General features: G+C 39.6%; 49 protein-coding genes (2 of these 49 cut by a window edge). 31 read left to right on the top strand and 18 right to left on the bottom strand.

Going from position 1 to position 57,671, the window contains the following annotated elements; genetic code table 11:
- The 3 genes from recJ to K333_RS0106980 form a co-directional block, all read right to left on the bottom strand.
- A protein-coding gene (gene recJ / locus K333_RS0106990; protein ID WP_024989857.1) for a single-stranded-DNA-specific exonuclease RecJ crosses the window boundary here: on the bottom strand, nt 1-1,627 show its 5' portion. 104 nt of this gene lie to the left of the window's left edge; only the first 1,627 of its 1,731 coding nucleotides appear in the window; it begins with the start codon at nt 1,625-1,627; its stop codon lies off the left edge, out of view.
- Between the two features lie 89 nt (nt 1,628-1,716).
- Nucleotides 1,717-2,919, bottom strand: coding sequence for a C1 family peptidase (locus K333_RS0106985; RefSeq protein ID WP_027452495.1), 1,203 nt, complete (start codon nt 2,917-2,919; stop codon nt 1,717-1,719).
- A gap of 26 nt (nt 2,920-2,945) precedes the next feature.
- A complete protein-coding gene (locus K333_RS0106980; protein ID WP_024989858.1) occupies nt 2,946-4,346 on the bottom strand; it encodes an aminopeptidase P family protein in 1,401 nt (466 codons plus the stop codon).
- Nucleotides 4,347-4,493: 147 nt separating this feature from the next.
- Here K333_RS0106980 and K333_RS0106975 point away from each other — a divergent pair, with 147 nt between their 5' ends.
- On the top strand, nt 4,494-5,345 hold the full coding sequence (locus K333_RS0106975) for a patatin-like phospholipase family protein (protein ID WP_024989859.1): 852 nt from the start codon (nt 4,494-4,496) through the stop codon (nt 5,343-5,345).
- Here the strand turns inward: K333_RS0106975 and K333_RS0106970 are convergent.
- From K333_RS0106970 to trmD, 8 genes are all read right to left on the bottom strand, one after another.
- Complete coding sequence (locus tag K333_RS0106970; RefSeq protein ID WP_161624554.1) at nt 5,342-7,255, bottom strand: hypothetical protein; 1,914 nt, start codon at nt 7,253-7,255, stop codon at nt 5,342-5,344. The genes K333_RS0106975 and K333_RS0106970 overlap by 4 nt on opposite strands.
- A complete protein-coding gene (fimD, locus tag K333_RS0106965) occupies nt 7,255-9,573 on the bottom strand; it encodes a fimbrial tip adhesin FimD (RefSeq protein ID WP_161624553.1) in 2,319 nt (772 codons plus the stop codon). The genes K333_RS0106970 and fimD overlap by 1 nt, the downstream gene beginning before the upstream one ends.
- Nucleotides 9,570-11,291: a fimbrillin family protein gene (locus tag K333_RS0106960; RefSeq protein WP_154653005.1), complete on the bottom strand. Its 1,722-nt coding sequence runs from the start codon at nt 11,289-11,291 to the stop codon at nt 9,570-9,572. Before K333_RS0106960 ends, fimD begins: the two co-directional genes overlap by 4 nt.
- Nucleotides 11,291-12,433, bottom strand: a complete 1,143-nt coding sequence (locus K333_RS0106955; protein WP_024989863.1) for a fimbrillin family protein — start codon at nt 12,431-12,433, stop codon at nt 11,291-11,293. Before K333_RS0106955 ends, K333_RS0106960 begins: the two co-directional genes overlap by 1 nt.
- Before the next feature lie 55 nt (nt 12,434-12,488).
- The gene (locus K333_RS0106950) at nt 12,489-13,679 is read right to left on the bottom strand and encodes a fimbrillin family protein (RefSeq protein ID WP_024989864.1); all 1,191 of its coding nucleotides are present in this window, start codon (nt 13,677-13,679) and stop codon (nt 12,489-12,491) included.
- 116 nt (nt 13,680-13,795) lie between these two features.
- The gene (locus K333_RS0106945; RefSeq protein WP_024989865.1) at nt 13,796-14,866 is read right to left on the bottom strand and encodes a DUF5119 domain-containing protein; all 1,071 of its coding nucleotides are present in this window, start codon (nt 14,864-14,866) and stop codon (nt 13,796-13,798) included.
- 457 nt (nt 14,867-15,323) lie between these two features.
- Nucleotides 15,324-15,890 carry a hypothetical protein gene (locus K333_RS0106940; protein WP_154653004.1) on the bottom strand — a complete coding sequence of 189 codons (567 nt, stop codon included), beginning with the start codon at nt 15,888-15,890 and terminating at the stop codon, nt 15,324-15,326.
- 524 nt (nt 15,891-16,414) lie between these two features.
- Complete coding sequence (trmD, locus tag K333_RS0106930) at nt 16,415-17,113, bottom strand: tRNA (guanosine(37)-N1)-methyltransferase TrmD (protein ID WP_024989867.1); 699 nt, start codon at nt 17,111-17,113, stop codon at nt 16,415-16,417.
- A 107-nt stretch (nt 17,114-17,220) separates the two neighbouring features.
- On the opposite strand from trmD, the gene K333_RS0106925 reads away from it, so the two are divergent.
- Entirely contained in the window at nt 17,221-18,198 is a 978-nt protein-coding gene (locus K333_RS0106925; RefSeq protein ID WP_036889101.1) for a hypothetical protein, read from the top strand.
- A 106-nt stretch (nt 18,199-18,304) separates the two neighbouring features.
- On the opposite strand, the gene coaW is transcribed toward K333_RS0106925, so the two are convergent.
- Nucleotides 18,305-19,165 (bottom strand): type II pantothenate kinase, encoded by an 861-nt coding sequence (gene coaW / locus K333_RS0106920; RefSeq protein ID WP_027452492.1) that lies wholly within the window; start codon nt 19,163-19,165, stop codon nt 18,305-18,307.
- A 52-nt stretch (nt 19,166-19,217) separates the two neighbouring features.
- Between coaW and ligA the strand changes: the two genes are divergently transcribed.
- The gene (ligA, locus tag K333_RS0106915; protein WP_024989870.1) at nt 19,218-21,248 is read left to right on the top strand and encodes an NAD-dependent DNA ligase LigA; all 2,031 of its coding nucleotides are present in this window, start codon (nt 19,218-19,220) and stop codon (nt 21,246-21,248) included.
- A gap of 79 nt (nt 21,249-21,327) precedes the next feature.
- On the top strand, nt 21,328-22,254 hold the full coding sequence (locus K333_RS0106910) for a YitT family protein (protein ID WP_024989871.1): 927 nt from the start codon (nt 21,328-21,330) through the stop codon (nt 22,252-22,254).
- 87 nt (nt 22,255-22,341) lie between these two features.
- Here K333_RS0106910 and pheS read toward each other — a convergent pair whose 3' ends face one another.
- Nucleotides 22,342-23,382, bottom strand: a complete 1,041-nt coding sequence (pheS, locus tag K333_RS0106905; protein ID WP_027452491.1) for a phenylalanine--tRNA ligase subunit alpha — start codon at nt 23,380-23,382, stop codon at nt 22,342-22,344.
- 160 nt (nt 23,383-23,542) lie between these two features.
- On the opposite strand from pheS, the gene K333_RS0106900 reads away from it, so the two are divergent.
- Genes K333_RS0106900 through K333_RS0106890 form a run of 3 tightly spaced genes read left to right on the top strand, consistent with a single transcriptional unit; the run spans nt 23,543 to nt 26,179 of the window.
- Nucleotides 23,543-24,394, top strand: a complete 852-nt coding sequence (locus K333_RS0106900) for a DUF4348 domain-containing protein (protein WP_024989872.1) — start codon at nt 23,543-23,545, stop codon at nt 24,392-24,394.
- A gap of 1 nt (nt 24,395) precedes the next feature.
- Nucleotides 24,396-25,409: a UDP-N-acetylmuramate dehydrogenase gene (murB, locus tag K333_RS0106895; protein ID WP_024989873.1), complete on the top strand. Its 1,014-nt coding sequence runs from the start codon at nt 24,396-24,398 to the stop codon at nt 25,407-25,409.
- Nucleotides 25,406-26,179, top strand: coding sequence for an MBL fold metallo-hydrolase (locus tag K333_RS0106890; RefSeq protein WP_024989874.1), 774 nt, complete (start codon nt 25,406-25,408; stop codon nt 26,177-26,179). The genes murB and K333_RS0106890 overlap by 4 nt, the downstream gene beginning before the upstream one ends.
- Before the next feature lie 183 nt (nt 26,180-26,362).
- Here the strand turns inward: K333_RS0106890 and K333_RS0106885 are convergent, their stop codons facing one another.
- The 3 genes from K333_RS0106885 to K333_RS0106875 are packed head-to-tail and all read right to left on the bottom strand — an operon-like array spanning nt 26,363 to nt 27,199.
- Nucleotides 26,363-26,614, bottom strand: coding sequence for a hypothetical protein (locus K333_RS0106885; protein ID WP_024989875.1), 252 nt, complete (start codon nt 26,612-26,614; stop codon nt 26,363-26,365).
- 1 nt (nt 26,615) lies between these two features.
- The gene (locus tag K333_RS0106880; protein WP_024989876.1) at nt 26,616-26,966 is read right to left on the bottom strand and encodes a phage holin family protein; all 351 of its coding nucleotides are present in this window, start codon (nt 26,964-26,966) and stop codon (nt 26,616-26,618) included.
- 17 nt (nt 26,967-26,983) lie between these two features.
- A complete protein-coding gene (locus tag K333_RS0106875; protein WP_024989877.1) occupies nt 26,984-27,199 on the bottom strand; it encodes a YtxH domain-containing protein in 216 nt (71 codons plus the stop codon).
- 213 nt (nt 27,200-27,412) lie between these two features.
- Here K333_RS0106875 and K333_RS0106870 point away from each other — a divergent pair, with 213 nt between their 5' ends.
- The 17 genes from K333_RS0106870 (at nt 27,413) to K333_RS0106790 (ending at nt 49,531) form a co-directional block, all read left to right on the top strand.
- Nucleotides 27,413-27,904: an SPOR domain-containing protein gene (locus tag K333_RS0106870; protein WP_024989878.1), complete on the top strand. Its 492-nt coding sequence runs from the start codon at nt 27,413-27,415 to the stop codon at nt 27,902-27,904.
- Nucleotides 27,904-28,317, top strand: a complete 414-nt coding sequence (gene ruvX / locus K333_RS0106865) for a Holliday junction resolvase RuvX (protein ID WP_024989879.1) — start codon at nt 27,904-27,906, stop codon at nt 28,315-28,317. Before K333_RS0106870 ends, ruvX begins: the two co-directional genes overlap by 1 nt.
- Before the next feature lie 5 nt (nt 28,318-28,322).
- Nucleotides 28,323-28,886 (top strand): peptide deformylase, encoded by a 564-nt coding sequence (def, locus tag K333_RS0106860; RefSeq protein WP_027452490.1) that lies wholly within the window; start codon nt 28,323-28,325, stop codon nt 28,884-28,886.
- Between the two features lie 17 nt (nt 28,887-28,903).
- On the top strand, nt 28,904-30,874 hold the full coding sequence (locus K333_RS0106855; protein WP_027452489.1) for a tetratricopeptide repeat protein: 1,971 nt from the start codon (nt 28,904-28,906) through the stop codon (nt 30,872-30,874).
- 124 nt (nt 30,875-30,998) lie between these two features.
- The gene (gene thrS, locus K333_RS0106850) at nt 30,999-32,948 is read left to right on the top strand and encodes a threonine--tRNA ligase (RefSeq protein ID WP_024989880.1); all 1,950 of its coding nucleotides are present in this window, start codon (nt 30,999-31,001) and stop codon (nt 32,946-32,948) included.
- 144 nt (nt 32,949-33,092) lie between these two features.
- Nucleotides 33,093-33,782, top strand: a complete 690-nt coding sequence (infC, locus tag K333_RS0106845; protein ID WP_024989881.1) for a translation initiation factor IF-3 — start codon at nt 33,093-33,095, stop codon at nt 33,780-33,782.
- A 77-nt stretch (nt 33,783-33,859) separates the two neighbouring features.
- Complete coding sequence (rpmI, locus tag K333_RS0106840; RefSeq protein WP_024989882.1) at nt 33,860-34,057, top strand: 50S ribosomal protein L35; 198 nt, start codon at nt 33,860-33,862, stop codon at nt 34,055-34,057.
- Nucleotides 34,058-34,097: 40 nt separating this feature from the next.
- On the top strand, nt 34,098-34,442 hold the full coding sequence (gene rplT, locus K333_RS0106835; RefSeq protein WP_024989883.1) for a 50S ribosomal protein L20: 345 nt from the start codon (nt 34,098-34,100) through the stop codon (nt 34,440-34,442).
- A gap of 197 nt (nt 34,443-34,639) precedes the next feature.
- Nucleotides 34,640-36,586, top strand: coding sequence for an ABC-F family ATP-binding cassette domain-containing protein (locus K333_RS0106830; RefSeq protein WP_027452488.1), 1,947 nt, complete (start codon nt 34,640-34,642; stop codon nt 36,584-36,586).
- Nucleotides 36,587-36,609: 23 nt separating this feature from the next.
- Nucleotides 36,610-38,643 carry a M13 family metallopeptidase gene (locus K333_RS0106825; protein WP_024989884.1) on the top strand — a complete coding sequence of 678 codons (2,034 nt, stop codon included), beginning with the start codon at nt 36,610-36,612 and terminating at the stop codon, nt 38,641-38,643.
- A 391-nt stretch (nt 38,644-39,034) separates the two neighbouring features.
- Nucleotides 39,035-39,952, top strand: a complete 918-nt coding sequence (metA, locus tag K333_RS0106820) for a homoserine O-acetyltransferase MetA (protein WP_024989885.1) — start codon at nt 39,035-39,037, stop codon at nt 39,950-39,952.
- Nucleotides 39,952-41,838: a peptidase U32 family protein gene (locus K333_RS0106815; RefSeq protein WP_024989886.1), complete on the top strand. Its 1,887-nt coding sequence runs from the start codon at nt 39,952-39,954 to the stop codon at nt 41,836-41,838. The genes metA and K333_RS0106815 overlap by 1 nt, the downstream gene beginning before the upstream one ends.
- A gap of 8 nt (nt 41,839-41,846) precedes the next feature.
- Nucleotides 41,847-42,845, top strand: coding sequence for a hypothetical protein (locus K333_RS0106810; protein WP_036886194.1), 999 nt, complete (start codon nt 41,847-41,849; stop codon nt 42,843-42,845).
- 76 nt (nt 42,846-42,921) lie between these two features.
- A complete protein-coding gene (locus K333_RS0106805) occupies nt 42,922-45,342 on the top strand; it encodes a TonB-dependent receptor (RefSeq protein WP_024989888.1) in 2,421 nt (806 codons plus the stop codon).
- Nucleotides 45,343-45,558: 216 nt separating this feature from the next.
- A complete protein-coding gene (locus tag K333_RS0106800) occupies nt 45,559-47,853 on the top strand; it encodes an aconitate hydratase (protein WP_024989889.1) in 2,295 nt (764 codons plus the stop codon).
- Complete coding sequence (locus K333_RS0106795; RefSeq protein ID WP_024989890.1) at nt 47,850-49,196, top strand: citrate/2-methylcitrate synthase; 1,347 nt, start codon at nt 47,850-47,852, stop codon at nt 49,194-49,196. Before K333_RS0106800 ends, K333_RS0106795 begins: the two co-directional genes overlap by 4 nt.
- A gap of 134 nt (nt 49,197-49,330) precedes the next feature.
- Complete coding sequence (locus K333_RS0106790) at nt 49,331-49,531, top strand: hypothetical protein (protein WP_024989891.1); 201 nt, start codon at nt 49,331-49,333, stop codon at nt 49,529-49,531.
- Between the two features lie 4 nt (nt 49,532-49,535).
- Here the strand turns inward: K333_RS0106790 and hemW are convergent, their stop codons facing one another.
- The gene (gene hemW / locus K333_RS0106785) at nt 49,536-50,651 is read right to left on the bottom strand and encodes a radical SAM family heme chaperone HemW (protein ID WP_024989892.1); all 1,116 of its coding nucleotides are present in this window, start codon (nt 50,649-50,651) and stop codon (nt 49,536-49,538) included.
- A 166-nt stretch (nt 50,652-50,817) separates the two neighbouring features.
- Here hemW and K333_RS0106780 point away from each other — a divergent pair, with 166 nt between their 5' ends.
- The 3 genes from K333_RS0106780 to rprY all read left to right on the top strand — a co-directional run bounded on the left by K333_RS0106780 (nt 50,818) and on the right by rprY (nt 55,399).
- Nucleotides 50,818-52,983: an elongation factor G gene (locus tag K333_RS0106780; protein WP_027452486.1), complete on the top strand. Its 2,166-nt coding sequence runs from the start codon at nt 50,818-50,820 to the stop codon at nt 52,981-52,983.
- 110 nt (nt 52,984-53,093) lie between these two features.
- The gene (locus K333_RS0106775) at nt 53,094-54,662 is read left to right on the top strand and encodes a sensor histidine kinase (protein WP_024989893.1); all 1,569 of its coding nucleotides are present in this window, start codon (nt 53,094-53,096) and stop codon (nt 54,660-54,662) included.
- Nucleotides 54,663-54,691: 29 nt separating this feature from the next.
- Complete coding sequence (gene rprY, locus K333_RS0106770) at nt 54,692-55,399, top strand: response regulator transcription factor RprY (RefSeq protein ID WP_027452485.1); 708 nt, start codon at nt 54,692-54,694, stop codon at nt 55,397-55,399.
- A gap of 196 nt (nt 55,400-55,595) precedes the next feature.
- Here rprY and K333_RS0106765 read toward each other — a convergent pair whose 3' ends face one another.
- On the bottom strand, nt 55,596-55,811 hold the full coding sequence (locus K333_RS0106765; protein ID WP_154653003.1) for a hypothetical protein: 216 nt from the start codon (nt 55,809-55,811) through the stop codon (nt 55,596-55,598).
- Between the two features lie 163 nt (nt 55,812-55,974).
- Here K333_RS0106765 and rpsF point away from each other — a divergent pair, with 163 nt between their 5' ends.
- From rpsF to fabD, 4 genes are all read left to right on the top strand, one after another.
- Nucleotides 55,975-56,316 carry a 30S ribosomal protein S6 gene (gene rpsF, locus K333_RS0106760; RefSeq protein ID WP_024989895.1) on the top strand — a complete coding sequence of 114 codons (342 nt, stop codon included), beginning with the start codon at nt 55,975-55,977 and terminating at the stop codon, nt 56,314-56,316.
- Nucleotides 56,317-56,318: 2 nt separating this feature from the next.
- Nucleotides 56,319-56,591, top strand: a complete 273-nt coding sequence (rpsR, locus tag K333_RS0106755) for a 30S ribosomal protein S18 (RefSeq protein ID WP_024989896.1) — start codon at nt 56,319-56,321, stop codon at nt 56,589-56,591.
- 17 nt (nt 56,592-56,608) lie between these two features.
- Nucleotides 56,609-57,133 carry a 50S ribosomal protein L9 gene (gene rplI, locus K333_RS0106750; RefSeq protein WP_024989897.1) on the top strand — a complete coding sequence of 175 codons (525 nt, stop codon included), beginning with the start codon at nt 56,609-56,611 and terminating at the stop codon, nt 57,131-57,133.
- Between the two features lie 124 nt (nt 57,134-57,257).
- A protein-coding gene (fabD, locus tag K333_RS0106745) for an ACP S-malonyltransferase (protein ID WP_024989898.1) crosses the window boundary here: on the top strand, nt 57,258-57,671 show its start. 477 nt of this gene lie beyond the right edge of the window; 414 of the gene's 891 nt are visible here — the first part of the coding sequence; the start codon lies at nt 57,258-57,260; its stop codon lies off the right edge, out of view.

Genomic DNA, 57,671 nt, shown 5'->3' with positions numbered 1-57,671 from the left:
GTTTACTCTTGATATATCTTGCACTTGCACTTTGTCCGAAGGCTATACCATTTACTATATTGCTGGATTTTGAATCAACAAGTTCCAACTTAATGTGCTCTTGTTCTCGTCCGACTACTTTACTGGTACCATAATCGTAAACACCTATAGAACAGAAAATAGGTTTCTGATTACCAGGACCAAAAGGAGCAAACTTCTTTAAGTCGCTATGTAACTTTTTGGTAATATCTTTAAAGTCTATTACAGCATCGATATCAAGGGTTGCTTCTGTTTGTTCTGGTTCGATATGTTCCTCCACGTATTTTTGAAATCTTTCTCTGAATTCATGGATGTTCTCCCATTTTAGTGTCAGACCTGCAGCATAGGTATGTCCTCCGAAATTGATGAGTAAGTCTCGACAACTCTTGATAGCAGAGTAAACATCAAATCCTGTTACGCTGCGTGCAGATCCGGTAGCCAGTTCACCATCGCGAGTAATAACCACTGTTGGTCGGAAGTATATTTCTGTTAATCGTGATGCAACGATGCCAATTACACCTTTCTTCCATCCCTCATCATATAGTACGATGGAAGAACGATGGGCTTGTGAGTCTAATCTGCTGACAATTTGATTAGCCTCTTCTGTCATCTGTTTATCGATATCCTTTCGTTGTTCGTTGTACTCATTGATATGCTTTCCCATTCTCAGAGCAGAACTGAAATCTTTTTCAACAAGCAAATCAACGCTTTCTTTCCCATTTTCCATACGTCCGGAAGCATTGATACGAGGACCAATCTTGAAAACGATGTCGCTCATGGAAATTTCCCTTCCATTGAGTCCACAGATATCAATAATAGCTTTTAATCCTACAGAAGGATTTTGATTGAGTTGTTTGAGACCATGGAAAGCGAGTATACGATTTTCGTCCTCTACAGGCACGATGTCGGCTGCTATTGCCACTGCACAGAAGTCGAGTAGGGGGATAAGGCGCGAGAATGGGATGCCATTGTTTTTGGCGAATCCCTGCATGAATTTAAATCCTACACCGCACCCACAAAGATGCTTGAAGGGGAATGTGTCATCAGGACGCTTGGGATTAAGAATTGCCACCGCGTCTGGCATGATTTCGTCTGGAACATGATGGTCGCAAATGATAAAGTCTATTCCTAAACTTTTAGCATATGCTATCTCATCGATGGCTTTGATACCGCAGTCTAGAATTATGATTAGTTTTACACCTTTTTCTTTCGCATAGTCTATACCTTTTCTACTCACACCATATCCCTCGTCGTAACGGTCTGGGATATAATATTCGATGTTAGAATAGAATTGTTGCAGAAACTTATATACTAGGGCAACGGCTGTACACCCATCAACGTCGTAGTCGCCATATACCATAATACGTTCTTTGCGTCCCATAGCATCATTGAGGCGGTCAACTGCGATGTCCATATCCTTCATCAAAAAGGGATTGATGAGGTCTGCTAATTGTGGGCGGAAAAATCTTTTTGCAGCCGATTCTGTTGTAATTCCGCGTTTAATCAGAAGTTGTGCCAAGATAGGGCTGATACCTAACTTGGTACCTAATTCTTTGGCTTGTACATCTTGCTCAGATGAAGGTGTTGAGTACTTCCATTTAAAATGCATTTTAGAATTTTTTTATTTCTGCGTGTAAAGGTAACAAAAAAAGCGCAAAACTACGAAAGTTTTGCGCTTTTTTATATGCCGATTATGGATTAGAGTCCAAGTTTCTTGCGAATGTCCTTTGGTACAGCATTCTTATTTACCATGAAGTCCATAGTCTTGTAAGCTACGAAGTTCTTGGTCATATACCAAATGCCTTTATAGTCACCGCTTTCACCCCATGAGTTCTTTACCATATAGTATTCACGACCATTCTGATCTTTAGCAATACCATAGATATGCATACCATGGTCGTCGGTTGTTTCCCAATTATCGAATGCCTCCTGACGCATCTGCTGTGTAGGAGTGATCTCAGGAGCATTTACACCAAGAGAATCAAGCTTCTCCTTTTTAGCAGTCTTAGAGAGTTTGAACCAGTGGTCCATATCAGTACCAGCCATAGAGCGAACCTTTTTCTGATCGTATGCGATACCAAGACCTGTACGGGTGAAACCATCCTCTGTTACGTCACCACCCCAAGCTACAGTATAACCGTTCATGATGGCATTGTCGATAATTTTACAGAGATCCTCCATAGGGACATTGTAGCTCAAAGGCCAACGCCAGTTATCTTGTACTTCGACAGCAAACTGAGACCAGAATGGATGGTGGGTATATGAAGTGAAACTTACGTAATCATTCCAGTCAAGTCCTAGACTTGCAGCGAAACTCTTTGGAGTGTACTGTTTGCCCTGATAGGTAAATTTCTCTGGGCATTTGCCAAGATAAGCATCAAGGATTCCTTGAAGACCAGTCTTCCATGCTGGAGACAGTTTACTCTGTTTGCTTTTTGCTACGCTCTCAACGTATGGAGTAAGTACTGAGAAGAACTCAGAGAAGTTTGCCAGCGAATCACCATAAAGAGTACCTGGTAAAGGCATAGCATTCTCAGGAATGATGCCATAGTGCTGGATACAGTACAATGGGTCATAGCTAGAACCACCTTCTGAGAAACTTACATCACCATGCATGCGAACTGCCATGATAGCGCGGTCAAGATATGTCTTGTTGGCAACAAACATTTCGCAGAGGTCATATGTCTTACCTGTTTTTTTCAGAATTTCACTCTCAAAGAAACTTAAGGTAGAATAATCCCAGCATGTACCACTTCTATTCTGGTCCTTGATACTTGTGATAGGGTTTTCCTTAATTACAGTGAAAACTGGTTTATTCTTGTTCACTGAGTCTTTTGCAGCTTTTGCGTTGACCCCTGTAGCACATAATGCCATAAGGGCGATAGCTAATACTTTTCTCATAAATAAAATCTCTATTTTCTTTTATATTAATTATTGCTCATGAAATCCTCAACATCCTGTGGATGATAAGGTATTCTGTCTTTACCGATGAATCGGCATCCGTCTTTAGTGATTAATACATCATCTTCGATGCGGATACCACCAAAGTCTTTGTATTTTTCCAGTTCTTCGAAATTAAGGAAGTCTGCACAATGCTTGTTACTTTTCCATTCATCGATAAGTGCCGGAATAAAATATATACCAGGTTCATCAGTTACAACGAAACCTTCTTGTAAGCGGCGTCCCATACGTAGACAGTTGGTACCGAATTGCTCAAGGTTAGGACGTACTTCATCATCAAAACCGACATTGATTTGATCGAGGTTTTCCATATCGTGTACATCCATACCCATCATGTGTCCAAGTCCATGTGGTAGGAACATTGCGTGTGCACCAGCGTTTACAGCCTCTTCGGTGTCACCTTTAGCAAGTCCAAGTTCCTTCATGCGGTTGAAGATATTGCGACAAATCGCAAAATGGACGTCTGCATATTTCACGCCTGGCTTAGCAAGTTTCAAAGTCATATCGTGACATTCTTCTACAACCTTATATATATCTAATTGCTTCTGTGTGAACTTACCGTTTACGGGATAGGTTCGGGTATTGTCCGAGCAGTAATTGTTTACGGTTTCCGCACCTGCATCACAGAGAGCCAGTCTTCCACTTTCCAATATGTTCAGACTAGGGTTACCATGCATGATTTCTCCATGCTGAGAGAATATAGTAGGGAAACTTACCATAGCTCCATATGAATTAGCTATGCCGTCAACCTGTCCTCCTACGAATTTCTCGGTTACTCCCGGTTTTGTTAGTCTCATGGCAGTAGTATGCATCTTGTATCCAATAACAGCAGCACGCTCCAGTTCTTCGATTTCCTCGGCGGTTTTGGTAGAACGCATCTTTACTACAGCTTGGATGAGGGGCATGCTAGCTTCTAACTTTTGCTGGTTTGGATGTATACCCAAAAGATCGAAAATCTGTAACTTGATATCATAGCGATAAGGTGGCAGAAAATGAATTTTGCGTTTCTTACCCATAGCATCATTGCAGATAGCCTTAAGAGTTTTCATTGGGGCAGAATTTTCCACTCCAACTTCTGCGGCTAAATCTTTTACGCAATTTACACTACCGTACCATACAATATCTTCGATATCGATATCGTCACCAATCAGAGTTTCCGTATTATTGTCAACATCAATGACACCTACAAGTCCATCGCGATTCTGTCCAAAGAAATACAGGAAAGTACTATCCTGACGGAATGGGTAATAACCATTGTTAGGAAAATTACAAGGTGACTCATTGTTGCCAAATATAAGGATAACGCCACTACCTATAAGTTTTTTCAACTCGTTACGGCGCTGTACATAAGTTTCTTTTCTAAACATAATTTCTCTTTTAGATGAAATTCGATTGCAAAGTTACACAAATTCTATTAAAAATGTATTATATTTGCAACTAAAATGTAGAAACCTCTTTAAATTTATAAAAGTTTAAGAGTCGAATGTTAGTAAAAGCGTGATGAAAGGATAGTTATGAAAATAGATATAAAAACAGGATTGGTTTTAGAAGGAGGGGGGATGCGAGGTGTATTTACATCTGGTGTACTCGATGCCTTTATGAAGAATAATTTGTATTTTCATTATGTTGTGGCAGTATCCGCTGGTGCCTGTAATGGTATGTCGTATATGAGCCGTCAGCCTCGTCGTGCTCGTATTTCTAACATTGATTATCTTGCGCGCTATGATTATATAGGTCTCCGTCATCTAGTAACCCAAGGTTGTATATTCGATCAGAAACTTCTTTATGAGCAGTTCCCTAAAGAACTCTTACCATTTGATTTTCAAGAATTCTGGAAGCATGCCCATGAGTTTGAAGTCGTTGCTACCAATTGCAATACGGGAAAGGCTGAGTATCTCCATGAATATGGTGACATTCAGCGCTCGCTGGATATTGTGAAGGCATCATCAAGTTTACCTTATGTTAGTAAGATTACAATGGTTGATGGCAAGCCGATGCTTGATGGGGGAATTGTTGATAGTATTCCTATCAATCGAGCTATAGAAACCGGTCATTCTCGTAATGTCGTCATTCTTACACGCAACAAGGGGTGGCGTGATATGGGCAAAGACCGTAAGGTACCAAACTTTATCTATAAAAAGTATCCTCGTCTTCGCGTAGCTTTGAGTCATAGACATGAGTCGTATAACAAGCAACTTCAAAAAATCGAGGATTTAGAGGCTTCTGGTCAAATTGTCTGTATCCGTCCCAAACGCCCGTTAGAGGTAGAACGAATGACTCGCGATACAGAGAAGTTGGAGCGATTGTATGAAGAAGGATTCGCTTTGGGAGAAGACTTCTGCCGCCAATTGAATACAGAAAACTAATTCTCAAGGTTTACATTGACCGGAGAATTAAAATATTTATTGGTAGATACCGGTATAGATGTAGATCCATACATCGCCTTGTAAGTACGGAAGTAACAATCGAAGTATCTTATACCATTCGTATTAGGAGCTGTTTCGTATTGTTCCCAAGTAATAAACCTATTATAGAAATAAGAGTGCTTCCTACTATCTACGATGACAGGCATCTCTATGAATCCAGGGGCCTGAGTATCTGGGTAGAGAGAGTTGTTGTCAGCATTCTCAATATGAAATTCTAAAGGGAAACGAGCTTTGGTGAGGTCTGCAGGAATACCAATAGTGATCTTCACAGGCTGATCAATGCGAGCATCTCCTGTTTTTGAAATTTCTACAGAATAATCCATCTTCTTGCGATAATAAATCTTACAAGTACGATACAGATTACCACTATTATAAATAGAGATAGTCTGTATTTGCTGTGTTTGTGGTACAACTGTTGGTGTAATCGTAATCGTACGATATCCATCAGCATCGTTTGTGTCGCTTAGCGTAGCACTTTCAATCACCGTACCTTTATTATTTTTCCCATCTAGACCAACAATTGTAACATAATAGTTTGGATTGTCAGTACTCGTTAATTCTCTCTTACGCTTATTGCAGATGATAACAGGGTTAGAAGTTTTATCTGCGATATTCTTGTATTTAAGTTGGAAAGGCGTAGCATCATTGATCATGATATCCGTTGAAGAGATAAAGAGTCTCATATTTTCAGAAGCAATATTGTTTAGATCCTCCGCTTCCGTACTACCCTGGAAGTTGTTCATTGGAGGCGATACCAATGCATCCTGTAATGTCTTGGAACCTTCTCCAGACACCTGTGTAACATTTAGATTAAAACGGAAGTTTCTGATCACATTATAGTATATCATAGTTCTATAAGTATCATCTCCATCCTTTTTTTCCTCAGGATAACATAAAGCAGCCTTATAGTAGGTGTCGGCTCCTCCATTATAACTAGCTTTCAGAATGATGAATGGATTGCCGGCATCTTCACGATAAGTAGCTTCATAGATATAAGTAGGCTCGTTGGGAGATTTCCATGCGATATTGTCTATATCATACGATTCATATTCCCGATTTTCCGGTTCATAGCCATAATACTTATCATCATAAAGGTTCTTATAAGTTCTAGTGTTTCCACTATTATCTATATAGTTTGCGAATCGATTGGCAATAGGGTCACTAGGATCAGCACTAGAGTTGACATTATAAGGTGCAACAGTTCCAAATTTAGGTTGGTTGAAAACATAATATCCATTGATTTTGAACTTACTGTCAGGGATATTTGCTGTATCCTTGGAAATCGTGATTTTGGCGAAATTACGAATCATGGAGACATTCAGAAAATGGCTTCGTGTTTCCTGTGTAGGAGTATTCGAGTTTGGCTCAGGAATAATACCATCCCTAAGTTCTATGCGTTGCCAGTAAGCATCAACATGATTGGTGACGGTAAGTTTACGCATCAAGTGCGATTCATCGATGATGTCAAGACTAGAGCATGGATAGTTGGCCAGCAAGTGCACGATACGTGGGGAATGAGATTCATGCAGAGTGACATAAAAAGAAGTGAGATAGTTTGTCCCCATAGAACTAAAATGTTTTTGTGGGTTAGCTTCACTACCCGGATGGCATTCTTCGATTTCGGAAAGCAGTCCATTTTCATCAAAGACGAGGGCATACAGCGATGTAATCTCCGGACTCTCCCCACAAGCTCTTGATAGCATTCCTGACTTAGGAATCCTGAATGAAGCATTGATGACAACAGAAGAACCATTCTGAGAGTTGGCAGAATCTGTCAGCATTTCAGATTCACTACATGCAGTAAGCAGTAGCGCAAATAATATATATATGTAAAATCTAATCTTTGTCATTACAATGTTGGTTTTGGTTCATAAATGGATGGTGTATTACTTTTGCTGTTACCCCAATACCAAGTGTCATATACACAGCGCAGATATGCTCTGTTTGTTCCTATTTCATTTTGTGTGTAGAGAGCCCCGTTATAAAAGATTCTACCACTTGCAGTCCAGTAATAAACGTTATTAATGAACAATCTCGCGATTTTGTTTTGTTGTTGTAGTGTATATACGAACATAATCTCGGCCTCAGTAGGCAAGCGCCATCTGCCGGCACAATAGCCACTCTCTTGATAGGTGGCAGCTCGCTTAGTGGCATCTGTAAATGATAGGATATCTCCACCACACAGACCAAAAGCAGAACTAATCTTAAAGGATGGTGAGATGACACTCCTACAACTTTCGTCGCTTGATGCAATCTTTATCTTGTCTGCATTTTCCCAGTTTTTATAAACATAATAATAAGCTCCATTTCTCGTATATTGACTAATAAGATATGGTTTGAGGTCGTTTGCTCCCCATCCAGCGTTTCTTCTCGGATCACCAATCTTATAAGTGTAGTAAGAACTTCCGTCATAATAGGTACAATTATTTTTGTTGAACGAAGTCACGAAGATGTTGGTAATTGCATTCTGTAAGTTGGAAGGATAGGAGAGCATAAGCCATCCGTATGGCGTATTGATGTAATAGCCAGAATTTCTATCGTATGAATTTGGATACCAAGTGCCATAATTGTTGCTTTCATATGTAGCACTATGATACGTGTTAGGAACATCATAGTTAGGAATACCCCAGTTGGATCCATCTTCCGCATAAGCAAAGAAACCATCTACGAAAGCATTTCCTCCAGGTTCACTGGTCATATAGATAGGTGGATATTGCACGATATTCACACTTTCACTTAATCCGTCGTTATTCGTGATCTGTATCGTAATTTTTTGCATCACGTATGTACCCGTTTGGTCATGCACGAAAGTGATTTTTCCTAAACCATTATCGGTAACCTTATAGCTGGAAGGAACTTGGTATCCTTCTAAAACTGTTTCTGTCGTATAGCCACTATTGTCATAACTTGTATATTCCACTCTTGATACTCTGGTGTTTGCCATATCAAGAGCAGAACTACTAGAATAACTGATTTCAGTACTATTATTGTTCTTTAAGTCAATACTTGTTGGTGAGACTACCAGATATTGATATCTCATAAGTACACCATCTGCATCCTTGTTGTTTTGTGAACCTGCACCCACATCCACAGTTCCCCAAGGTTGGATGATGAACGAAGCCGGAGACATATCCACAGGTTCTCCCTTATTGGAACTTCCCAGACTGTTTACATTGAGGAATATCTTATAATAATGGTTACTTTCTACTTTTCTCTTGATGTTGTTCACACTGAGCTGATAGTAAGAAAGTCTTGTAGTATTGGTAGTCGTATTATACCAAGGTACACAGAGTATCAAGGTCATTTCGTGCGAATCTATTCCGTTCCATGCTGATGGATAAGTATATAGAGGTGCGCTCGCATAAGAGTAAGACGTTTCATCAGAAGAATTCCTTTTATATTCTCCTTGTGTGAAGTCTACTTCCTGTGAGAAAAAGTCATTCTCGTCTGCTGCATACCCTCCACCGAGCAGCGTCTTGTTTACACCATTGTTCAACACCAATTTAAGTTCACTATTCTTTAAATCAGGTTTCCATTTTGTAATCACGAGATTTTCCTCAGTCTGCACTTCCTCGGATATGTTCAGATAAAGTCTTATTTTTGCTGCTTCTCTTTGCAGATTGACATCTCCTACTGCGACTTCGTCAGTCAATGTGACATCTCCTTGACCTACCATTACAAAACTTGTAGGTTTACCAGTGTTGAATGCAGTCTGCGTAGAAGTCTGTTTAATTTCGCGGATTGTTTTTCCACTACCAAAGTTTGTCGTAGAATTGGCTACGACAAATACTTTACCCAAACCATTGTTTTTGTTGCCGAAAATATCGTTACGATTCTGTATAGATAATCGGACACTGACAGTATAGCTATTCGTGGCGCTATCATAGTTCGTTGTAACACCATTTACGGTATATCTAGCTTGCGAGTCTTCGCCATCCCCATTTCTGTAGAAGAACAGAGTTGCAGTTTTTATTGCGTTCTCTTGGCCTTCTATATCATCATCTTCTGTTCCCGCACGGGTAGTGATGACAGGTCTCGGAACAGAAAGCCTGAGGGTTACATATCCCTTTTCACCTTCCATTTCGCTTTCTACTATTTCAGAACAACTGCTCAAGCACAACAGCATGAGTAGTGGTAATAAAACGATGTATAATATCCTCTTTGTCATTCGTTTACCTCCTGAATAAGTGTCCACTCCCTGTAATTATATGTATTAGGTACAAGACTTCGTATAATACTCGTCTTACCATCCTGGGTGATTGCATAGATGCGAAGTAAAGCCCTGTTCTCAATAGAAGTAAGAACATTTTTAGCCTTTATATGTATGATAGCTTCCTTTCCGATAGGTCCCTCGAGCGTAGTAACCTCATATCCATCATTGTCAACGAAGGTAAAAGCATTCTCGTTACCTTTTAAGGTAATCAGACTTGCCATCCATTTGCTACCTTTCGGTAAACTGATATGAAATTTGAGTTTCACATCTCTCGGACCTGTATAGCAATAGCCCTTCTCATAATCGATTCTGACGTCAGGGGATAAATCCAGAAATTTAATCGTACCACCTTCTGCAATGTTGATGGTATTATCCGATGTGATTTCCTGTTCTTCAACTTCCCAAGGCATAGGCTTTAGTGTGATTGTTGCGTATTTAGCATCAAAGTTGAAGAGTAGATTATACTTCTTACCTCCAATGATATTACTGTTACATTCAGAACTTACGGTTTCCTCATTCCCGAGTTCCCATTCGACATCAGGATCATCTTCATTGATACAACTGAAGTCCTCATAATTCCCCAAAAAGTTTCTGTTTGCACGGAATGTATATTTCGTTTTCTTGAAGAGTCTCACGTAAGTTACCTTTATCTGCATATTGTTTTCAGCAGCAACCTCGCGTGGGATAATCGTGAAGTATTTTTTGTCTTTCAATATTTCCTGTGTCTTGTCGGTGATGCCATCAGGTTGATTATCGAGAGCAATATCATCGTGATATCTTAAGGTACTATTGATATCTGTATTGAAGTTGTAAGAGAAGTTGCCCCCTCTGTTTTCCCATATAGGAGTATACGCCTCAGTATTGTTCAGTAATAAAGTGCCCGTTTCGTAGCAGTTGCTTACGGTAACGTTCTTGATGAGCATCTTTTCCGTTGTAGTTTCTGTAACGGTATATTCCTTGTAATGTTTATACCATATACCATTGTTTATCTCCCTGATTTCACTCTGTTCACTCTTCGTGTCCCATGTTCCAGAGGCAGAGATTCCCAATGAGACCTTTGCTAATGCATGATTAAATTGCAAGTGTACAGTCTTATCTTTCGGCATTGTCTCGTTGGTATATGGCATACCATTTGTACGTGTTGCCCAAAGTATATCCTCCTGGCCACTAGGAATGTCACCATTTTTATAAGTAAGAGTAGGTAGTCCCGTCGTAGCGTCATTTCCTAAGATGATTCTCTTTTCAGAGTCCTTACCGGGAAAAGGTTTACAGTCAGAGTTATATGCGAGAGCAAAGAACGACAACTTGTTTTCTCCTGTAGGCCAATATCGCTTCGTACCATAGCTCCATGCATTTTCAGAAGCAATCCATTGAGTAGGTAAATTATCCATGATGGTCTGTACACCATCTTCTGACTTTGTCGATTTAAAATCATCAGTACCAGTATAATAGCACCATAGCCAGAATCCTTTATTCTTCAGATCATCATCATTATTGATCGAAAAGTATTCGGTTGAACGTGTGTCATGATTCCCTGCCGATAAAAGGACTGCGTGGTCAGAAAATACAGGACTCATCTGGTTCGGTTCTGAGTCAGTACAAGCAGTAACCATAACAATACATATTATGGTCAATATTGTTGATATTTGCTGATATGGACTAGTCTTTACCATTAATTATTGAAGTTTTCGTCGTAATTAATTGTTTCTTCTAACCAGTTTGTCGTTGTGGCATTTATTTTGATTTCGTTGAGACCTACGACAAAGGTGTAAGTGTATCTCATTCCTGGTTTCCATTCCGTGATACCTGCCTTGTTCAAGTCAATCTCTGTCGTATTGTTATCATAATGATATAACTCAGTAGTATGATCATCGGCAAAGAATTTTAAATCGTATCCAATACGGATAACGGCATGTGACGTGACGGTTTGTGGGATGAGCAGTAACACATTTTTGTTACTGGCTGTTGTATCCTCATGTGCATCGTCAATAGAATGAGCTTCATATCTCCATGTGGTATAGTTACCAGTACTATAACTTCTGTCCTGCCATTTTACCATCTGAGAATGCGGATCGGTACAATCCATATATACATTACCAGTGTTGTATACACCTCTTATCTTCCAGTTTCTTCCCGTGAGTTTTACATTTTCGTTCTTATACTCGTCAGAAAGTTTTATCTTGACAACAATCTGACTTAGTGTATGATTCAATTTTAGTACCATGGGATGAGTAGCATCAGATCTTGTCCTGTCGTTGAGCACATCGCTCAATAAGAGGTCGATTTGCTCAGCGGAGTTATTTTTAACTCTAAAATTGAGAGCAGGCTTAAAGTTGTTAAGTCCTCCTTCGATGATGCTGATACCGTGGTTATCCTTTTCGCTTGCGAAAGGATAATATCCAGAGAAAGTGATTTTCTGATTGTCATCGTTTGGCCAGTATCTAGTAGGATTGTAGCTTAGACTTACGCCATTTTGACCGACCGAAGCCATGACTTTCATTTCCTGGTCGTTCATAAAGTTGGGCTCGATACTGGATTTTGCTTCCGACCAAGTCTTTTTATTGGTATAATATGCGAATACACCCAAACTGGAGCCAACAGGAAGAAACTTTCTTTTAGTTCCGTCGATGTAATAATCCGTGTTGGCCCTTGTATGGGTTGTGTTGCGTGCAGAGTAGATTTGAAAGGACATAGGTATCCGCATGACATCTTCTGAAGAAGGTGTCAAGGATTCTGGGGTTTCTCCAGAACAACCATAGAGTAAGGTTGTCAGCAAGAGAAATCCCAAAATGTTTATGATACTTGACCTGTTCATATCAAATACTCTAAACACAAAGAATATAATATTGTATTATCCTGTCTTTAGCGAATTAATTCAATGCTCCGTTTACAGCTGGGAGGTCTACGATCTTCTCAACAGTTTCTTCTGTAGCTCCGAAAGCTGCAACCTCAGCCTGGAATTGTACAGAGTTCAAACCGATGTTCAAAACCAAATTGTATTTCTTGTTCTGTTCGAATGGAGTAGGGTACTGAATAACACTTGTTACGGTCTGAGCAACATTGGTAACACCCTTAGGAAGTTTTGCATCCTTAGTTCTTACCCAATATTTTACGGTAACCTTGAAATGAGGCTGTGTGCCAGGAAGGAAATATAGTCCTAGACTTGGGGCCTTAGGGTCAAGAATACTTGTTGCTGTAGTTGCTAAACCTTTACCGTCTAAAGCTGTTGGCTTTGCTTTAAGGTCGATATTTGCCTTTGCGTCTTCTCTTGCAGCATCTGTAAAGAAAGGACTTTCAAGGCTCATCTTGAAAGCAGCAGGAGTTGTCTCTGCATCATTGACAAAGACACCTGTATGGAGATCAAGTTTACCACTTGTTGCAATATTCTCATCAATATTCTCAACAGTAATCTGCTCGATCGTAACGATAGGGTCAACCAATCCTGCAAGTTCCTCTTTAGAGATCTTTGCTTTTACATCTCCCATGAACTTAGAAACGATGTGCTTGAAGTTGAATGATACACAATTGTTGTTAACCATTCTGTTTTGGTCTATTGCACTCGCCCAAAGTAAGTCTACAAAGTTTATAGGGTCCAGTTTATAAGAAATCTTAGGCTCTTCTGCAGAAGCATCATCAATAGCAGTGATACCAGATTCTCCATTTACTGTTTCTACATAAGGAGCATAAGCAAAGAAGCTAATCTTCTGATTAGGATCATTAGGCCAATATTTTGTTGTGGCGTAAGTCCATGTAGAATTATTCCATGTGATACCTTCATTGTACATGAAGTTAGACTGTTTAGCTTCACCAGTAGCCGAAGCCCATGCTGTGGTGTTGGTATATGAAGCCATAACACCAAAACCTGTAGTTTTCAATTCGTCAGTTGTCAGTACGCCTGTTGCGCCGGCGCGAGTCGCACCTTTACCAACATAAGATCCAAAATCGACTTTAAGGTTACTGTAGTCCCCAGAATTCTTTGAGTCATTTTCAAATTCTGCACTTTCCGTGCAAGCAGCCATCATTAATGCCATAGCACTAATGATCAGATAATACTTTTTCATACGTTTTTATTTTTATAAAAGTTACAAAATCACGTTCTACATCTAAGATGTTCCGTCATTATACACCACTTCTTAATCTTTCTGTCGTCGTCTTAATATGTGGCTTTTTTTTGTTATTACGCAGGCATTATAACATCACCGCCGTTGCCCCAATCCCCTACATGGGCATTTATACCTCCGTTATCGTTACCTTTAGGTTCAACCTTAGGTAAGTTCGGCATTGGCTGGCTTTCTGATATGTCTGTGTCAATAATTAAAATGAGGTTACCATCCTCACTATATTTTATCATGTTTCCAACATTATACGAATAGGAGATCGTCGTTTTTCCATCTACTAGTTCGAAATACAATTTCAGAACATTATCGCTGTCATTTCTGTTTCCAGCAATATCATTTCCGTATGGAAGTCCGAACGTAGTGATGGTTTTGGTTATCCATCCATCCTTATCGTCAGATGTTTTCACATTTGCTATCCATTCGTTTAACCTATTGATGCCAGTGGTTTCAGTGGCATGTTCTAAAGCCAACATCCATCCATCGGCCAGTCCGCTGATTTCACCAACCACGCTCTTAGCATATTTGATGCCTTTGATACGAACTTTGATGGTGAACTCCTTGGTGAGTGATATTGGCAATGCTTTGAAGATAGCCTTCGTAGTATCACCTTCCAAACACTCTTGGCAATTCTTGTGAGCGAGTTGCCAACACAATGTCTTTTCTACCATTTGTGGAGTTAAATCCAAAGTGTCAACGCTAGCTCCAATCTTTTCCGGCTCATACTGATAAGTTGTGCCTTGATTCCATCCATCAGTGCACTCATATCTGTTGAGCATAGCGGCAGCCTTTTGAGAATTGTCTAAATCTTCAAAATGTAGACTACCATATTCTGAAGGAGTAAGACTGAATACCATGACCTTGTAGCTATCCGCATTGCGATACAGATCAATGGTGTTCACGTCTGCACTTAACTCATATTGAGTACCGGTATTTTTACCGAAAGTGTATATGGTCATTCCTGTGGGTAAGTCTCCATACTTGGTAAGCCAATCGATATCTATAGATAGATTGGTGTATATCAACTGAGGATTAACCAAGTCGGAACGCCGAAGGAAATCTTCTTCGCCACAACCACACAAGATGGAAGTGAGTGCGAACATGAACAGACCAGTCTTAATTCTTTGTTTCATATTTACTAATGCACATCACGAGCTTATCGTCAGACATTATGTCTTGACTTGTAAGAGATATCTCTCCTATTGGCATGATAATGCCATCTCTAAGAGATTAAATTTTTCTGTCGGGAAATAAAAGCACATCTTATTATATTGAATATACCCTAATTATAACGCCCGAGATAATACTATTGACATTAAAGGCATATGTTTAATACACATAGCCACAGTCGTTCTTACTGTTTCTGAAGGATAAAAAGTTATATTCAATAATCGTTCTTATAGTCGTTTTGAGTAATTTTCTTAATATCCTTATATTCTTTGTTCTTATATATTTGGCTGCAAAGGTAGTAATTTTATTTTGAAAACATGCAAAAAATGGCAGAAAATTTTAAGCGCCCTTAAAATTTCTGCCTTGTGTGTACCTTAACGATTTTTATTTATAGCGATTGTATAATATATGAAAAACATATCATAATACCCATTCACTAACAGTTGCGTTGAAGTTGATCTTGTCCGCTATGATGTCGAGGGTGAGATGAATGACCTTGCCCTGTTCGATAGAAAGATAGTAAGTGATATCCTTATAGTCGGTTCGTGTGTCTACGGCCTCTTTTGCAGGATTGTACCAGTTTACGTTGTAGTGTATTCGGATGGTAACATTTCCGTTTACAGGTTTGGCATATACTAATCCGTTTTCTATTTCGTATTTGCTTGCATTGATAGTTTCCACACCTGTACGGATAGTGATACTGGTAACTTCTATCTTATCGTCTTTTATATTGTTCGATTGGTTATTAATGTCTACACCGTTTATTTTGAAAGTTGCTTTGATTTTTGCCTTTGTATCGTGAAGAATTTGCATGGAAGAGCGGGTTGAGTTAGTTGGTGATTCCAGAGTCTCTGTACTAATAGGTGATATGGTGTCGTCTGAACCAGCACTGCAACTTGTTAGTGTAATTGCAAGAATAGTAGTTGTTGCAACAACCAAAATCTTTATGGATTGTGTTAGGTATGATTGTAAATGAAGTATTCTCATGATCGTTAAGTAATAAGTTTTTTAGGTTTCGTTTCATACTCTCGCTATAATAGTGCTTCTATTTTAGTTTTTTTATTTCAAACTTCTGTTTGATGCAAATATCATTAATTACAATGAATATATAGTGGTATAAATTGTTTTTTAAGGGGGAATTTTTAAATTGGGTTAAACGTAAGTCAATAATTTCACTCTGAGGATATCAAATAATACCCTTTAGGTGTTATTTTTTACTCCTTCAATATCAATTTTTCCCCTTTGTGTTGAAGGTATATAAAAAAGGGAATAGTGCAACTCACGTCGGACTATTCCCCCCTAACGAACATTATCGTTATGATCTAAAAATGAGGTTTATAATATCATATAATATTGCCTCAGACCATTTAAGGCCAAGGCTTAATATCATTCTTATAAAAAGGCTATTCTAAGTGTTCTTTTTTTTAAAGTAAATTGTTCTAAACTTGGTCTCTTATATATATAATAAGGTGTAACACCTCATTGTGATGAGTCTTTTCTATATCTTATAATTAAAATTTTCTTTTCCCATTCTGCTTTTTAAGCAAGTCCGGACGTAATTTCTTGGTTCTTTCTATGGCCTGATCGAACTCCCATTGACGGATTTTAGCTTCATTTCCGCTTAGAAGGATATCAGGCACCTTCCATCCCTTATAATTAGAAGGGCGTGTGTAGATAGGAGCAGCAAGAATATCGTCTTGGAAGCAGTCGCTCAATGCACTTTGATCGTCACTGAGTACGCCTGGGATTAGTCTTACTACAGCATCAGTAATGATACCCGCAGCAAGTTCGCCACCAGTAAGCACGAAATCACCAACACTAATCTCTCGAGTAATAAGGTGTTCGCGTATACGCTGGTCGATACCCTTGTAATGACCACAAAGAATGATGAGGTTACCTTGCATCGACATCTCATTAGCAATCTTCTGATTGAATGTCTCACCATCAGGACTGGTATAGATTACGTCATCGTAATCACGTTCAGCCTTCAAGGCTTCTATACATCTGTCGATAGGCTCGCACTGCATCACCATGCCCGCGCTACCTCCATAAGGATAGTCGTCTACACGTTTCCATTTGTCTAAAGTATAGTCACGTAAATTGTGCAAATGAATCTCTGCATAGCCTTTTTTCTGTGCTCTTGCCAGAATTGATTCATGCACAAAACCTTCTAACATTTCCGGTAAAACGGTTACGATATCTATTCTCATGTTTGCAAAGATAGTAATTTTTACTGGAATCTTGCAAGTATTTGATTGGAAAATTCGTGTTTTGATGTAATTTTGCTATCTTTGTACGTATAAAAGTAATTTTAAAGATGAATAAAATATCATTTCTGATTTTTATTTTTATTGTTTGTTTGCTTTCACCGGCGGATGGCGCAAGTATCGGTATGCTCTCAGGAGACACTACAATTGCGGTAGTGGGATATTTTTGCAAAGGCGACACGATGAATTATCATGTTGATAAGATGTCGTACGAGTTTCATGATAATGATACCATTAAGGAGAAAGATTATAGCTATAATTTCCAAATAGCCGTACTTGATTCTACCCAGGGTGGATATCGTATGGAATTACAGTATTCTGATTTTGATTTGAGTAAGATGAAAGATTACTCGTATGAGAAGAAAATACTGAGCGGTTTTTCTCAATTGGAGCATTATAAATTCTATTTTACAGTTGGTGAATATGGTAATATGCTACATTTAGAGAATTGGCGTTCTGTTCGTGATCGACTATACAATATATATAATGTGGCGATTGATTCCATCTATTCTCATACCGATTCTCTTGCACAGATTATGCCACGCAGTTCTCTGATGAGTTTTCTCGGTTTGCAAATGGATGATGAGAGTTCTGTGATGCAGCAATTGGGTGAACTCGGATTTCTGTTTGGTAATCATGGACAGGAATTTAAGATTGGAAAATTCTCAAAATCCTCGAGTGATTTGGGATATAAGACTCAGAATATGATGATAGCGGGATATGTAGAGCCTATAGATCCTGAGAATGATACCAATGGTGATTATCGGATTTTCAATGGAAGCGAGGTGACAATACCTGCGAAAGATGTCAGGGATATGGGATTTACCACGATGAGTACTGGGGGAGGAGACCTAGTGGCTGATAAGTCACTTACGGAAACTTATTTTTATATCGGATGGCCGAAGAGGGTGGAATATCTAGAACAGGCGGCACTCGGAGGGAAAACAGTGAAAGCTTCACAGACAATAATCAATTGGTCGGAACGTAACTTTAAAGGTTATATTAATAGTACCAATTTGTGTAATTAAGTATGTACTTTTACGAAGTTAACTGCATCGACTTACGCAGTTAACTTCGTAGGCTTATATAGTTAACTATGTAGGCTGATGCAGTTAACTACGTAAATCGATACTGTTATATGTACTTTGGAGTAATGTTATTTCCTTTTCTATACTTGTAGGCAAGAGCAGCTCCGATAGCCGTACAGAATTCAGAATATTTAGGTATACGGAAATGCACATTATATAGTTTTTCCATAGCAGGATAAACATCACGGCATTGTGGCAATAATGTAAGGTTACCAATCATTACAAAATCCTTGATTCCCGTACCCAATGAAGAAAGTATCGTACTCGAACCGATGGCCTGTAGTACCATGTAAATCAGTCCGATGGCGATATCTTCTCGACAAGCATTAGCCTTGGCATTACTGAAAAGGCTTGCCGTAGCAGTCATAGGTAATCCTGGAAGAGGTTTAGCACTGATATCGCCGATGAGGAGGTTTATTTTAGAAATGTCACCTTCCATGGCTAAGGATGCAATCTGTTTGATATCATCAGTTTTCAGCATGATACGTGACAGTCCGGCTAACGTTCCTCCACCAATGCCGATACCACCGATGTGATGGATGTCATCACCATCGCATACAACAAGAGACGTTCCCGTACCCATAGATACCACGATCATCTTGTCGAGTTTCGACTCATAGCGTGCTCCCAATCCATCCGCAATGAATTCTTCTGCTTTGGTGGTAGGCAGTCCATACATGTTTTCTTCGATATATGCAGCTCCTACACCAGTGAGCATCACGTGTTCAACCTCTTCGAGATGAATCTTGTTGTCATGAAGATATTTACCGAATGCACCATATAATGACGTGATAGGGTCGGTTGCTTTTATGCGGATAGGCGAAATGACCATTCCGTTTTCGTCGATACCTACAATCTTTGTTGTTGAGATTCCGACATCAATTCCTATTACTATTTTCTTTGCCATGGTGCAAAGATAAGAAAAAAAAGTAGTATCTTTGCACTAAATTCCAAATATTATGGCTATTGACAAGATACAACAAATGCAGGAAATGATTGCTCAGCTCAATCAAGCTTCTGATGCATATTATAATGGACAAGGCGAACAGATGACCGATTATGAGTGGGATCATCTGTTTGATCAACTGAAAATATTGGAGAAGGAGACTGGTGTTGTGCTCGAAGCGTCGCCTACGCATAACGTGTCTGCTGATACATTCTCTGGAAAAAAAGAAGAGCATGAGTATGCGGCTTTGTCCTTGGCTAAGACCAAGAATATTATGGATTTGGTTAAATGGGCGGAAGGGCGCCCAATATGGTTGTCTTGGAAATTGGATGGACTAACTTTGGTTGTCACCTTCGATGAAGGAAAACTTACAAAGGTGGTGACCCGTGGTAATGGACATATCGGAACGAATATCACGCATCTTGCCAGTGCTATTGCTGGAATCCCTAAGAAAATCAAGTCTACGGGTCATGTCGTAATTCGTGGAGAGTGTGTGATTTCTTATTCAGACTTTGAAGAATTCTTGCTTGAGAGTGGTGAGGATTATGCTAATCCTCGTAACTTGGCAAGTGGCTCGTTAACATTGAAAGATGTAGAAGAGGTGAAATTACGCCATTTGCAGTGGATTCCTTTTACCTTGGTACATGTCGATGAACCGATTGATAGATGGGGGGACAGAATGGATTTCATCGAGGCAAATGGAATGAAGGCTGTAGAGCGTGAGAGAATAGAAAATCCTACCGAAGAGAATATCCAAAAAGTCATTGATAGATGGACACTGAAGGTTACTCATCGTGATAATCCTTTCCCTGTAGATGGACTTGTCATTGCCTATGATGATTATGCTTACAGTTTGACGGGTTCGGTAACAGGACATCATGCCACTCGTGCGGGATATGCGTTTAAGTGGCAAGATGAGAGCGCAGAGACAGAACTCGACCATATAGAATGGAGTTGTGCTGCATCTACAATTTCGCCTGTGGCTGTATTCCGGCCGGTAGAACTGGAAGGAACAACAGTAAAGCGTGCTTCTCTCTGTAATATTTCAGAATGTGAACGTTTGGGAATTGGAGATGCCGGTACCAAGTTGAGCGTCATCAAGTCGAATAAGATTATTCCAAAGGTAATTCATGTCATTGATAAGGTAGGAAATCTAACGATCCCTGATAAATGTCCGGTTTGTGGAGCTCCAACTCGGGTCGTAGAGAGTGAAAGTAGTGGAACACGTACTTTACATTGTACAAATGAAACCTGTCCGGCCAAGCAACTTAGGAAGTTCGCCCGTTTCGTAAGCAAGGACGGAATGAATATCGACGGAATCAGTGCACAGACAATTTCTAAGTTTATCAATTTAGGATGGGTGAAGGAATATGCTGATATATACCATTTGAGAGAGCATATCTTCGAATTGTCGATGATGGAAGGTTTTGGACAAAAAAGTGCTGCAAATATCATGCGCTCTATTGATAAAAGTAGGGAGGTGGATGCGCGCCGGTTTTTGTATGCTCTGAGTATACCTCTTGTAGGAAAGGATGTGTGCAAGCGCCTGCTCGGAGCCCGTTCTTTGGAAGAAATTATTAAATTGTCTAGTCCTTCTCAAGGGGGAGAGTTGTTTGCGTCTCAGGAAGGTGATCTCTTTAGTGAGGACACTCGCGAGGCAATCTTCGCATCAATCGATGGCATTGGACCAGAGAAGAGTGCATCAGTGGTCAGGTTCTTTAGTAATCCTAAAAATCTTCGTATTGTGGAGCATCTTATGGGGGAACTAACCATTCGCGAGGATTCAATGGAGCCAACCGGTGAGAAGTGTAAAGACTTAGTTTTCGTGGTGACGGGTGATGTGCATCATTATAAGAACCGCAATGCTCTGAAAGCATATATAGAGAGTCAGGGCGGAAAGGTCACCGGTAGCGTGAGCAAAAATACGAACTATCTGATCAACAATGATGTGGAGTCTGTGAGTAGCAAGAATCAGAAAGCACATCAACTGAATATCCCGATTATTAGTGAAGAAGAATTTATAAATAAGTTTGGTGAGGAATAAAAAATAAGGTGATAGATGATTCTATCACCTTATTATTTCGTATCTTTGCATCTAAATTTAAAATATAACGAGAGAAATCATGAATATCGAGAAAAAAGCATTAATGACCGAACTGAGGGATTATTTCATGATAGGTATTGCAATGATATCCTACAGTATTGGATGGAATGTTTTCCTGCTTCCTAACAATATAACGACAGGAGGCGTTCCAGGTATAGCATCTGTTGTGTTCTGGGGATTGGAGATACCCGTTCAGACTACATATTTCGTGATAAATGCAATTCTTTTGGTTGCAGCTTTGATGATTTTGGGGTGGAAGTTTTGCATGAAGACCATTTATGCCGTTTTGGTGTTGACAGCTCTTACAGCTTTTTTTGCGGGGCATCATGATTTCCATTTGTTAGCAGATCAACCTTTTATGGCAGCCATAATAGGTGCAATCTTTTGTGGTTCCGGAGTTGGTATGGGATTTGCCTTTAATGGTTCTACCGGTGGAACGGATATTATAGCGGCTATTGTGAACAAATACCGGGATATTTCTCTAGGTCGTGTCATCATGACGTGTGATATTATCATAATTTCCAGTTCATATCTTGTTTTTCACAATTGGGAACAAGTAATTTATGGTTATGTCGTGTTGATGATTTCTTCGTTCTGTGTCGATCAGGTTGTAAATACAATGCATCGTAGTGTTCAGTTCTTTATTATTTCAGATAAGTATAAGGAAATTGCCAGTCGTATCGCTGTATTCCCTCATCGTGGAGCAACTGTTATAGAGGCTCATGGGTTTTATACTGGTAATGAGGTAAAGATGCTTTTTATCATGGCAAAACGTCGTGAAAGCAATATCATCTTTGGTATCATCAATGAGATAGACCCAAATGCTTTTGTAACGCAGACCAATGTGATCGGTGTGTATGGAGAAGGATTTGACAAGTTTAAGATTCGTTCGAAGCATGAGAAGATTTCGAAGGAGAATCTTTTCGAAAATATAGAAAATAATTAATCGTTGGTGATATTAGAAAACAAAAAAGTCTGAGCAAATAGCTCAGACTTTTTTGTTATAGCATTGTAATATTATGAATTAGCAGTATTAATAGGCACTCTTAAATTCATCGAGGAATCTTGTATCATTCTCTGAGAACATACGAAGATCACTTACGCGATATTTCAAGTTGGCGATGCGCTCAACACCCATACCGAAAGCGTAACCCGTATAGATGCTGCTATCGATGCCACAAGCTTCGAGATCATGTGGGTCTACCATACCGCAACCAAGGATCTCAACCCAACCAGTGTGCTTGCAGAATCCACAACCTTTACCACCACAGATGTTACAACTGATATCCATCTCAGCACTTGGTTCTGTGAATGGGAAGTAGCTAGGGCGAAGACGAATCTTGGTGTCAGGACCGAACATTTCACGAGCGAAGGTAAGCAAAACCTGTTTAAGGTCGGTGAAACTTACGTTCTTGTCAACATAAAGACCCTCTACCTGATGGAAGAAACAGTGGGCACGAGCACTGATAGCTTCATTGCGATAAACACGACCAGGACAGAGAATTCTGAAAGGAGGCTGATGGTTCTCCATGAAGTGAGCCTCGTCACCGGAAGTGTGACTGCGAAGCAATACGTTCTTGGTAACATCAGCAGGATTGCTGCGCTCTATAAAGAAAGTATCCTGCATATCACGGGCAGGATGGTCGGCTGCAAAGTTCAGCATAGTAAAAACATGCTGGTCATCATCGACCTCAGGACCTTGGAATAAAGTGAAGCCCATACGGCCGAAAATATCGATAATTTCGTTTTTGACGATGGTTAGGGGATGACGTGCACCAAGTTCAATCGGATAAGCGGTACGAGTAAGGTCGATGTCGTCGCTTGTAGCCTCGGCTTCGGCCAGATTTTCGCGCAAACCATTGATAACCTCTGTCGCACGAGTCTTCAATTCGTTAATCTTGATTCCGATTTCCTTTTTCTGCTCTTTTGGAACACTACGGAAATCATTCATCAGGGCATTGATCTCGCCCTTCTTGCTCAGATACTTCAGACGGAGCTGTTCTACTTCCTCAGCGTTCTTAGCTGTAAGACTGCTCACTTCCTGTAGTAGTGATTCAATTTTCTCTAATAACATATTGTAAAAAAAACGTTTTTATTCTAATCGATTCGGTTGCAAAGGTAGTAATTTAAATTAAGAAAAAAGCATGATGAATTGAGAAATATAAGTTTTTTCCAAAATTAATGTGTTATGTCGTAGAATTTGTGTACTTTTGCCTAAAAATTAAGAGGCTAGCATGAAAAGACTAATAGATATAGCATGTGCGTTGGCCTTGTTGTCAATGGTGATGACAACAGGATGTACCGATAAGAAACCGTCTCCTGTTAAAGATTCGGTTTTACTGGATTCTGCTCGGCAAGATTCTGTGCTAGAAGATTCTGCCGAAGATATTATTGCCGAAACTCCTATGCCTAAGGCTGCGGATGAACTTTTCGATGATTTTATCTTTAATTTTGCAGCAAACAAAAAACTGCAGTTCAAGCGTATCGCGTTTCCTTTAAAAGTGTACCATAACGAGAAACTTAGTCATTCTGTTGAGAAAAACGCTTGGAAAATGGAACATTTCTTTATGCGCCAGGATTACTATACGGTGATATTTGATCATCCTAATCAGATGAAAATCGTGAAGGATACTAGTATTAATCATGTCGTGATCGAAAAGGTGTATTTCACCAAAAGTCTGGTTAAGCAATATCTTTTCAATCGTATAAATGGTTTATGGATGCTTACTTCGATTAATTATAAACCTATGTATACGAATAAGAATGCAAGCTTTCTGAAGTTCTATCATTCGTTTGCTACGGATACGGCTTTCCAGAATCGTCATCTTGCTTCTCCTATCAAATTTACAGGTCCTGATCCTGATGATGATTTCTCTACTATGTCGGGAGATATTGATCCGGAAACATGGCCAGCCTTTGCTCCGGAATTGCCTTCCAAGATGATCTATAATATCATCTATGGACAGAAATATACAGAGAGTAACCAGAAAATCTTTGTTATCCGCGGTATTGCCAACGGTTTGGAGACAGAACTCTACTTCCGTAAGATTCGCGGAAAATGGATGCTTACAAAATTGAATACATAATATGTTAGACGAATATAACTTTAGTCTTTTAAATTATAATACTTTTGGTATTGATGCACGTTGTCATCATTTTATGGAATATTCTTCAGTAGAAGAAGCTCAAGAGATTACTATTTTACTGAACCAAGAAGATATGCCTTTATTGATCTTGGGTGGAGGTAGTAACCTTTTGCTCACAGGAGACTATAAAGGGGCTGTGCTGCATAGTGCAATCAAAGGTATAGAAGTGTTGAGAGAAGAAGGTGATGATGTGCTGGTAAGATGTGGAAGTGGTGAGATCTTTGATGATGTCGTTGCCTTCTGTGTGGAACATCAGTTGTATGGCGCAGAAAATCTCTCAATAATTCCTGGAGAAGTAGGTGCTTCTGCAGTTCAAAATATCGGAGCTTATGGCGTGGAGGCTAAAGATATCATTGATACTATTGAGGCTGTGGAGATTTCTACAGGTGAGAAATGGGTGATTAATAATGAGGAATGCTGTTATAGTTATCGTCAGAGCCGATTCAAACATGAATGGAAAGACAAGTTCCTTATAACGTATGTTACATATCGACTGAGCCGTAAGTTTGTTCCTCGATTGGAGTATGGTAACATTCGGAATCAGTTGGATGAGCGCGGAATAGCAACGCCTACAGCTCAACAGTTGCGTGACGTGATTATTGGGATAAGAAACGCAAAATTGCCAGACCCTAAGATCCTAGGTAATGCAGGCAGTTTCTTTATGAATCCTATTGTGGATGAAAGTAAAAAGAAAGATTTGGAAGGTCGCTTTCCTAACCTACGTTACTTCAAGGTAGATGGTGGTTATAAGATTCCTGCAGGATGGATGATAGAACAGTGTGGCTGGAAAGGAAAAACGTTAGGTGCTGCGGGAGTCTATGATAAACAGGCACTCGTTCTTGTTAATCGTGGGGGAGCGACAGGTGAGGATGTTGTTCGCTTGATGAAAAAAATACAGGAAGATGTCAAACTGAAATTTGACATTGAAATATATCCAGAGGTTAATATCCGATGAAGATCACATTATTAGGAACGGGAACTTCAAATGGTGTGCCAGTATTGGGATGCCAATGTGAGGTGTGTCGTTCGGAAAATCCGAAAGACCATCGTTTGCGTACTGCTGCTCTTGTAGAGGATGGCGATACAAGAATATTAATCGATGCAGGTCCTGATATTCGAGAGCAATTACTTACACAACCATTTCGTAAGATAAATGCTGTACTAGTTACCCATATCCATTATGATCATGTTGGAGGTATGGATGATTTGCGTCCCTATTGTCATCGGTTCAATGGGGTAGATGTATATGCTGAGGAGAAAGTGATGGCTGGTATGCGACGTATGCTGCCGTATTGTTTTCCACCAGAAGGGATGCCTTTGTATCCTGGAGCTCCAGAACTGTCGCTTCATAAGATAGAACCGCATCAGGTCCTGAAAATCGGTGATATGGAAGTTTTTCCGATTAGGGTAATGCATGATAAAATGCCTATTCTTGGATATCGATTTCATGATTTGGCATATATCACGGATATGAAGACTATGGCTGATAGTGAATATCAATATCTAAATGGCATGAAAACTCTGATTATCAATGCCCTGAGATGGGATAAACCGCATCATAGTCATCAATTGGTAGATGATGCCATTAGGGTGAGCAGAAAAATAGGGGCAGAACGTACTGTTCTTATTCATTTGACACACGAAATTGGGCTACATGATGAGGCAAATAAACGTTTGCCTAGAGGGGTAGAGTTTGGCTATGATGGCCAAGTTATACCTTTTTAAAGTTGTTAATCCCAATATTGTATATGTTAAATAAACGTAAATTTTTGCGTAAAAATAGATAAACAGTTGCTATATATAGAATATATTCTTATATTTGCACTGTGTTTTTCATAGTATTAGATTTAAGGTTAACAAGGTTGGAGTACGGCGGTACTCCTTTTTTTTATGTCCAAAATCTAATGCTTATTTCTTGAATTTACGGTATAATTTCCATCCCAAGATGACGCCATCCAATACTCCAGCACCGATATTTAGAATGCTATTGATCCGTTTTGAAGGTGTCGATCTCTTGTTAAGCGCGTCAGACTTTTTGAACAGACTACCCCATAGCGTTTTGATTTTCTCGTTATCTTCCAAAATCTCATTGCGTAGAATTTCTTTGCGCAATCTGATGTCGGTAATCGAGTTGTATGTAAACTGAGGATCTTCTATCATATTACTTCTGCATAAGGAGGCTAGTTAAGAACTGCACCAAAGGTTTCTCAATAAGTTGGTGACGGCTCGCCCAAACCAGTATTAAGATGAATAGATAAGCGCCTGCAACAATGGTGAAGGCTAAAGGCATTCCCACTAATGGGGTTAAAGCCGTGGCTGCTGCAAACGAAAGATAAATTAAGGCAAGAATAAGGAGTACGGAGAATACTATAACCATTGTAATGGCTGTTAGTAGTCGTACCACCTTATCAACCACATCGAGCTTCATGTATTCAGACTGAAGCCCGATATAGTGCTTGAGCACTTCTACGAGTTGCCCAATAGTTTCAATGTTTTGATCGTTTGAAAACAAAATATAATCTTTTTGAGTTAACCAACCTCAGGAGCTGCGTCCTTGATGTCATCTACTAAATCTTCCATATCTTTTTTACTGAGCTTGATGTCATGCTTCTTGCAGAAATCGTCGACAGCGTTGGAAATCTTATTGCGAGTGTCTTCACCCTTCTCAGGAGCGAGAAGAAGACCTAATGTAGCACCAGCGAGTGCGCCTCCGAGGAATGCGCCTAAATAACCTAATGTTTTCATGTTCTTTAAATTTTTGATGTTAAACAATATTCTAATGGCAAATTTAATAAAAAGGGATAAAAGAACCATACATTTTACCTTAATTTTTCGTTAAAAATGTTGTATTACCTTGATTTAACAAACTTTATGCGGATATTCTTTATATTTTCCCGATATATTTTGTAACTTCGCCCAATAAATATTTCATAGTTTAACTATAACCCAATTTTAGCAATGAAAAAATATATGGTTTTGTGTGCAGGACTTTGTGCTGCAATGCTTTTTACAAGTTGTAAATCTAGTGAAAGTGCATATAAAAAGGCTTATGAGAAAGCTCAGGCTCAGGAAGCTGCAAATGCACAGAAAGAACCTGCTGCTGATGCTCCGGTAGTAACCCCACTCGAGACCAAGACAGCAACTCAGACTACAGTTGTTGATAATGTTGATAATGCAACTGTTCGTACAGAAGACTTTACTGTGGTTTCTGGTAAGGGTGTTCAGGCTTTTAGCGTCGTTGTTGGTTCCTTCTCTTTAAAGGCAAATGCTGAAGGATTACAGAATACACTGAACAATGCTGGATATGAGGCTCAGATCGTTTACAACGCAGGTCGTAATATGTATCGTGTCGTAGCTTCTACTTTCGCTGATAAAGCTTCTGCTGTTCAGAGTCGTAATCAGTTCCGTGCTGGTAACTATCCTGATGCTTGGTTGCTCTTTAAGAAGTAATGAGAATACTTTCTATAGATTACGGAAAGAAACGTACAGGCTTAGCAGTGACCGATCCTTTGCAAATTATTGCTAACGGACTGGCCACTGTTCTTACATCTACTCTTTTTCAATATCTCGAAAAGTATATTCAGGATGAACAGGTGGAGAAAATCATTATTGGAAAGCCTATTCAACCTAATGGACAGCCTAGCGAGAATTTGGCGCGAGTAGAGAATTTCTTCAATCGGTGGCGCAAGGCGCATCCTGAAGTGCCTATTGAATATTATGATGAGCGTTTTACTTCGGTCTTGGCTCATAGAGCAATGATCGATGGCGGGGTGAAGAAAAAGGTAAGAAGAGATAATAAAGGATTGGTCGATGAGATTTCGGCTACAATAATTCTCCAAGACTATATGGAGAGTAGAAGATAAAAGAAATGATATTACCTATTTATATTTATGGGCAACCTGTTTTAAGAAAGGTAGCCGAGGATATCACTCCTGATTATCCAGATTTGAAGGAGTTGATTCAGAATATGTATGAGACACTGGATAATAGTAATGGTGTTGGTTTAGCTGCTCCACAGATCGGTAAGGCTATCCGTGTCGTCGTTATTGATTTGGATGTGCTTAAGGAGGATTTCCCTGAGTATGAAGGTTATCGTAAAACCTTCATAAATGCTCATATCCTCGAGTTAGATGAAAATTCAAAGAAGTCTACCTTGGAAGAAGGTTGTCTCTCAATACCTGGTCTCTCTGAGAATGTTACTCGTCCAACTCGTATTCATGTGAAATATATGGATGAGGACTTCCTAGAGCATGATGAATGGGTTGAAGGTTATGCTGCCCGTGTTATGCAGCATGAATTCGATCATTTGGAAGGTATCATGTATGTAGACCGTGTTTCTGCATTGCGCAAGAATATGATCGGTGGTAAACTGAAGAATATGATGAAAGGTAAGTTCCGTGCTGCCTATCGTACAAAGGTCTATAGAAAATAATTCAATCTAGAGAGCACATGAAAAGGGTATTCATTATTTTGATGGCAGTTATCTCGATAATGACTGCCAAGGCTCAGTATCGTGTTGATCGATTGATAACTGCTGGACGCTCTGCTTTATATTATGAAGATTATGTGCTCTCTATTCAATATTTCAATTTGGCAATTAATTCCAAGCCTTATCTGTATGAGCCTTGGTATTTTCGTGGGGTAGCGAAATATAGTCTTGATGATTATGTGGGTGCTCAAAAGGATGTGACGGAGGCAATTCGACTGAATCCGTATATTGAGTCGATGTATGATCTTCGTGCTATCTGTGAAATCCGACAGAATAACTATCGAGATGCTATTCAAGACTATAATTCGGCTATTCGTATTTCTCCTCATAATCAGAATTTTTGGTTCAATCGTGCACTTTGTAAGATGCAGAGTCTTGATTATCAGGGCGCACAATTGGATTTGGACACCATGATTACGAAATGGAAGAACTTTGCTAATGCATATTCCTTGCGTGCCGAGGTGTATCTACATCAGAAAGATACTACTGCTGCAGCTAATAGTTTGGACGAAAGCTTGAAATTGGATCCTTATGATTATGATGCCTGGCGAACACGTGGACTTATTTCTTTGGGCCGTCAACAATGGCGTGAGGCTGATGGATTTATCGGTAAGGCTATACATTTAAGACCTAAAATAGCAGAGAACTATGTAAATCGAGCTTTAGCACGATTGAATTGTAATAATCTGCGAGGAGCGATGGAAGATTATGATAATGCGATAGTTTATGATCCAAATAACTTTTTAGCGCATTATAACAGAGCATTGCTTCGTATGAATCTGGGCGATGATAATCGAGCAATAACGGATTTTGATTTTATCATTAAAATGGAACCCAAAAACTTTATTGCTATTTATAATCGTGCTATTTTGAATGACAGAACGGGCCAAATAAGGGCTGCTATTCGTGATTATAGTAAGGTGATAGAGCAATTCCCAAATTTCTGGACAGGTTTGGCACAACGTGCTAGATGCTATCGAAAATTGGGAATGACAGCTAAAGCTGAACTGGATGAATTCCGAATCTTTAAAGCCCAGATGAATAAACATATAGGAATTCAGCCTAGATGGAGTAAAAATAAACGTAAGGAGATGCGCAAGCGTTCAGAAATCGATTTGAATAAGTATAATCAGATCGTCATCGCTGATGATGATACTCCGTCGGAAGGACATGAATACAAAAGTGAATATCGAGGAAAGGTACAGAACAGAAGTGTTGAAATTGCTTTCTTGCCAATGTATCAAATGTCATATCTTCATCAAGTAACTGTAGGCGCTGACCGTGCGTTTGATAAGGATATAGAAGAATTAAATCGTTTGTCAAAGTCGGAAAAGCCAATATACCTCAGTTGTAGTCCTTCTCAAATGACAGAACAGCAGAGTTTGTCAATGTTCAACTATATTGATAAACTGAGCAAGTCGATAAGTAACGTGAAAGATGTGGATGTTATGAGCCGACGGCTGATGCTTCGTGCGATAGCATATAGTGCCCTTCAGGATTTTGAATCTGCAATTAGTGATTTAACGGCAGTTATTCAGATGAATGATAGAAATAAACTCGCATATTGGCAGCGAGCAGTATGCGAAGAGATGCAATTTAACTATAATGCCAGTCAGGGTATAAGTAATCAGTTGATAGCCGGACAGACACGTGCAGATTTTGATGATGCAATTCGCTTGAATCCAAATAATCCATACCTATATTATAATAGAGGTAATATGCATGCTTCAAGAAAAGAATATAGTCAAGCTATTGATGACTATTCTAAAGCGATAGAACTGGATAGTAGGATGGCAGAAGCATGGTATAATCGAGGTATAGCCCGTATTAAAAGTCAGAATAAAACACAAGGTGTAAGTGATTTAAGTAAAGCCGGAGAATTAGGACTGTTTGATGCATATAGTATTATTAAACGAATTACCGTTAAATAATAGTGTATATCATTCACAAATGATTAAACATTATAAAAGCCACATAAATTTATGTGGCTTTTATTATCTGTTATGGATAAAAAATAGTATCTTTGCCCCCGATTAAGATAAATCAATTTGTATTATGGTTAAAATCACATTCCCAGACGGATCTGTTCGTGAGTATGAGCAGGGCGTAACTGGTTTTCAAATCGCCGAGAGTATTTCACCGGCTCTCGCTCGCAACGTTGTATCTTGCGGTGTTAATGGTGAAACTGTAGAGTTGAATCGTCCTATTAATGAGGACGCTACAATCGCCCTCTATAAGTTTGAGGACGAGCAGGGAAAACATACCTTCTGGCATACATCTGCCCATTTGTTGGCAGAGGCATTGCAGGAACTCTATCCTGGTGTACAGTTCGGTTTTGGTCCTGCTGTTGAAAATGGATTCTTCTATGATGTTATGCCTCCTAAGGGCGTCGCTATCTCGGAGAATGATTTCGCAAAGATCGAAGCAAAGATGATGGAACTTGCTAAAAAGGACGAGCCTGTTGTTCGCAAAGAAGTTTCTAAGGCTGATGCTTTGAAAGAATTCAAAGCTGACGGACAGGAATATAAATGCGAGCATATAGAGCAAGACTTGGAAGACGGTACCATCACAACATATACCCAAGGTGCTTTTACTGACCTATGTCGTGGTCCTCACTTGACGTCAACGGGCTTAATCAAAGCTGTAAAGATTACAAGTGTAGCTGGTGCTTTCTGGCGTGGTGATGCTAAGCGTGAGCAGATGACACGTATTTATGGTATCTCATTCCCTAAGAAGAAAATGCTCGATGAGTATTTGGTAATGCTTGAGGAAGCTAAGAAGCGTGATCATCGTAAGATTGGTAAAGAAATGGAACTCTTTATGTTCTCTGATAGAGTAGGTAAAGGTCTTCCTATTTGGTTACCAAAAGGTACACAACTTCGTTTACGTTTGCAGGAATTGCTTCGCCGTGTGCTGAAACCTTACAATTATCAGGAGGTTATTACCCCAGGTATCGGTAGTAAGAACCTTTATATTACTTCAGGTCACTGGGCTCATTATGGTAAGGATGCTTTCCAGCCAATTCATACTCCAGAGGAGGATGAAGAATATATGCTGAAACCAATGAACTGTCCTCATCACTGTGAAGTTTATGCTCGTAAGCCACGTTCTTATAAAGATCTTCCATTGCGTATCGCAGAGTTCGGTACTGTGTTCCGTTACGAAAAGAGCGGTGAGTTACATGGATTGACTCGTGTTCGTACATTTACTCAGGATGATGCACATATCTTTGTTCGTCCAGACCAAGTAAAAGCTGAGTTTGAAAATGTCATTGATATTATTCAGAAGGTCTTTAATATCTTTGGCTTTAAGGACTATGAGGCACAGATTTCTTTGCGTGATCCAAAAGATACAGAAAAGTATATTGGTTCAGATGAAATCTGGGAAGAGAGTCAAAATGCAATTCGTGAGGCTTGTAAGGAGAAAGGTTTGAATGCTCGTGAAGAAGAGGGCGAGGCTGCATTCTATGGTCCGAAACTCGACTTCATGGTAAAAGATGCTATTGGTCGTAAGTGGCAGTTGGGTACTATCCAGGTAGATTATAACTTGCCACAACGTTTCAAGTTGGAATATACTGCAGAGGACAATACAAAGAAAACTCCAGTGATGATTCACCGTGCACCATTCGGTTCGCTAGAACGTTTTACTGCTGTGCTGATAGAACATACTGCAGGTCATTTCCCTCTTTGGCTAACTCCTGATCAGGTAGCAATCCTACCAATTTCTGAGAAGTATAATGATTATGCAGCCAAGGTTAAGAAATATCTGGATAACAAGGATGTTCGTGCATACATTGATGATCGTAATGAGAAGATAGGACGTAAGATTCGTGATAACGAGTTGAAGCGAGTACCTTATATGATTGTGGTCGGAGAAAAAGAATCTGCTGAAGGTCTCGTATCTATGCGTAAGCGTGGAGGTGGTGAACAAGCAACCATGAAGATGGAAGAATTTGCTCAGCGTATTAACGATGAAGTTGCAGAACAATTGAATGCAATAGACTAAAGAAGTTAAGAAAATATAAAGTAAATATATAAAAAAGTCGGGAATAATTTGGTTTGTTTCCGACTTTTTTGTAATTTTGCAGCCGATTATCTAAAGTTGGATGATTATAAAAAATAAAGATTTCTAGAAAGAACAGAACAGTTAATGAAGAATGACACTAAAAAATTGAAGAATCAGTTCCGTATCAACGAACAGATTCGTGTACGCGAGGTAAGAGTAGTAGGCGATGATGGCGCTGAAGTAATGCCAACCCGTAAAGCTTTGGATCTTGCTCGCCAGGAAGGAGTAGATCTTGTAGAGATTTCTCCTAATGCACAACCTCCTGTATGTCGTCTTATCGACTATTCTAAGTTCTTGTACCAGCAGAAGAAGCGTCAGAAAGAAATGAAGCAGAAGCAGGTCAAGGTAGAAGTCAAGGAAATACGTTTCGGACCTCAGACTGATGAACATGATTATCAATTTAAATTGAAACATGCTCAGGAGTTCTTGGAAGAAGGTAATAAGGTACGTGCATACGTATTCTTCCGTGGTCGTAGTATTCTTTTCAAGGAGCAGGGTGAAGTCCTTTTGCTTCGTTTCGCAAATGACCTTGAGGAATATGGAAAAGTAGAACAGTTGCCTAAGCTTGAGGGAAAGAAAATGTTCCTCTATATGGCTCCTAAAAAAGCTGGTGTGGCAAAGAAAAGCCAGCAAAAGCGTGATCGTGAACTTGCTGAGGAAGCAGAGGCAAAAGCTGTTGCTGAGGCAAAGAAGGCACGTGTGGAGGCAAACGGCTTAGCCAATGCAAAGGGTGGAGATGCCCTGAAGAAGTTGGCAGAGGCTTCTGAAGATTAAAGGTGAAATTACTGAGTGGTACCGCCTTGGTATATGCGTTGCCACCTTTTATTTATAACAATTTAAAACAAACAAAAATGCCAAAAGTAAAGACTAATTCCGGCGCAAAGAAGAGATTCCGTTTCACCGGTACAGGTAAGATTAAGCGTCATCACGCTTATCACAGTCACATTCTGACTAAGAAGACAAAGAAGCAGAAGAGAAATCTGGTACATCAGACAATTGTTGACCAGGCCAATATGAAGCAGGTACGCGACTTGCTCTGCCTCCGTTAATTTATTAACTTTTTAGTCGAACTTTTAAAGAGAAAAAATTATGCCAAGATCAGTAAATCACGTTGCATCAAAAGCAAAAAGAACACGTATCCTGAAGCTCACTAAAGGTTATTATGGAGCTCGCAAGAACGTTTGGACAGTAGCTAAGAATACTTGGGAAAAGGGTCTTACCTACGCTTATCGTGACCGTCGTAACAAGAAGCGTAATTTCCGTGCATTGTGGATTCAGCGTATCAACGCTGCTGCACGTTTGCAGGATATGAGCTATAGCCAGTTGATGGGTGCTCTGCACAAGGCAGGTATCGAGATTAACCGTAAGGTTCTCGCTGACCTCGCTGTTAACAATCCAGAGGCTTTCAAGGCTATTGTTGACAAGGTAAAGTAAACGTATAGTTAACGTTACTACGATATTGAAATGCACCAATTCGTATGAATTGGTGCATTTTTTTGCTTTAATACTTTAGTTGTCTAATATATTTTTGCATATCGGTAAATCTGTTAGTGACGAATAACTTCATTTTTGTTTTGTACTCTTATCTTTATTCTGTATATTTGCATTCTGTTAGATATTAGTTAATTAAAATGATTTCTGTAGAAGGATTAAAGGTCGAATTCGGAACTCGTCCACTTTTTGATAATGTAAGTTTTGTTGTAAATCCTCGTGATAGGATAGCTCTTGTTGGCAAAAATGGAGCCGGCAAGTCGACTATGCTAAAGATTTTGTGTGGTATTCAGAAGCCAACTTCAGGTACAGTTTCAATTCCTAACGATTGTAATGTAGGGTACCTGCCACAGGTTATGAAGTTACAGGATGATACAACAGTTCGGGAAGAGACCCGTAAAGCATTTGCTCGTAATACAGAGATGAAGGCCGAGCTGGATAGAATGCAACAGGAAATGGCAACCCGTACAGACTATGAAAGTGATAGCTATGCTGCCCTTGTAGAACGCTTTACCCAAGAACATGAGCGCTATATGATGATGGGTGGAGAAAACTACGAAGCAGAAATAGAGCGTACACTTAGCGGATTGGGATTTGAACGTTCCGATTTGGAACGTCCTACCAAGGAATTCTCTGGTGGATGGCGTATGCGTATAGAGTTGGCCAAGATACTTCTAACCAAACCAGATGTACTTTTGTTGGACGAACCTACTAACCATTTGGATATTGAGAGTATTCAATGGTTGGAGCAATTTCTAGCAAATAGTGCTAGTGCTGTAGTCCTTGTTAGTCACGACCGAGCATTTATCAATAATGTTACTAATCGTACTTTGGAGATAACCTGTGGGCACATAGAAGACTACAAAGTAAAATATAATGAGTATGTCGTTCTGCGTGAAGAGCGTCGCGAACAGCAGATGCGGGCTTATGAAAATCAGCAAAAAGAAATAGCAGACATTCAGTCTTTTATTGATAGATTCCGTTATCAGGCATCGAAGGCTGTTCAGGTACAGCAACGTATCAGACAGTTAGAAAAAATCGTTCCTGTTCAGATTGATGAAATAGATCGTTCCGCAATGCATCTAAAGTTTCCTCCTTGTTTGCGTAGTGGAGATTATCCTGTGATCTGCGATGAAGTACGCAAGGATTATGGCAACCATACCATATTCGATCATGTTACATTCACAATTAAACGCGGAGAAAAAGTAGCTTTTGTAGGTAAGAACGGAGAAGGTAAGTCTACATTAGTAAAGTGTATTATGGGTGAAATACCTTATACAGGTCAATTGAAAATCGGACATAATGTTCAGATTGGTTATTTCGCTCAGAATCAGGCTCAGCTCCTTGATGAAAATATAACGATATATGATACAATAGATCGTGTGGCAACAGGAGACATGCGCTTGAAAATCAATGATCTATTAGGAGCTTTTATGTTCGGAGGCGAAACTTCAGAAAAATACGTGAAGTTCCTTTCTGGAGGCGAACGTAGTAGATTGGCAATGATAAAACTCTTGTTAGAGCCAGTTAATCTGTTGATATTGGATGAGCCTACCAATCATTTGGATATGCCTTCTAAGGACGTGCTGAAAGAAGCAATTAAGGCATTCGATGGAACAGCAATCATTGTAAGTCATGACCGAGAGTTCCTTGATGGTTTGGTAAGTAAGGTTTATGAGTTTGGGCATGGTGAAGTGAGAGAACACCTTGGAGGTATTTATGATTATCTCCGTGCTCATCATGCAGATTCAATACATGAAGCGTTGAATAGTACTGGTTCTGTAGAAGAAAAGATCGCCGTGAAAGAAGTTTCTACGCAGTCACAACAGACAGTAAATAAACAGAGTTACGCAGAGCATAAGGAACAGCAGAAAAAAATCCGAAAAGTCGAGAAGGCTATTAAAGAAGCCGAAGCAAAGATAGAGTCAATGGAAAAGCGTAAATCTGAACTTGACGAGATGCTGATGAAACCAGAAAATGCTAGTAATATGGATCTTGTAACTGAGTATACATCTTTACAAAAGAGTCTTGATCAGGAGAATGACCATTGGTTTGAACTTTCTCAAAAGTTAGAAGAATTGAATTAATGTAATATATAAAAATCTAAATTATGAACATGAAAAGATTAATTCCGGTTATGATGATGGCCACAGTACCAATGATGGGAATGGCACAAAATCAATCGGGGCTTATTGAAAAGAATTTTGACAGAAATGTTCGTCCTCAAGACGACTTTTATGAATTTGCAACCGGAGGTTGGCAGAAAAATCATCCTTTACCTGCCGCATATAGCCGTTTTGGTAGCTTTGATCAGTTGCAGGAAGATAATAATAAGCGTATCAATACGATTCTTGGTGAACTCCAGAAGAAGAAATACAAAAAAGGAACTATCGAGCAGAAGTTGAGTGATTTCTATAAGCAGGCTCTTGACGTTACTAGTCGAAATAAAGCAGGAATTAGCCCTGTGAAGCCTTTGCTCGATGAGATAGAGGAAGCAAAGGATGTTGCAAGTCTTCGCCAGTTGCAGTTGAAATATGCAACCCAAGGTTATGGCCAGCAGTTTGCATCATTCTTTGATGCAGACCAGAAGAATGTCGCCATGAACATCTTGAATTTATATCAGAGCGGTTTGACACTTGGTCAGAAAGATTACTATTTAAATAACGATGCTGCTACCGTTGCCATTCGTGATGCCTATAAGAAGCATATTGTGAGAATGTTTGAATTGTATGGATTTGATAAGGACGAGGCACAGAAGAGAGCAGAAAAGGTATTCAAACAGGAAACGATGGTTGCCTTGATTTCTAAGAGCATGACAGAATTGCGTGATCCTCAGGCAAACTATAATAAGATGAGTTTGAGCGAATTTGAAGCCAATTATCCAAACATCCCTTTGAAGTCACTTACACAAGCAGAAGGTATAAAAACAGAATATATCAACGAAATGGTTGTTGGGCAGCCACAGTTCTTCACAGGACTGAATGCTTTGCTCGGACTCCAGACCACAGATGATATCAAGGCCTTGATGGAGTGGGATGTTATCTCTGGTTCATCTTCTTATCTTACAGACGAGATTCGTGAAGCAAACTTTGATTTCTTTGGTAAAACGATGAGTGGCCGTAAGGAAGATTATCCTCTTTGGAAACGTGCAACATCCCAGGTTGAGTCTCAGATGGGTGAAGCTTTGGGTAAAATGTATGCCAAGAAATATTTCCCAGAGTCAAGTAAGAAGATGATGGTAGAGTTGATTAAGAACTTACAAATTAGTTTAGGTCAACGTATTGATGCACAAACATGGATGAGTGATACAACAAAGGCAAATGCTCATAAAAAACTGGATAAATTTTACGTAAAGGTAGGTTATCCTAATAAGTGGACAGACTATAGCAAACTTACAATTGATCCAAACAAGAGTTTTTATGAGAATGTTATGGCATGCCGTAAGTTTGCTCATGATAAGCATATTGCCGATAAAGCAGGTAAACCAGTTGATCGCGACGAGTGGGGTATGACACCTCAGACAGTTAATGCATATTATAATCCTACAACTAATGAAATATGCTTCCCAGCTGGTATCCTTCAGTATCCATTCTTCGATCCAAAGGCAGATGAAGCGTTCAACTATGGTGCTATCGGAGTTGTTATCGGTCATGAGATGACTCATGGATTTGATGATCAAGGTCGTCAGTATGATGCTGATGGTAATATGAAGGATTGGTGGACAGCTCAAGACGCAAAAGGTTTTGAAAAGCGTGCAGATTTGTATGCAAACTTCTTCAGTAACATTAAGGTGTTGCCAGATTTGAATGCTAATGGTCGTTTCACATTGGGTGAGAATCTTGCAGACCATGGTGGTCTTCAGGTAGCATTTAACGCATATAAAAATGCCACTGCCAAGAAGCCTTTGAAGGAGAAGAATGGTTTTACTGCAGACCAACGTTTCTTCTTAGCTTATGCAGGTGTTTGGGGACAGAATATCACAGAAAAAGAAATTCGTAATCGTGTAAAACGTGACCCTCATTCTTTGGGTGAATGGCGTGTGAACGGTGCTCTTCCTCATATTGATGCTTGGTATAAGGCCTTCAATGTGAAGAAAGGTGATAAAATGTATTTGCCAGAGAATGAGCGCTTGCAACTTTGGTAATTTAGTAATTATAAAATATTCATTAGTCCCCCGTTGAGATAACACACCTTCTCAACGGGGGTATTTTTTAGGTTCATCAGAAAGATGCACAGGCCTTGTCGAAACCCAGTGCGGATGTATCCGTCTAGCGAAACTTCACTTTGTGACAAACAAAGGCAATCCCGAACGAATCCCGAAGGCTTCTGCAAGACAATGGAACTGTTGAATTCAGAATATAACAAAATCTAAGATTCATCCGATACCTATGCATTTATCGGATGAACCATTCTTTTAGAAAGAGGACAACTTGTTTATTTTTGTTTAAAGAGAATAGATAATTAGAAAAAAATAGTATCTTTGCAAAAAGTTCGTTAGAACGTTGTTGAAAAATTTAAGGAAAGGGATAATATAGATGCCATTAAGATTACCTGACCAGTTACCAGCAATAGAACTGCTGAAGAATGAGAATATATTTGTAATGGATGAAAGTCGCGCTCATAGCCAAGAAATTCGTCCATTGAAGATTGTTATTCTCAATTTGATGCCTCTTAAGATAACCACAGAGACAGATCTTGTTCGTTTGCTCTCGAACACTCCACTACAAATGGAAATCTACTTCATGAAATTGAAGAGCCATACCCCCAAGAACACCCCAATCAAGCATATGATGATGTTCTATCGAAACTCTCAGGAATTGATGAAGCAGAAGTTTGATGGTATGATAGTAACGGGTGCTCCTGTAGAAACGATACCATACGAAAATGTCGATTACTGGAAAGAAATCAATAATATCTTCGACTGGGCAAGGACTAATGTACAAAGTACTTTATACCTTTGCTGGGGAGCTATGGCGGCACTATATCATTTCTATGAGATTCCTAAATATCAGTTGGAGCGAAAAATGTTTGGTGTGTTCGAGACCAAACCATTAGAACCACAGCTACCAATTTTCCGCGGTTTTGACGATTCCTTTGCCATGCCAAACAGTCGGCACACAGAGGTAAAACGTGAAGATATAGAAAAGGTAAAAGACCTGCATTTGCTGGCTGAATCTCCAGAGGCTGGTGTCAGTATTGTGTCGTCACGTGGAGGACGAGAATTTTATATTCTTGGTCATTTGGAGTATGCACCAAACACGTTAGACAAAGAATATAAGCGAGACTTAGGAAAGCGTGATGATGTAGAAATGCCATTACATTACTATAAGGATGACAATCCTAACGAATTACCTAAGGTAACGTGGAGGTCGGCTGCCAATTTGTTTTATAGTAATTGGATAAACTATTACGTATATCAGGAAACTCCATATAATATCAACGATATTAAATAATGAGAAAATTAGAATTATTAGCTCCAGCAAAGAATCTAGAAATAGGAATAGCAGCTATCGACCATGGTGCTGATGCTGTATATATTGGAGCCAACCGCTTTGGAGCCCGCCAGGCTGCCGGCAATTCATTGGAGGATATCAAGAAACTCTGTGATTATGCTCACCGGTTTGGTGTGTCGGTTCATGTTACGGTTAATACGATTATCTACGAGAAAGAATTTGAAGATACGCTCAAAATGGTTGAGCAGTTGGCTGCAATAGGTGTTGATGCCCTATTGATACAGGATATGGGACTGCTTAATGCTATACGAAATCTACCAGATTATCAAAGTGGAAAGATAAAATGTGCGCTTCATGCCTCGACACAATGTGATACTAGAACAGCGGAAAAGGTGGGGTGGCTTAGTTCCTTAGGCTTTGACCGAGTTGTTCTTGCTCGAGAGTTATCTATCGATGAAATTTCAAATATCCATCGCCAATATCCAGATGTAGAATTAGAAGCATTTGTACATGGTGCACTTTGCGTAAGTTATTCAGGAGTATGTTATGCTTCTCAGCATTGTTTCAATCGCTCTGCAAATCGTGGGGAGTGTGCACAGTTCTGTAGATTAAAGTTTGATTTGCGTGATGACAATGGTAAGCTTATAGAACATCAGCGTCATATGCTTTCTTTGAAGGATATGTGCCAGATTCAGCATCTTGAAGAACTTGCTGATTCTGGAGCATGTGCATTTAAGATAGAAGGTCGCTTAAAGGATATTAATTATGTAAAGAATGTGGTTTCTGCGTATAGCAAGGCATTGGATGAACTGATAGCTCGTAGACCTAATGATTATTGTCGAGCATCGAAGGGAAAGGTGACATATTATTTTGAACCAGACCTGAAGAAGATTTTCAATAGAGGATATACCACATATTTCATGAACGGTCGTCAACCTGATATTGCAAGTTTTGATACCCCTAAGGCTATGGGCGAATATGTCGGTAGAGTCAAGGAGTTGAGAGGCAATAGCTTTAACGTTGCAGGTTCAGCCAGCTTTTCTAATGGTGATGGACTTTGCTTTATCAATGATGAGCACGAACTTGAAGGATTTAGAGTAAATAAGGCTATAGGCAATCGCCTGTTTCCTTTGCGCATGCCCGAACATCTCCGACCGGGACTTGGACTCTATCGTAATAATGACGAGGCATTCGAAAAGCTTATGTCGGGGAAGACCGCAGAAAGAAAAATCTCTGTAGGTATGCGTCTTTCTGCTATAGATGGAGGCTTCCAACTCGAGATATATAGTTTAACATCTGAAGGAAAGTTGGATAAGGTTATTGGCAGAGCCATAACAGAATTTGAGCATCAAGAAGCAAAACGTCCACAACGCGAAAACATGATACGCAATTTGACGAAACTTGGGAATACGCATCTTGTTTGCGATTATGTCGAAATTGATAAGAATGCAGAAAATTGCTTTATTCCTAGTAGTTTGCTTAGTGATATGCGAAGAGACGCTATTGAGAATATGGAGAACCCTGATACTGAAATTCGTCGGCATAGTCTTGATGCACAATCAGGTAAGGGTGGAAATGTTACTTTTTGGCAACCAGAATACGAGCAATATCCCTATCTATATAACATCTCCAATTCCAACGCAAAAGTGTTTTATCGGGAGCACGGAATGAAAGAACCTACTGATGCGTTTGAAGTAAAACCAGTAACCCAACCTCTCATTATGCAATGTCGTCATTGTATTCGCTATTCCCTAGGCTATTGCGTGAAGAGAGGTGGAATGAAACCAACATGGAAAGAACCTTTGCATCTAGAATTACCAGATGGAAGAAGATTCCAGTTGCATTTTGTTTGCAAAGAGTGTCAAATGAATATAACAGCAGAATAAGATAAGAAATGAAACAACTGATATACAGATTATTGCTCATGATGATGGCGATTGGGATGATGACAAGTTGTTATCATAAACAAGCACCGAAGAAGAACGAGGCCTTTGTGGATTTGTCTGAACGTCAGTTGGATTCTATTTCTTTTTCCTCTACCCATCATTATACCAACAAGTATAATTTCGTGGTAAAGGAAGATTCTCTTACTCTTTTGCGTCAGCAACCCGAAGAACTGGTGAATGATTTGCCAACAGATTCATTCTGTGTGAAGAAAGGAAAACTACTGGTAGTCTCTGATATCCGGATACTACCACAGGATACTATAGATTCCGTTTGGGTTCAATTGGGTACAGAGGATGCACAGATAGGATGGATTCATGAATCAAGGATGCTCCCTAATGTCGTTCCAGATGATCCTATTTCACAATTTATATCGACTTTCTCAGATATTCATCTTATCATATTCTTGATAATCATTGTTATCATTTCAATGATTTATCTCGTGAGGAAGTGGGTTAATAATAAGGCAAAGATAGTCCATGTGAATGATATTGATTCATTTTATCCTACACTATTATGTCTTATAGTAGCGTCTTCAGCAACATTCTATGCCAGCATTCAAGTCTTTGCGCCAGATGTGTGGCGTCATTTCTATTATCATCCTACGTTAAATCCATTCTCAGTACCATTCCTCTTATCTATATTCTTGATATCAGTATGGTCGATGCTTATCGTGGGGCTTGCGGCAGTAGATGACGTCAGACATCAATTACCATTGGGCGAAGCCGTACTTTATCTTGCAGGATTAGCCGGAGTGTGTGCTACAGATTATATAATATTCAGCATCAGTACCCTATATTTTGTAGGGTATATCCTGTTAATACTCTATTTCTACTATGCTTTGCGTAAATATTATCACCATCATCGTGTAGAATATATATGTGGAAAGTGTGGAGCACATCTTTATAAAAAAGGGAAATGCCCATATTGTGGTACAATAAATGAGTAAGATTCCTAATAAATTAGGATTTCATATCTTATAAGTTTTCCGTACCTTTGCGCCCAGAAAACTTATAAGATATAATATGAACAAGAAGAAAGCTATTTCGTTTCTCACTTTATTCGCTACAGTACCAGTTATAGCGAATGGAGTAGATCGAATTAATGGATTAGATTTATCAGACAGTTCAAGAATTCATGATTTGGATGAAGTTGTTGTTGTTTCTCAGCCAAAAGAATCTTTTCGACTTCGCCAACAGTCATTAAGCAGTAATATATTCACAAATAAGGAGATGTCTAGTCTAGGTATACATGATCTCCGTGAACTTTCTGTATATGTGCCATCATTTGTCATGCCAAACTATGGCTCAAGGATTACATCGTCTATGTATGTTCGTGGTATCGGTAGTCGAGTAAACAGTCCTGCCTTAGGTATTTATAGTGATGGTATGCCTATCATGAGTAAGTCAGCTTTCAACTATCATTTTTATGATGTTAACCGTGTCGACATATTACGTGGAGCACAAGGAACCCTTTACGGACAGAATACCGAAGGAGGATTGATTCGTATTTATAGTAAGAATCCTTTTGATTATCAAGGTACAGACCTTAAATTAAGTTTAGGTAGTAGATTGTACAGAAATGCAGAATTCTCACATTATAATAAAGTAAACAATAATTTTGCATTCTCTGTTGGTGGATTCTATGATGGGCAGAATGGATTCTTCCGTAATCAGACGACAGGTGAACGTGCTGATAAATATAATGAGGCTGGTGGTAAACTTAGATTGTTATATCGACCAACCGACAGATTGAGTTTTGATTATATAGCAGATTATCAGTATGTAGATCAGAATGGATTCCCTTATGGTAAGATAGAGGAGGATGGTACCACATCTTCGCCAAGCACGAATCTCCAAAGTTCATATCGTAGAAATATTTTCAATACAGCCTTTACAGTAGGTTTCAAGGCGAATGCTTTTGATTTGACAAATGTACTCTCTTATCAGTATCTGAAGGATTATATGCTGATGGATCAGGACTATTTGCCAGAAGATTATATGCATTTGGAACAGCGCCAGTTACAGAACGCCATGACAGAGGAGTTGACTTTGAAAAGTCATGATGCAGTAGGTGGCTTTTGGCATTGGGCCGTAGGTGGCTTCTTCTCAGCACAATGGTTGAAGACCAATGCTCCTGTGTACTTCGACTCAGAAATGAATAAGATGCTTTCTGCCAACATCACATCTTATGCTTATAATGGAATGCTGAATGCAATGGCTGCTCGACTAATTGCAAAAGGAATTCCTGCAGAGCAAGCTAGAAGACAGATTGCGGCAAAGATAGAGGAAGCAGGTGGCTGTACGATCAATATGGATATGGGAGTAATTCCAGGTATCTTCCGTACTCCAACTTATAATCTAGCCTTCTATCACGAGAGTAATTTCGATCTTAGCAGTCGACTTGTTGCTACCCTTGGTTTAAGATACGACTTTAGTCGGACAGTAATAGATTATGCAACCTCTGCTGAGGTTAAACTTGATGAAAGTGTGATGGGACATAATGTAAACGTTTCTGTTGCAAGCAATCTTAATCATCGTGAACATAATAATTATGTGCAGTTGCTTCCAAAGTTTGGCTTAAACTACAAACTGAATAACGGAAGTAACATCTATGCGACGATAGCAAAAGGTTATCGCGCAGGTGGTTACAATATACAGATGTTCTCTGATATCTTCCAGACAGAGCTCTCTGCCGCTGCCCAAAAGGCAAGGGGGAGTTTGGATGACACTCATAATGACCAGTATTACGAGAATATCGCAAATACAATTTCATATAAGCCAGAAACCAGTTGGAATTATGAGGTGGGTACCCATCTGAATCTCTTTAATCATGCATTACATTTTGATGTCGCAGCATATTATATGCAGGTAAAGAATCAGCAACTCTCTGTGATGGCAGGCAATTATGGATTTGGTCGCATGATGGTAAATGCAGGCAAGAGCCATAGTTGTGGTGTTGAGACAACACTTCGTGGTAATGTGTTCGATAATCACTTGAGTTGGGCTGTGAGCTATGGATACACTCGAGTTTTGTTCGACGACTATGTAGATAGCGTAAGCGTAGGTGGAAAGAAAAAGGCCGTTGATTACAAGGATAAGTATGTGCCATATGTACCACAGCATACCTATGCAGTTATGGCAGACTACACTTTTGATGTTCAGAATTCGAAACTTCGTACAATTACTTTAGGATTCAATTTAAATGGTCAAGGCAAGACTTATTGGGATGAGGAAAATACTTCAGAGCAAAAACTATATCATGTTCTCGGAGCACATGCTGATGCAGATTTTGGATTTATGAAGATCAGTTTCTGGGGTAAGAATTTAACCAATACCAAATATAACACCTTTGCCGTAGAAAGTGCCGCTACAGGAAAGAAATATACCTTTGCTCAATTAGGTAATCCTTTCCAGTGTGGAGTAGATTTGAAATTCCACTTCTAAGAGAATGAAAGAGTGAATTAAAATATCTGTTAGAATATGAGAGACCATTCGATAGTTTATTGAATGGTCTCTTTTTTTATTAAAACTTTGGTTTTATGCAACAAATTCGTTTAAAATTGTTTATTTTAATATCATATTGCAAAATAATTGATAGTATTTGTTACATTTACGATTTTATTTACTACTTTTGTCGCATTAAACAATGAAAGGAATATGATGATATTGGATATTGACATGCTTAGAAGTTTTTATGCTTCATATTCAAAAAACGTAGAGAACGCTAAAAAAACGATGAAACGACCTCTTACGTATGCGGAGAAAGTGTTGTATACTCATCTTTTCGATCCTGTAGCACTGCATCCTTTTAAGCGAGGAGAGGAATATGTAGATTTCCGTCCTAATCGTGTTGCGATGCAAGATGCGACAGCCCAGATGGCTTTGCTTCAGTTTATGAATGCCGGAAAGGAAGAAGTAGCAGTACCTGCCTCTGTACACTGTGATCATTTGATCCGTGCAGACCTTGGTGTTGAAAAGGACTTGCCGACGGCAAAGGTGCAGAATAAAGAGGTTTATGACTTCCTTCAGTCAGTATCACAAAAATATCATATAGGATTTTGGGGACCAGGTGCAGGTATTATTCATCAGGTAGTCTTAGAGAATTATGCATTTCCAGGTGGTATGATGGTAGGTACAGATTCGCATACTCCTAATGCCGGTGGCCTTGGTATGATAGCTGTAGGTGTTGGCGGAGCTGATGCCGTGGATGTGCTCACAGGTCTGCCTTGGGAGTTGAAGATGCCACGATTGATAGGCGTACATCTGAAAGGCAAGTTGTCAGGATGGGCAAGTCCTAAGGATGTAATCTTGGAAATCCTTGGTATCTTAACAGTAAAGGGTGGTACGAATGCCATATTGGAATACTTCGGTGAAGGACTTGATAGTATCTCCACAACAGGTAAGGCCTCTATCTGTAACATGGGAGCAGAACTTGGTGCAACTTGTTCCATCTTCCCATTCGATGAAAATGCATATCAGTATTTGCTTCAGACGGGTAGAGAAGAAGTGGCTCTGTTAGCTAAACAGAATGCAGCAGAGTTACGTGCAGACGGAGAAGTTTATGCTAATCCAGAAAAATATTATGATCAGATTTTGGAAATAGACTTATCAAAGATAGAACCTCATTTGAATGGTCCTTTTACGCCGGATGCTGCGACCCCAATCAGTCAGATGAAGACCAAAGGCCCTGCCAATGACTATCCGATGACCGTCGAGGTAGGATTGATCGGAAGTTGTACGAATTCAAGTTATCAGGATTTGGCACGTGCTGCATCCGTAGCCCGTCAGGCATACGAAAAGAATATACCTGTGAAGGCACAACTGATTATCAATCCTGGTTCTGAGCAAATCAAATATACAGCCGAACGTGATGGAATATTGGAAGATTTCCGAAAGATAGGAGCACTCATTATGACCAATGCTTGTGGTCCATGTATTGGTCAATGGAAACGTCATACAGATGATAATAACCGGAAAAATGCGATCGTGACATCTTTTAATAGAAATTTCCGCAGACGTGCAGATCAAAATCCTAATACCTATGCCTTCATAGGTAGTCCGGAGATGACGATAGCCTTAGCCATTGCAGGAAGATTGGATTTTACCCCGGCTGTAGATACGTTGCTGAATAAGGATGGAAAATCCGTTATGCTGGAAGAACCTAAAGGCTATATATTCCCTCCGAAGGGATTTGAAACTCATGAAGGCGAGACTGGTGCTGAAGGAATGGAAAAGCTAGGCTTGTTTATTCCTCCATCGAAAGGAAAACAAGATATAGAAGTCGTTATTGCTCCAGAAAGTAACCGTTTGCAGAAACTTGAGCCATTCGCAGCATGGGATGGCAAGGAATATGAAGACTTGGCACTTCTGATAAAGACACAAGGCAAGTGTACTACAGATCATATTTCTATGGCAGGTCCTTGGTTGAAGTTCCGTGGTCATCTACAGAATATTTCAGATAATTTGTTGATGGGTGCTGTCAATGCTTTTAATGGTGAAAGTAATCATGTAAAGAATCAGTTGGACGGACAATATGTTGAAGTTTCTACGGCTGCGAAGGCTTATAAGGCTCACGGCATAGGCAGTATTGTTGTAGCAGAAGATAACTATGGTGAAGGCTCTAGTAGAGAGCATGCTGCTATGGAACCAAGATTTCTTAATGTGAAAGTCATTCTCGCTAAGAGCTTTGCAAGAATTCACGAAACCAACTTAAAGAAACAGGGAATGCTAGCATTGACTTTCGTAAACAAGAACGATTACGATAAGGTGAAGGAGGATGATAAAATATCTGTTGTTGGGTTGAAGGATATGCTGCCAGGCAGCAAATTCAAAATCGTATTGAAGCACAAAGATGGAAGTGAAGAAAGTTTCCTGGCTGAACATACATATAACCAAACACAGATAGAATGGTTGAAGGCAGGTTCTGCTTTAAATAAAGAAAGGGCAGTGAAATGAAAAAGGAATATCTAATATATAAGTTAAGCGACGAGGTCAAGAACTCATGTAAAATACCTAAGGAAGCTTTCACAAAGTATGGTGTAAAGCGTGGCTTACGTAATGAAGATGGTTCTGGTGTTCTTGTCGGATTGACCAATATTGGTAATGTAGTTGGATACGAACGTGACGATAAAGGTAACTTGCAGCCTTGTCCTGGTAAGTTATATTATCGAGGTTACGAACTCGACGATTTGGTATCTCCTTTGTTGAAGGAGAAACGATTCGGATTTGAGGAAATCGCCTATCTACTGTTATCAGGAAGTTTGCCAGACAAGGAAGAACTTTCCGCATTTCGTGAACTTCTGAATGATAACATGCCATTGGATCATCGTACCATTGTACATATCATTGATCTCGAAGGCAGTAATATCATGAATATATTGGCTCGATGCGTACTTGAAATGTATACCTTCGATCCAAATCCAGACGATATCTCTCGTGATAATCTTATGCGCCAGAGTATAGAACTGATCGCTAAGATACCAACCATTGTGGCTTATGCTTATAACATCTATCGTCACTCCGTTCAAGGAAGGAGTTTGCATATCCGTCATCCTCGTGAAAATCTGAGTATTGCCGAGAATTTCCTTTATATGCTGAAGCACACTAATTATACAGAGCTTGATGCGAGGATGCTCGATTTGCTATTGATTATTCAGGCAGAGCATGGTGGTGGTAACAACTCAACCTTTACCGTGAGAGTAACGTCAAGTACACGTACCGATACATATTCTAGTATTGCCGCAGGTATCGGTAGTTTGAAAGGTCCTTTGCATGGTGGTGCGAATATCAAGGTTATTAATATGTTCCATCATCTGAAAGAGCAGATTAAGGATTGGACAAATATAGATGAAATCGATACTTATCTGAAGAGAATGCTCAACAAGGAAGCTTATGATAAGACAGGATTGATTTATGGAATCGGTCATGCTGTATACACCATGAGTGATCCTCGTGCGGTAGAACTTAAAAGGTTGGCAGGCGAACTTGCGAAGGAGAAAGGAAGAGAAGAAGAATATAACTTCCTGACCTTATTGGAACAAGAAGGCGTTAAGTGCCTGATGGCTCATCGCAAGACAGAAAAACCGGCATGTGCAAACTTAGATTTCTATAGTGGATTTATCTATGAGATGATTGGTCTGCCTCAAGAAATCTATACCCCGATATTTGCCATGGCACGTATTGTGGGATGGACAGCCCATAGAATAGAGGAATTGAATTTCGAAGGGAGACGAATCATACGTCCTGCCTATAAGAACATTCTTGATCCAGAGTCATATACTCCGATTGATGAGAGATAAAATCATGAAAAAATCCCAGTTCCGATGAGTGAATTGGGATTTTTTTTGTATATTTGCGACTCATACGAATAGAAAGAAGATATCATCATTTCTGTTCGGAATAACTTATAACTTTATGGATAGAAGATATTGATATGGCAGGAGAAGAACATCAGGGAATCGACTGGAAAGACCTTATTATAATAGGTGTCTCATTATTTGTCGCCAATGTAATAGAGAGCATGTTGCATATTGAGAACAAGATTCTTGCATATGCAGCTTTTGCTGGTATCTCTTTGGTTTTAATATCAGTCTTTTATATTGTAAAGTATCAGTTTTTTGATCGAGAGGAATAAAAGGTCATACATCCATCAGGTCACTCATGATAGAATCGCTGATGTATAGACCTTTGCGTGTCAATGATAGATGATGGTCCTCAATCTTCATGAGATTAAGAGCAATCTTATCCTTTGCCTCATTCATGAGAAATCTATACAATTGTTCACCAAAAGTATCTTTCATCTTCCTAAGGTCAATACCTTCCCGCGTACGTAAGGCCGTCGTTATCATATCATCATAGCGAGTAGCTATGTCGAGTTTTTCAATAGTACATGGTCGTTTCCCCTGTAGAATGGCGTCTATATATTTACGAATGTCAGATACATTCCAAGAACGTTGCAGGTTGAGATAAGAATGTGCCGAGGCCCCGATTCCAATATAAGGTATAGCATGCCAATAACTTGAGTTATGGCGTGAACGGAATCCCGGAAGCGCAAAGTTGCTGATTTCGTAATGCTCATATCCAGCCTCGGTAAGTCGGTCTATAAGTACATTGTACATAGACAGAGAAACTTCCTCGTCAATCTCGCAGACTTTTTTCTGTTGGAGCAGTCGATAAAGAGGCGTTCCTTCTTCATACATCAGAGAATATGAAGAAAGATGCTGAGGTTTCAAAGAAAGAGCCCGTTCAATATCCGACTCCCATTCAGAAAGCGTCTCATTAGGAAATCCAAACATCAAGTCTATTGATATATTATCAATGCCAGCCTTGCGTAAACAATCCACAGCATCTTGTACCTCAGTAGCACAATGCCTGCGATTAAGAAATCTAAGTCGACTGTCATTAAAAGTTTGCGCCCCCATAGAGACTCGGTTCACGCCAAGCCCTACCAGTAACTCGGCAAATTCCGGAGTGACATCGTCAGGGTTTGCCTCAAGTGTGATTTCAGCATCCTTATTGACCGTATATACCTCGTTGATGGTAGAGAAAATTTTTTTGAGATGTTGTTCAGAAAGTTGACTTGGAGTACCACCGCCAAGATAGATGGTATCAATGTCGGAAGTCTTCCGCATCATCATCTCCTTACAGATAGCATCCACATAAAGATCTTTCAAACCAGAAAGAGTAGTACTGTAGAATCCACAGTAAATACATCGTGAAGCACAAAAAGGAATATGTATATAAAGTCCTGCCATAAATGTAGATTTCGTGCAAAAGTACTAATATGTTTTAAAAGATTGACGTTTTTAAGGCAAAACTTTTGGAGATAATAGAATTTTTTACTATCTTGGACGGCAGAATGAGAAGAACCACTCATCCTTTTGACGAATTATTGTACAAACACTTTAAATCTATAACGTTATGAGAGTATATCAAACTAACGAAATTAAAAACATTGCGCTCATTGGCGCTTCGGGTAGCGGCAAGACCACGCTTGCCGAGAGTATGTTGTATGAAGCTGGTATTATCAAGCGCCGTGGCTCTATAGAAGCGAAGAATACCGTAAGTGATTATTTCCCAGTTGAGCTTGAATATGGCTACTCTGTATTCCCAACTGTTTTTCATGTAGAGTGGAATAAGAAGAAACTTAATGTTATCGATTGTCCTGGCTCTGATGATTTTGTCGGTGGTGCTATCACTTCCCTGAATGTAACTGATGAGGCTGTCATACTTATCAATGGACAATATGGTCCTGAGGTAGGTACTCAGAATAATTTCAGATATACAGAAAAGTTGAAGAAACCAGTGATCTTCTTGGTTAATCAGTTAGATTCAGAGAAATGCGATTTCGATAACATCATTTCTTCTATGAAGGATATCTATAGTGAAAAATGTGTGCAGATACAGTATCCTATAGAAACCGGCCCCAATTTCCATAGTTTGATAGACGTCTTGTTGATGAAGAGATATACATGGAAGCCAGAGGGTGGAGAACCTATGATTGATGATATCCCAGCCGAAGAGATGGATAAAGCCATGGAACTTCATAAGGCTCTTGTAGAAGCGGCAGCCGAAAACGATGAAGGCTTGATGGAGAAGTTCTTCGAGTCGGAAACTCTTACGGAGGACGAACTTCGCGAAGGCATCCGCAAGGGATTGATAACTCGTTCTATTTTCCCTGTATTTTGCGTATGTGCAGGTAAAGATATGGGAGTTCGCAGATTGATGGAATTCTTAGGTAATGTAGTTCCTTTTGTTGATGAGATGCCTTGTGTTCATAATACCCGTGGTGAAGAAGTGAAACCTTCTTCAGATGGTCCTACAAGTATCTATTTCTTCAAGACAGGTGTGGAACCTCATATTGGAGAAGTAAGTTACTTTAAGGTTATGAGTGGTAGTGTGAAGACCGGTGATGATTTGACAAACGCCGATCGTGGCTCAAAGGAACGTCTAGGACAGATCTATGTATGTGCCGGTGCTAACCGCATCCCTGTAGATCAGTTGAATGCCGGGGATATCGGATGTACTGTTAAATTGAAGGATGTAAAAACAGGTAATACACTTAACAGCAAAGACAGTGAAAACAAGTTTGACTTTATAAAATATCCAAACGCAAAATATTCTCGTGCTATTCGTGCCAAGAATGCTCAAGATACAGAAAAACTGATGGCTGCTATACTGAAGATGCGCCAGGAAGACCCAACGTGGATATTTGAGAACTCCAAGGAGCTGCGCCAGACGATTATCCGTGGACAGGGAGAGTTTCATCTGCGTACTTTGAAGTGGCGTTTGGAAAATAATGAAAAATTGGCAGTAGAGTTCGGTGAACCTCGCATCCCATATCGTGAAACGATCACCAAGAAAGCTAAGGCAGAATATCGCCATAAGAAGCAAAGTGGTGGTGCCGGACAGTTTGGTGAAGTTCACTTGATCGTAGAGCCGTATGCAGAAGGCATGCCAGATCCTGTATCATACAACTTTAACGGACAAGAGTTTAAGGTAAATATGAAAGGCAAAGAAGTGAAAGACCTTCCATGGGGCGGTAAACTGGTGTTTATCAATTCTGTTGTGGGAGGCGCCATCGACCAGCGTTTCATGCCAGCTATCCTTCAAGGTGTAATGGAATGTATGGAGAAAGGACCTTTGACAGGAAGTTATGCCCGCGATGTACGAGTTGTGGTATATGATGGTAAGATGCACCCTGTTGACAGTAATGAACTGTCGTTTAAGTTAGCAGCACGTCATGCCTTTAGCGATGCTTTCAAACAGGCAGGTCCAAAGATCCTGGAACCTATCTACGACCTCGAAGTATATGTACCAGCCGACTTTATGGGAGATGTGATGAGTGACCTTCAGGGACGTCGCGCTTTGATTATGGGCATGGATACAGAGGCCGGATATCAGAAATTACAGGCTAAGATTCCACAGAAAGAACTGTCTAATTACAGTATCTCTTTGAGTTCTTTGACCGGTGGACGTGCCAGCTTTACTACCAAGTTTGCCAGTTATGAACTAGTGCCTAACGAAATCCAATCTACTTTGATTTCTGAACATGAAGCAGAAATGGCCAAAGAACAAGACGAATAAATTGCATATTTGTAATCAAATCGATGGAATTTGGTTAATTTCGTTAAAAACAAGCTAAAAGGTTAACACGGAAGTGTTAACCTTTTAATATTTATCTTATATTTGCCATCATGAAGAAGAAAACAATTTGGACAATCGCTATAATTATGGGGTTCTCTTTTTTGGCCTTATTATACCTGCAATTAAATTATATTCAGGAGATGGTCAATATGAAGAAAGAACAGTTTGACGAATCTGTGAATAGAGCCCTGTATCAAGCTTCCCGAAATCTGGAGTTGAATGAGACCCTCCGATACTTGGAGAAAGATGTCAACGAGACAGAGCGTAGAGCTATGAAGAAAGATTCTGTGGGTACTCGTTCCGGTAAACCAAATGATGGTACTCTGCAGCATTCTCACCAATATTCGGTGATGGGAAAGGATGGTACCGTGTATTCTTCGTTTGAGTTGAAGACTATAGCCATCAAACCTTCTCAGACTCCGAAGGCGATGATCTTGCGTAGTGATAAAAATACATTGAATGAGGCTCAGAAATCGCTTTCTGAGATTGTTAAAAATAGATATGTCTATCAGAAAGCTCTTCTTGATGAGGTGGTTATCAATATGCTGTATTCAGCTTCTGATAAACCTCTGAAGGAGAGAATCAACTTTAAACTTCTTGATAATGACCTGAATGCGGAATTGCAAAACAATGGTATCAAGATACCTTATCATTTTACAGTATGTACACAGGATGGTCGAGAAGTATATCGTTGCTCTGATTATTCGGATGAAGGTGAGGAATATACTTATTCTCAGATACTGTTCCGCAACGACCCACAATCCAAGATGGGAGTGGTGAAGATACATTTCCCGGACATGAACAGTTATATCTTCGATTCGGTGAGATTTATGATTCCGAGTGTCATCTTTACATTGGTGTTGTTGATAACCTTTGTTTTCACAATCGTAATTATATTCCGACAGAAGAGATATTCTGAGATAAAGAACGACTTCATCAACAATATGACCCATGAACTGAAGACACCTATTGCCAGTATCTCTTTGGCTGCGCAGATGCTCAACGATACATCTGTTACCAAGAGTGAGAACATGATGAAGCATCTTGGTGGTGTCATCAACGACGAGAGCAAGAGACTGAGGTTCCTCGTAGAGAAGGTGTTGCAGATGAGTATGTATGATCGCAAGAAGGCTGTACTGAAGAAGAGAAAGATAGACCTTAACGAAATGGTTGAGAATATCGGTAACTCTTTCACGTTGCGAGTAGAGCATACGGGTGGAAAAGTATATACACAAATCGAGGCCGTAGAATCTACGATATATGTAGACGAAATGCACTTCCAGAATGTAATCTTCAACTTGCTGGATAATGCCGTGAAATATCGTAAACCGGAAGAACCGTTGAATGTATATCTCAGAACTTGGAATGATGGAGACAGAGTGTGCATCTCTGTGCGTGATACTGGTCTTGGAATCAAAAAGGAAAATTTGAAGAAGATCTTCGAAAAATTCTATCGCGTGCACACGGGTAATGTGCATGACGTGAAAGGATTCGGACTCGGTTTGGCCTATGTCAAGAAGATGGTAGACTTGCATGAAGGTGATATAAAGGTTGATAGCCAATATGGAAAAGGTACAACCTTTACTATAAGGTTACCATATATCAATGAAGATAGATAAGAATAATATATAAACTAAAAATAGAAGCTATGGACGATAAACTAAAAATTCTTCTTTGTGAAGATGATGAAAATTTAGGAATGTTACTTCGTGAGTATTTACAGGCAAAGGAGTATTCTGCAACCCTTTGCCCTGATGGAGAAATCGGATATAAGGAATTCTTGAAAGATAAATATGATATCTGTGTGCTTGATGTTATGATGCCTAAGAAAGACGGTTTTACTTTAGCACAGGAAATCCGTCAGGCTAACGCTGAGATGCCTATTATTTTCCTTACTGCTAAAACTTTGAAGGAGGATATCTTGGAGGGCTTCAAAATCGGTGCTGACGATTATATTACCAAGCCTTTCTCTATGGAAGAACTTGTGTTCCGTATTGAGGCGATCTTGCGTCGAGTACGTGGAAAGAAGACTAAGGAATCTACATTATATCATATCGGTCGCTTCTCTTTTGATACTCAAAAGCAGTTGCTTACTTTGGATAATGATCCTGATAAGCAGACCAAACTGACGACCAAGGAAAATGAGTTGTTGGCTTTGCTTTGCGCTCATGCTAATGAGATCCTTCAGCGTGATTTTGCCTTGAAGACAATTTGGATTGATGATAACTATTTTAATGCTCGTTCTATGGATGTTTATATTACGAAGTTGCGTAAACATCTTAAGGCTGACGATCAGATCGAAATCATCAATATCCATGGTAAAGGATATAAGCTAATTGTCCCAGAAGAGGAATAATTATAGTATTAGAGAATCGAATATGTCTTTTAATATTCTCCCATAGAAGGGTGTTCTTCTATGGGAGTCTTTTTGTTATGTGATACGCAGTTAACTTCATCGCCTCACGCAGTTAACTGCGTAGCCTCATGTAGTTAACTGCGTAGCCTCATGTAGTTAACTGCGTAGCCTTACGTAGTTAACTTCGTAAATGATGCTATTTACCTTCTTTTCTTTGTGCGAAAACATAGTCTATAATCCCTAGAATCGTAAGGAGCTCACCTATATATAAAATGAGGTTAGATCTTGTTCCGGCAATAAACGCAAAAGCCAAGATGATTACCCCCAATACGACAAATGTAATACTACTGGTGATAGAAACAAATGTTTCAATGATCTTTTTATTGTTTTTGTATTGCTTAGTTCTTTTCATAATCTTATAGAGTTTCATTCTATGATAGAGCAAAAGTACGAAAAATATTTGGTTAATTCAAAAAAAAGTTGTACTTTTGCAGCGCATTTGGTGGAAAAGTATGTAAGTGCTTGGAAATCAGGCGCATTATTGAATTATTAATTTTTTATATTATTAAAGTAGTATGAATCAATACGAAACCGTTTTCATTTTGACTCCCGTTTTGTCTGATGAACAGATGAAGGAAACGGTCGCTAAATTCAAGAATCTGCTCACAAATAATGGTGCTGAGATTCTGAATGAAGAGGCTTGGGGTTTGAAGAAGATGGCTTACGCTATCGAGAAGAAATCAACAGGCTTCTACTGCCTGTTAGAGTTCAAGGGCGAGCCATCAATCGTTAACACTCTCGAGACCGGCTTCCGCCGCGATGAGAAAGTTATTCGTTACATGACAGTACGTCTTGACAAGTATGCAGCAGCATACGCAGAAAAGCGTCGTAACAAATTAGGTAAAAAGGAGGCTTAATTATGGCAGATCAGAAAAAATCAGAAATCCGTTATTTGACCGCTCCTTCTATTGATACAAAGAAGAAGAAGTATTGCCGTTTCAAGAAGAGTGGTATTAAGTATATCGATTACAAGGATCCTGAGTTCCTTAAGAAGTTCTTGAATGAGCAGGGCAAGATCCTTCCACGTCGTATCACAGGTACATCTTTGAAGTATCAGCGTCGCGTCGCACAGGCTGTAAAGCGTGCTCGCCAGATTGCACTGCTTCCTTACGTAGCCGATTTGATGAAGTAATTTAGGAGGGAAACAGAATGGAAATTATACTTAAAGAAGATATTATCGGACTTGGATACAAGAACGATATCGTTAATGTAAAGAACGGTTATGGCCGTAACTATTTAATCCCAACAGGTAAGGCTGTTATCGCTTCTGCTTCTGCTAAGAAGCAGCTCGCAGAGGATATGAAGCAGCAGGCTGCTAAGTTGGCTGCTCTTAAGGCTGAGGCTGAGAAGAAGGGTGAGGCTTTGAAGGATGTTGCTGTTGAGTTTACCGCTAAGGTAGCTACTACAGGCGTTCTTTATGGTTCTGTCACTGCAGCTATGGTAGCAGAGGAACTTGCTAAGAAGGGCTTCGAAATCGACCGCAAGATTGTTACAATGAAGGACATCAAGAAGGTTGGTGAGTATGAGGCTACTGTACACTTCCACAAGGAGGTAGAGGTTAAGGTTCCTGTTAAGGTATTAGCTGAAAATGCTCCTGTTGAGGCTCCTAAGGCTGAAGAAGCTGCTCCTGCAGAGGCTAAAGCTGAGGAAGAGGAAATTCCAGCAGCAGAGTAATTACAAGCGCATATTATTGCACTGTAAAGCAAATCTATATAAAATCCCTTTTACCAATATGGTAATTGGGATTTTTTTTGTATCTTTGCGTTCGAAAATCATTAATATTTAAAGATTAGATAAGATGAAAGCATTTGTTTTCCCTGGACAGGGTTCTCAATTCGTAGGTATGGGTAAAGACCTTTACGATAACAATACAACAGCTAAAGAACTTTTTGATAAGGCTGATGAAATCCTCGGCTTTAAGATTACCGATATTATGTTCTCAGGTACTGATGAACAGTTGAAAGAAACTAAGGTTACTCAGCCTGCAGTTTTCCTTCATAGTGTAATCTCTGCTCTTTGCCTTGGTGATGAGTTTAATCCTTCAATGGTTGCAGGTCACTCTCTCGGTGAGTTCTCAGCTTTGGTTGCTTCTGGTGCTCTTAGTTTCGAGGATGGTCTGAAACTCGTTGCTGCTCGTGCTAATGCTATGCAGAAAGCTTGTGAGGCTAACCCTGGTACTATGGCTGCCATTATCGGCCTTCCTGACGAAAAG

Source organism: Segatella albensis DSM 11370 = JCM 12258, from assembly GCF_000426565.1.
Classification (GTDB): Bacteria; Bacteroidota; Bacteroidia; order Bacteroidales; family Bacteroidaceae; genus Prevotella; species Prevotella albensis.
Note: the sequence above shows the minus strand (reverse complement) of the source record. Positions and strands in the feature narration are given on the sequence as shown.

What these genes read in the sequence shown, in the direction of transcription:
- K333_RS0106985 (WP_027452495.1), bottom strand. Translation starts at nt 2,919, where the DNA reads ATGAGAAAAGTATTAGCTATCGCCCTTATGGCATTATGTGCTACAGGG.
- K333_RS0106980 (WP_024989858.1), bottom strand. Translation starts at nt 4,346, where the DNA reads ATGTTTAGAAAAGAAACTTATGTACAGCGCCGTAACGAGTTGAAAAAA.
- K333_RS0106975 (WP_024989859.1), top strand. Translation starts at nt 4,494, where the DNA reads ATGAAAATAGATATAAAAACAGGATTGGTTTTAGAAGGAGGGGGGATG.
- K333_RS0106970 (WP_161624554.1), bottom strand. Translation starts at nt 7,255, where the DNA reads ATGACAAAGATTAGATTTTACATATATATATTATTTGCGCTACTGCTT.
- fimD (WP_161624553.1), bottom strand. Translation starts at nt 9,573, where the DNA reads ATGACAAAGAGGATATTATACATCGTTTTATTACCACTACTCATGCTG.
- K333_RS0106960 (WP_154653005.1), bottom strand. Translation starts at nt 11,291, where the DNA reads ATGGTAAAGACTAGTCCATATCAGCAAATATCAACAATATTGACCATA.
- K333_RS0106955 (WP_024989863.1), bottom strand. Translation starts at nt 12,433, where the DNA reads ATGAACAGGTCAAGTATCATAAACATTTTGGGATTTCTCTTGCTGACA.
- K333_RS0106950 (WP_024989864.1), bottom strand. Translation starts at nt 13,679, where the DNA reads ATGAAAAAGTATTATCTGATCATTAGTGCTATGGCATTAATGATGGCT.
- K333_RS0106945 (WP_024989865.1), bottom strand. Translation starts at nt 14,866, where the DNA reads ATGAAACAAAGAATTAAGACTGGTCTGTTCATGTTCGCACTCACTTCC.
- K333_RS0106940 (WP_154653004.1), bottom strand. Translation starts at nt 15,890, where the DNA reads ATGAGAATACTTCATTTACAATCATACCTAACACAATCCATAAAGATT.
- trmD (WP_024989867.1), bottom strand. Translation starts at nt 17,113, where the DNA reads ATGAGAATAGATATCGTAACCGTTTTACCGGAAATGTTAGAAGGTTTT.
- K333_RS0106925 (WP_036889101.1), top strand. Translation starts at nt 17,221, where the DNA reads ATGAATAAAATATCATTTCTGATTTTTATTTTTATTGTTTGTTTGCTT.
- coaW (WP_027452492.1), bottom strand. Translation starts at nt 19,165, where the DNA reads ATGGCAAAGAAAATAGTAATAGGAATTGATGTCGGAATCTCAACAACA.
- ligA (WP_024989870.1), top strand. Translation starts at nt 19,218, where the DNA reads ATGGCTATTGACAAGATACAACAAATGCAGGAAATGATTGCTCAGCTC.
- K333_RS0106910 (WP_024989871.1), top strand. Translation starts at nt 21,328, where the DNA reads ATGAATATCGAGAAAAAAGCATTAATGACCGAACTGAGGGATTATTTC.
- pheS (WP_027452491.1), bottom strand. Translation starts at nt 23,382, where the DNA reads ATGTTATTAGAGAAAATTGAATCACTACTACAGGAAGTGAGCAGTCTT.
- K333_RS0106900 (WP_024989872.1), top strand. Translation starts at nt 23,543, where the DNA reads ATGAAAAGACTAATAGATATAGCATGTGCGTTGGCCTTGTTGTCAATG.
- murB (WP_024989873.1), top strand. Translation starts at nt 24,396, where the DNA reads ATGTTAGACGAATATAACTTTAGTCTTTTAAATTATAATACTTTTGGT.
- K333_RS0106890 (WP_024989874.1), top strand. Translation starts at nt 25,406, where the DNA reads ATGAAGATCACATTATTAGGAACGGGAACTTCAAATGGTGTGCCAGTA.
- K333_RS0106885 (WP_024989875.1), bottom strand. Translation starts at nt 26,614, where the DNA reads ATGATAGAAGATCCTCAGTTTACATACAACTCGATTACCGACATCAGA.
- K333_RS0106875 (WP_024989877.1), bottom strand. Translation starts at nt 27,199, where the DNA reads ATGAAAACATTAGGTTATTTAGGCGCATTCCTCGGAGGCGCACTCGCT.
- K333_RS0106870 (WP_024989878.1), top strand. Translation starts at nt 27,413, where the DNA reads ATGAAAAAATATATGGTTTTGTGTGCAGGACTTTGTGCTGCAATGCTT.
- ruvX (WP_024989879.1), top strand. Translation starts at nt 27,904, where the DNA reads ATGAGAATACTTTCTATAGATTACGGAAAGAAACGTACAGGCTTAGCA.
- def (WP_027452490.1), top strand. Translation starts at nt 28,323, where the DNA reads ATGATATTACCTATTTATATTTATGGGCAACCTGTTTTAAGAAAGGTA.
- K333_RS0106855 (WP_027452489.1), top strand. Translation starts at nt 28,904, where the DNA reads ATGAAAAGGGTATTCATTATTTTGATGGCAGTTATCTCGATAATGACT.
- thrS (WP_024989880.1), top strand. Translation starts at nt 30,999, where the DNA reads ATGGTTAAAATCACATTCCCAGACGGATCTGTTCGTGAGTATGAGCAG.
- infC (WP_024989881.1), top strand. Translation starts at nt 33,093, where the DNA reads ATGAAGAATGACACTAAAAAATTGAAGAATCAGTTCCGTATCAACGAA.
- rpmI (WP_024989882.1), top strand. Translation starts at nt 33,860, where the DNA reads ATGCCAAAAGTAAAGACTAATTCCGGCGCAAAGAAGAGATTCCGTTTC.
- rplT (WP_024989883.1), top strand. Translation starts at nt 34,098, where the DNA reads ATGCCAAGATCAGTAAATCACGTTGCATCAAAAGCAAAAAGAACACGT.
- K333_RS0106830 (WP_027452488.1), top strand. Translation starts at nt 34,640, where the DNA reads ATGATTTCTGTAGAAGGATTAAAGGTCGAATTCGGAACTCGTCCACTT.
- K333_RS0106825 (WP_024989884.1), top strand. Translation starts at nt 36,610, where the DNA reads ATGAACATGAAAAGATTAATTCCGGTTATGATGATGGCCACAGTACCA.
- metA (WP_024989885.1), top strand. Translation starts at nt 39,035, where the DNA reads ATGCCATTAAGATTACCTGACCAGTTACCAGCAATAGAACTGCTGAAG.
- K333_RS0106815 (WP_024989886.1), top strand. Translation starts at nt 39,952, where the DNA reads ATGAGAAAATTAGAATTATTAGCTCCAGCAAAGAATCTAGAAATAGGA.
- K333_RS0106810 (WP_036886194.1), top strand. Translation starts at nt 41,847, where the DNA reads ATGAAACAACTGATATACAGATTATTGCTCATGATGATGGCGATTGGG.
- K333_RS0106805 (WP_024989888.1), top strand. Translation starts at nt 42,922, where the DNA reads ATGAACAAGAAGAAAGCTATTTCGTTTCTCACTTTATTCGCTACAGTA.
- K333_RS0106800 (WP_024989889.1), top strand. Translation starts at nt 45,559, where the DNA reads ATGATATTGGATATTGACATGCTTAGAAGTTTTTATGCTTCATATTCA.
- K333_RS0106795 (WP_024989890.1), top strand. Translation starts at nt 47,850, where the DNA reads ATGAAAAAGGAATATCTAATATATAAGTTAAGCGACGAGGTCAAGAAC.
- K333_RS0106790 (WP_024989891.1), top strand. Translation starts at nt 49,331, where the DNA reads ATGGCAGGAGAAGAACATCAGGGAATCGACTGGAAAGACCTTATTATA.
- hemW (WP_024989892.1), bottom strand. Translation starts at nt 50,651, where the DNA reads ATGGCAGGACTTTATATACATATTCCTTTTTGTGCTTCACGATGTATT.
- K333_RS0106780 (WP_027452486.1), top strand. Translation starts at nt 50,818, where the DNA reads ATGAGAGTATATCAAACTAACGAAATTAAAAACATTGCGCTCATTGGC.
- K333_RS0106775 (WP_024989893.1), top strand. Translation starts at nt 53,094, where the DNA reads ATGAAGAAGAAAACAATTTGGACAATCGCTATAATTATGGGGTTCTCT.
- rprY (WP_027452485.1), top strand. Translation starts at nt 54,692, where the DNA reads ATGGACGATAAACTAAAAATTCTTCTTTGTGAAGATGATGAAAATTTA.
- K333_RS0106765 (WP_154653003.1), bottom strand. Translation starts at nt 55,811, where the DNA reads ATGAAAAGAACTAAGCAATACAAAAACAATAAAAAGATCATTGAAACA.
- rpsF (WP_024989895.1), top strand. Translation starts at nt 55,975, where the DNA reads ATGAATCAATACGAAACCGTTTTCATTTTGACTCCCGTTTTGTCTGAT.
- rpsR (WP_024989896.1), top strand. Translation starts at nt 56,319, where the DNA reads ATGGCAGATCAGAAAAAATCAGAAATCCGTTATTTGACCGCTCCTTCT.
- rplI (WP_024989897.1), top strand. Translation starts at nt 56,609, where the DNA reads ATGGAAATTATACTTAAAGAAGATATTATCGGACTTGGATACAAGAAC.